Source organism: Variovorax durovernensis (genome assembly GCF_977011995.1).
This window is the reverse complement of record NZ_CDRNCW010000001.1, coordinates 5,980,954-6,036,162: the sequence shown is the minus strand read 5'-3', so window position 1 is coordinate 6,036,162 and position 55,209 is coordinate 5,980,954. Positions and strand designations below refer to the sequence as shown.

The window sequence follows — 55,209 nt, the reverse complement described above, 5'->3', positions numbered from 1 at the left end:
TCGACTTGCCGAGCGCGGCTTCGATGCGCTGCAGCTGCGCGCCCATCTTGTCGTTCGACTGGCTGAACAGCTGTACCGCCAGGCCGAAGGCCTCGCCCATGCTCGCCACCTCGGCCGCGCCGCCGGTGATCTGCGCGGCAATGCCGGTCATCTTGCCGGTCTCGGCCTCGACCTGTTCGGTGAAGCGGCCGCCCACGCGTTCCAGCACGTCGGCCGATGCCGCCACCAGCGAATCGACCGCCGCACGCTGCTCGGTGGAGGCGTGGTTCACCGCGTCGAGCAGGGTCGAAAGCGTTTCGAGGATGCGGCTGCGTTCTTCCAGCATCGCGTTGTCGCGCGCCATGCTGTCCGACAGCTTCTGGCGCAACTCGGCGACCACTTCGGCCGCCGCGCGCGGTGCCTCGGAGGCGGCCTGCAGCAGCTGGGCGATCTCGGCGATGGTGGCCTTGGCGTGCGCGTCGGTCTGCGACGACATCTCGCGCGCGGTCTGTGCCACCTGCTCGAGCAACTCGTGCTGCCGGCTCGCGGACTGCGCGCCGGCCTGCTGCCATTCTTCCTTCAGCGAGTCGGCCATCGATGCGAGCGACTGCGTCCATGCGGAGAGGCGCTGCTCGTCGCGCGACGAAATCTGCGAAATGGCGTCGAGCAGTTGCTGCTGCTGGCCGGTGGTATGGGCGCCGGCCTGCTGCCACTCTTCCTTGAGCGCTGCCGCCATCGCCGTCAGCGACTGCGTCCATGCCGAGAGGCGTTGTTCGTCGCGCGACGAAATCTGCGAAATCGAATCGAGCAGTTGCTGTTGCTGGCCCGCCGCATGCACGCCGGCCTGCTGCCATTCTTCCCTGAGCGCTGCGGCCATCGCAGCCAGCGATTGCGTCCACGCAGCCAGCTTCTGCTCGTCACGCGTCGACACCTGCGAGATCGTGTCGAGCAAGTGCTGCTGCTGGCCTGCCGCATAGGTGCCGGCCTGTTGCCATTCGTCCTTCAGCCCTGCCGCCATTGCCGCCAGCGATTGCGTCCACACGGCCAGCCGCTGTTCGTCGCGCGCCGCGATGTCGGTCTGCAGCTCGGCATGCGCCTGGCCCACTGTGCGCAGCAGCGAGGCCGAGTGCTGTTCGAAGGTGGCGGCGGCGGTGGTCAGCGCCTGCTGCGAATCGGCCGAGAGCTTCTCGCTCACGCGCTGGTGTTCGGCGAGCGCGCCGCTCCAGGTTTGCGAGACGCTGCCCACGGTGCGTTCGAGCTGCGCGGCAACCTTGTCGACCAGCGCGGCCGAGCGCTGCGCGAAGGTTTCGGCGAAGCGGTCGTGCGAGCCGCGCACTTCGCCGGAGAGGGCTTCGCTCGTCTGCCGGTGCTCGGCCAGTGCGGCCTGCCAGGTGTCGGCCACGCCGGCCGTGGTGGCCGCGAAGCGGCTCGACAAGCCTTCGAGCTGCTGCTGCACGGTCTGCGAGAGCGTGCCGTGCAATGCGGCGGTCTCGCGCGCGATGGCGGCCATGGTTGCCTCGACCACCGGCTGGATCGCCGCGCCGGCGATGCGCGCGCTCTCGGTCAGGCTCTGGCGCAGCGACTGGTCGACGGAAGTGGCGAGGCCGGCGTACACCGCCTCGGCCTTGCCGTGGAAGCTGTCCTGGCTGCTGATGAGGCGGTCGTTCTGCGCCTGGCTCTGCTGTGCCAGCGCAGCCATCATGGCCTGCAGCTGGCCGACCAGCTCGGGCATGGCCAGCGCCTGCTGCTGCAGCAGCTTGAACGATTCCTCGCGCTGGTGGACCTGCGAGAACACGCGCAGCGTGGTCGCGATCTTGCTGTCGAGCAGTTGCCCGGCCTGCAGCCGCTCGCGCCGGCACAGCGCCGACATGAGGCCCAGCATCGCCGAGGCGGCCACGCCCGCCACCGAGGTACCGAAGGCCAGCCCCAGGCCCTTCACCGGCGCGGAGAGCGACGAGCGCACGGCCTGCAGGTCGGTCGCGCTGTCGAGCGCAAGGCCGGTGCCGTTGAGCGTGACCACCATGCCCAGGAAGGTGCCGAGCATGCCCAGCAGCACGAGGAAGCCGGCCAGGTAGGGCGTGAGGGCGGGGCCGGGCAGGCCGACGCGCTCGCCCTCGATGCGCAGGCGCACCGCGTTCTGCAGCGATGCGGGCAGGCGGGAGAGCCAGGCGCCGAGGCTGGCGGGCGCTTCGGACAGTTCGGCCACGGCGCGCGACAGGGTGTCGGTGGCCTGCTGGAAACGGCGCAGTTCGAGCGCGCCCATCAGGTAGAACGCGGCGACGAGCGCGGTGACGCCCAGCGCCAGCGGGTTCGCGCCGACGTAGCCGACGCCGACCCAGCCCACGACGGCCAAGCCCGCGACGAAGACAGCGTGAGGAAGAAATCTGGTCATGTCAGCCTGGTTGCTTCATGCGAAGGGCTTCGAGCAGCCCTTCGACCGGTTGAAATCGAAAGTCCAGTTCGGCGAGCAGCACGTCCTGGAGGTCTTTGTGGAACACGTCCTGCCACGCGGGCGCGGGGCGGGTTCCGCTGCCGGAGGGTTGGTCCGGCGTTGTCTGATCGGCTGCCCGTTCTGCGGCCCGTTCTGCGGCCTGATCTGCGGCCTGATCGGCCTGGGCCTCTCGCGCCGCCTGCCGGAGGCGCTTGAAGCGCTTCTCCAGCAGCGCGGGCACGCCCGAGAGCAGGCTGCGTTCCTGCACGGCCAGCACCTGCTCCATCACCACGTCCACCGCCGCCAGCCTGGCCATGGCCTGCGAACGGCCTGCCAGCGTGGTCCGCAGGCGGCTGCGCAGCGGGCCGATGCCGGCTTCCATCGCCTGTTGCCGGGCCAGGTAGCGCTGGCGCAGCGGGGCGAAATCGGCTGTGGTGTCGGCGGGGTCTCCGCGCGGAGCCGCGCCGTCGGAGGCGATGGCCTTGGTCAGCGCCGCGCGCACGCGGGCGCACTCGGCTTCCTCGGCGCTTGAGGAGGCTTTTGCTTTGGAGAGAGAACTCGCCGGACCGGCGTTCAACGCTGCGGACAGCGAGATGTCGTCGGTCCAGCCGAACCACTGGCTCAGCCGCTCCGCGGTGGTCTGCCGGGGTTGCCCGACATCGCTGTCGGTCAGCCTGGAAAGCAAGCGCACGAGCGGCGAACCGGTGAAACCTGTGCGCCGTGACGCTTGCACCATTACCGTCAAATCGAAAAACCTAGCAGTCTACACCGGGCCCCTCCGGGCCCCTGTACGAGCGGCCCGGCCACAGAGTGGTCGCCAGCTTCAGCCGAGCGCGGCGGGGGCCGGGGGCTCGACGGGCAGGGCGCGCTTGTGTGCGCTCTTGCGGTGCGTGGACAGGATGATCGCGCGCGCCTCGGCCGACACCGGCTTGCCTTCGAGGAAATCGTCGATCTGCTCGTAGGTCACGCCGAAGGCGTCTTCGTCGGGCTTGCCGGGCACCAGCGATTCGAGGTCGGCCGTGGGCACCTTGTAGACCAGCGAATCGGGCGCGCCCAGCAGCTGAGCCACCGCGCGCACGCGGCGCTTGTTCAGCCCGGTGAGCGGCGTGATGTCGGCCGCGCCATCGCCGAACTTGGTGAAGAAGCCCATCAGCGCTTCGGCCGCGTGGTCGGTGCCGATGACGATGCCGTCGTGCGCGCCGGCCACCGCGAACTGCGCCACCATGCGCTCGCGCGCCTTGATGTTGCCGAGCACGAAGTCTTCATGCGCCGCGTCGCGGAAGCTCAGGTCACCGGCCTTCAGCGCGGCGAGCATGCCGTCGGCCGCTGGGCGGATGTCGACTGTGATGGTGCGGTCGGGCCGGATGACGGCGAGCGAGGCCTGCGCCTCGGCTTCGTCCTTCTGCACGCCGTAAGGCAGGCGCATGGCGATGAAGGTGGCGTCGTAGCCGGTGGCGCGCAGCTTTTCGACGGCGCGCTGCGCGAGGCAGCCGGCGGTCAGCGAATCGACGCCGCCGCTGATGCCCAGCACCAGCGTCTTCAGGCCGGTCTGCTTCAGGTAGCTCGCGAGAAAGTCGACGCGCTGTTCCAGCTCGCGGGCGGCGTCGAAGACGGCCGCGACATGCAGCGCCGCGATGATCTCGCGCTGCGTGGCGTCGACGGGGGTGAGGTCTGCGCTCATTGGTTTTGTCTGCGTATGAAAGAGGTCAGAAATCCACAAGACTGAGGCCGATGCTCAGGACGGTGCGCTTGCGGTTGTAGTCCACCAGCGTGTCGCCATAGCCCGAGAACAGCTGCGTGTGGAAGCGCAGGTTGCTCTTGGTCGGGTCGCCGATGGCCTTGAGCCACTCGAGGCGGATCGAGCCGCGGCCGCTGTCGCGCAGGTTGTTGCGCACGGTCACCGCCAGCTGGTTGTCGCGGTTGAGGTTCCAGCGGCCGGTGACTTCGGCACGGCCGATGTAGTCGGCGATGTCGGGGTTGTCGTCCTTGGCGGCGCTCTCGGCAATGCGCTTCCAGATGCGCCCGGTGATGGTGAAGCGGTCGTCCAGCTCCGCGCCGCCCATCAGGTAGACGCGGTTCCAGCTGCGCGACAGCGGCAGGCTCTGGCCGTTCGACTGGTGCACGATGCCCAGGCCCGAATAGCGCCAGCGCCAGCCGCCGGGCAGCTTGAAGTCGGTCGGGTAGACATACATCAGCTCGGGTTCGTGGTCGGTGGTGCGGAACGGGCGCGAGATGTCGCCGTTGAACAGCTGCCAGGTCGACTGCTGCGTGTAGGCGAACCACAGCGAGTCTTTCTTCACCGGGTCGCCCTGCGTGAGCAGGCCCTGGGCGAGCTTGGTGCGCACCGACAGGCCGATGCGCATTTCGTTGGCCTGGTAGGCGACGGGCTGGGCGGTGTGGTCGGGCGAAGGCGAGGTGGGCGTCTGCGGCTTCTTGGTGGCGGCCGAGACCGACACGTTGAGCGGGCGGTAGCCGCGGAAGCCGAAGGTGCCGCAGTCGGTGGCGTTCTCCAGCTCCCAGAAGCGCGACAGCGCCGAGTACTGGCGGTCGCGGCAGCCTTCGGTGGTGGCGACCGAGACCACGCGCGTGGCCGGGAGCGTTCCGTCGACCGGCGGCTGGGTGGTCGCGAGCACCGGCGGTGCCGCGGGCACTGCCGCCGCCGGCAGCGTCTGCTGCTGCGCCCAGCGGTCGAAGCAGGCCAGCCGTGCCTCGTTGTTGGCGCCCAGCGCGGCGCATTGCTGCCAGGTGAGCTGCGAATCGGCCAGCGGGCTCGCGGGCTTGTCGACGGCCTGCGCCTGAGCGCCGGCGGCACCGCCCAGGCAGGCGGCCAGTGCGGCCAGCTTGCGCAGCCGGATGTGGGGGCGTTTCGTCGTCATGGCTTTCTTTCCTCCTGGGCGGCGGTCTTGCTGAGCACGAACGGGTGGGTGCTTTCGTCCGTGGCGTCGCGCCACGTTCCTCTGAATTCGCGGCCGCAGGAGCCCTTCTGGAGCTTGCCGGACCAGACGCCGCTGATGGCGCGGCCGTCCTGCGATTCGTCGATGGAAAGCGCGCCCTCGTCGTCCACGTCGCCGGCCAGTTGCGCGACGCGCGCCCTGTCGGGGCCTGCGCCGTTGCGCGTGATGGTGCCGCGCACGCCGTCGTAGTCGGGGTGCTTGCCCAGCTGCACCACGGCCACCGCGGGCAGGCCGTCGAAGCGTGCTTCCCAGCGGCCGTAGAGCGACTGCAGCGGCAGGTCGCGCGCGTCGGCGGGGCAGTCGGGGTTGCCGCGCCCGATGGCGCAGCCCGACAGAGCGAGCACGGCGCACGCCAGCAGCGCGGCCGGCATCGCGGTCTTGAGTTTCGTCGTCTTCATGATGATGAGGCTGCGGCCGCCTTGGCCGCGCTGTCCTGTGCCTTGCGCGCGAACTCGGCGCGCAGCGCCTTGAGTTTCTCGCGCGGGTCTTCCCGGGTGGTGGCCTTGTCCAGGCCCATCTCGGCGATGAAGCGGCTGGGCACGCAGGGCACCATCTCGCGGCCCTGCTTGCGTTTCTTGGTCCAGCTCACCGCCAGGCTGCGCTGTGCGCGCGTGATGCCCACGTACATCAGGCGGCGCTCTTCCTGCAGCCTCTGCAGCGTGTCTTCGCTGACCTTCTGCTGGCGGCCGTTGTCGTCGTCGAGCTTGAAGGGCAAGAGGCCCTCGCTCACGCCGATCAGCATCACGTGCGGCCACTCGAGGCCCTTGGAGGCGTGCAGCGTCGAGAGCGTGACCACGTCCTGGTCCTGCTGGCGCTCGCTGATGGTGGAGAGCAGCGAGATGGTCTGCGCCACCTCGAGCAGGCTCTTGCGTTCGGTCTCGATGGTGTTGTCGGCGCCCGAGGTGTCGTCGATGGTGCCGCCTGCGCGCTGCGACATCCAGTCGACGAACTCCAGCACGTTGGTCCAGCGCGAGGCCGCGGCCGACTCGCTGTCCTCGCCGTCGTAGAGGTGCTTCTCGTAGTCGATCTCCTTCAGCCAGTCGAGCATGAAGGTGCGCGAGTCTTCCGCGCCCATGGTGCGGCGCGCGCGGTATTCCAGGTCGTTGATGTAGCGGCCGAACTCGTGGATGCCCTCCAGCGTGCGCTTGGGCATCACGCTGGGCAGCGACGGGCTGAACAGCGCCTCGAAAAGGCTCAGCTTGTACTGGCTGGCGAAGGTGCCCAGGCTCGCGAGCGTGGTGTGGCCGATGCCGCGCTTGGGCGTGGTGATGGCGCGCAGGAACGCCGGGTCGTCGTCGTTGTTGACCCACAGGCGGAACCAGCCGCACAGGTCCTTGATCTCGGCGCGGTCGAAGAAGCTCTGGCCGCCCGACACCTTGTACGGAATCTGCGCCTTGCGCAGCGCCTGCTCGAACACGCGCGCCTGGTGGTTTGCGCGGTACAGGATGGCGAAGTCGCGGTACTCCTTGTACTGCTTGCCCTGCGTGGTTGCGTCGCCCGCGCGCAGGCTGACGATGCGCGCCACGGCGCGCTCGGCCTCGTGCTGCTCGCTGTCGGCATCGACGATGCGCACCGGCTCGCCTTCGCCGAGTTCGGAGAACAGCGTCTTGGGAAACAGCTTGGGGTTGGGTCCGATCACGTTGTTGGCCGCGCGCAGGATGGCGCTGGTGGAGCGGTAGTTCTGCTCCAGCTTGATGACCTTGAGCGTCGGGTAGTCGACCGGCAGCTTGCGCAGGTTGTCCAGCGTGGCGCCGCGCCAGCCGTAGATCGACTGGTCGTCGTCGCCCACCGCGGTGAAGTGGCCGCGCTCGCCGGCCAGGGCCTTGAGCACTTCGTACTGGGTGGCGTTGGTGTCCTGGTATTCGTCCACCAGGATGTGGCCGAGCGCGGCCTGCCACTTGGCGCGCACCTCGGGGAATTCATACAGCAGCTTCAGCGGCATGCCGATCAGGTCGTCGAAGTCGACGCTCTGGTAGGCCTGCAGCCGCTCTTCGTAGTGGGCCATGATGCGCGCGGTGATGCGCTCGTTGTCGTCCACCGCGGCGGCCTCCGCCTGCTTGGCGTTCAGGCCCATGTTCTTCCACTTGCTGATGGTCCACTGCCAGATGCGCGCGGTGGCGATGTCGGTGGTGCCGCCGGCGTCCTTCAGGATCTTGGTGACGTCGTCGGAGTCCAGGATGCTGAAGGCCTTCTTCAGGCCCAGCACCGCGCCGTCCTCGCGCATCATGCGCACGCCCAGTGCGTGGAAGGTGCAGACCACGACCTTGCGCGCGTCCTTGCCGATCAGGTCCTTGGCGCGCTCGCGCATTTCCGCGGCCGCCTTGTTGGTGAAGGTGATGGCCGCGATCCGCTGGGGCTCGAGCCCCGACTGGATCAGGCGTCCGATCTTGTGAGTGATCACCCGCGTCTTGCCCGAGCCTGCGCCGGCGAGCACCAGGCAGGGACCGTACATGTAGTTGACCGCTTCGAGTTGCGCGGGATTGAGTCCGTGAGACATTGAGGAGAGAAAAAGCCGGAAAACGCCCTGGGGAAGGGCGTGCGCAAAGCGGGCAATGATACGGGGACGGCCTTTCCCGGGGTTGTAGGCCGGCGCCCCCGACAATGGGCCTGTGCTGCCTGTATTTCTTGTTACTTTCCCTTTCTTCGCGTTAATCGCCGCCGGCTACGGCGCCGCGCGCGCCCGCATCCTGCCGCTGGACGCGATTCCCGGCCTGAACGCCTTCGTGCTGTATTTCGCGTTGCCCTGCATGCTGCTGCGCTTCGGCGCGGGCACGCCCATCGGGCAACTGCTGGACGGCAGCGTGGCGCTGGTTTGGGGCCTTGGGGCGCTGGCCGTGGTGGCGGGCGTGGTGATGTTCACGCGCAACGCCCGCGTCGGCTGGAACGACGGCGCATTCGGCGCGCTGGTGGCGGCATTCCCGAACACCGGCTTCATGGGCGTGCCGCTGCTGGTGGCGATCCTGGGGGCGCAGGCGGCGGGGCCGATGATCATCGCGATCGCGTTCGACATGGTCGTCACCTCGTCGCTGTGCATCGGGCTGTCGCGGCTCGACGGGTTGGGGGCGGGCGCGGCCGGCGGCGGCGCGGCGCAGGCCGCGCGCAAGGCGCTGCGCGGCATCCTGGTCAACCCGATGCCCTGGTCGATCCTGCTGGGCGTGCTGCTGTCGGCCGCGCGCTGGCAACTGCCGGGGCCGCTGGAGCGCACCGTGGCGATGCTGGCCGATGCCGCGTCTCCGGTGGCGCTGTTCACCATCGGCGCGGTGCTGGCCCGCTCGGCGCTGCTGGCGCGCGAGCACGACGCCAGCGCGGCGGTGGCCGAGGCGCTGGGTACCGGCGTGCAGCCAGCGCCCAAGGCGCCGTGGGGCGATGTGCTGCCCGTGGTGGTCGTGAAACTGCTGGTGCACCCGCTGCTGATCTGGGGGCTGGGGCTGGGCGCCATCGCGCTGGGGCTGCCGCTCGCGCCCGCCGCGCTGGTTGTGATGGTGCTGGTGGCGTCATTGCCGAGCGCAAGCAATGTGTCGATGCTGGCCGAGCGCTTCGGCGCCGACAACGGCCGCATCGCCCGCATCATCCTGTGGACGACGGTGGTGGCGTTCTTCAGCTTTCCGCTGGCGGTCGGCCTGCTGCACTGAGCCGTCGGGGCGGCGATGGCTATGGCGTCAGCACGCCGAGCTTGTAGGGGTCGGCATCGGGCAGGCGCTCGCACTTCGAGAAGTCGCGGCCCTGCGTGCCGTCGCAGTAATAGGTGTTGTAGATGCGGCCGAACAGCGACGGGCTGGCCGTGAAGAGCACGCCGTGCTCGGGCTGCCAGTTGTCCTTGGGAGGCGGTACGTTGGCCTCAACCGGCGCGGCCGGTGCCTCGGCGGTAGTCGTCGCCACTGTCGTGGTCACGACGGCGGCCGTGACGGGGGTGGGGGCGGGCGTGAAGTCGGCCAGGGTCTTGTGGGCTTCGTCGCCGCGCCAGCGCACCGCGAGTTCGGCCGCCGTGGGCCGCACCGCCACCGGCAGCATGATGCCGTTGACCTGCAGGCCGTAGCCGAAACGATGTGTCTTGCCCGCCAGGAAGGCATAGGCGCAGGCTGCCATGCACTGGCCCCGCACCTCGGTCTGCACGCCGCTGGCGCGGATGGCGTCGGCAAAGGCGCCGGCCGCCTCGGCGGTGCCGCCGAACGAGTCTTCGAAGACCACCGTGCGGACCGTGCCGCTGCCCAGGCGTTCGTTGAATTCCTTGATTGCGCTGCCGTCGAGCGTGCCCGACACCACCAGCCGGTTGCCCTGCAATTCCAGTTCGGCAGCGGATGCCGTGGCTGCGCCGACGGCGCAGGCGAGGGACGCCAGGGACAAAACCCAACCAGAGACAGATGGCGGTTTCACGTCGACCCCCTTGCAATGAGCGAGCAAATTTTGAACGCGTATTCCGCGCGGAGTTCGCGCGTTTACTCTGTAACAGCTTGAGCAGCGGCACGGCTTCCCGTCAATCTTTTTTTCACAAATTTTCGGGTAAGCCAGGGGGTGGCCGTAAGGCATAGCGGCGTCTACTGCTTCAGTTGAATGCTTGAGTTTGCAAAACGGCTGCTACAGTGGTTGCAAGTCAAAGATGTGAATGGGGCGCGCTATGGCAATACTGGTTCGCATCCTGTTGTGGTTCGTCTGGCTCGCCAGCGTCGGCTGGTTCTGGCATGCCGGCAAGTTCGGCACGGCCACCGCCATCGCCCTCGCCGCGCTGAGCCTGGTGGTGTTCGCCTGGCCCGTGAGCATCGCGCGTCGCCGGCACGACGAACTGCGCTACGTCGACATGGGCAAGGAGCCCACGGGCTACCACTGAAAATCGCGGTTTCTGGTTCAGGACGCCGCGCGCAGGCGTTCGAACTCGCGGCGCTTCATCGCCAGGTAGTCGTCGCGGTCCATTTCGTGCAGCTGCTGAGCGTATTGCTCGGTCGCATCGAACCATGCGCCCAGGCGCTGTTCGAGCTGCGTCGGCGCCGGGGCGTCCAGGTAGCTGTCGATCGCCAGGTAATAGCGCATGGTGTTGCGCTCCACCACGCCGCGCACGCCGCCGATGTAGGCGCCGCCCTGGCCCTGCTTCGTGAAGCCCACCTTGTCGCTGCCCAGCGTGGCCAGGTAGCTCTTCATCGCAAAGCGCGCTGCGGTGCCGTAGGCATATGCATAGCTCAGGTGGATGGCGGTCTTGCCGTTGTCGGCCGGCGCGGCCTCCAGAACGATGCTGTAGTCGTGCGTGGAAAGCGGACCTTCGGCCGCGCTCAGGCGCACGTTCAGGTAGCCGGCGTCGGTCTTGGCGAGGCTGTAGTCGAAGTCGATCTTCTGTGTGTCCGACAGCGGCTGGTCGAACTTGCGTCCGACGGCCAGCTCGAGCTGGCTGCCCCCGTTCTTCACGGCGCAGCTCTTGGTGTTGAGGTGCAGCATCAGCACCTGGCACCACGCAGCGGGCGTGCGCAGCGCGCCGCTCACGCTGTTGAAGGGATGGTCGACCAGCGCATAGACGTCGCCGCTCAGCCGGTCGGAAGCCTCGTTCGATTCGATGGCCAGCGGGCGCTTGAAGGCGTTGCGCGCCAACTGCGGCGCCAACGCCTGCAGCTTGCCGCGCAATGCGCTCGCGTCGCCGGCCGGCGCGGCCGTTTGCGCTGGAACCATTGCGGGAGCCAGCGACAGTGCCATCGCCAGCAGCACGGGCAGCAGCGGAAGGCGGCGGGCCGTGTTCGTCATGTTCATGATCCAGTGGGCGGAATGGGTGTTCATGACAGGCACCTTGGCGGCGCGAGCCGGCCGGCCTTGCAGGACAAATCGCTCAGATGCTGTGCGGATCCACGTCGACCAGCCAGCGGATCACGCCTTTTCCCTCGGGCGTGCGGCGCAGTTCGTGCAGCAGCGGCTGCCAGGCCGCCAGCAGCTTCTGCAGCGCCGCGCGCGAGGGGCTCTCGATCAGCATCTGCGCGCGTTCCACGTTGGCCACGCGCTGGATGGTGAGCGGCACCGCCGGATAGCGCGTGACCAGGTCCGCGCCCGGCAGCGCCTCGGCCTGCTCGGCGGCGATGTTCAGGAAGGCCTGCGCCACCGACTGCTCGCGCGCATCGGCCCGCAGCAGTGCCTGGAACGCGAACGGCGGCATGCCGGCGGCGCGGCGCTCGTCGAGCTGCTGTTGGGCGAACACCGCGTAGTCGTGCCTGCGCAGCGCCATGAACAGCGGGTGATGCGCATGGTGCGTCTGGATCCACATCTCGGCCGTCGCGCCCTGCGCGGCAAGGTAGGCGGCGTCGCGGCCCGCGCGGCCGGCCGACTGCATCAGCAGGCTGAACAGCCGCTCGGGCGCGCGGAAGTCGCTGGAGAACAGCGCGCCGTCGGGGTTCACCGCGGCCACCAGCGTGATGCGTCGGAAGTCGTGGCCCTTGGCGATCATCTGCGTGCCGACCAGCACGTCGACCTCGCCCGAATGCACCGCAGCCAGCTGCGATTCGAGAGCGCCCTGCTTCTTGGTGCTGTCGGCGTCGATGCGCGCAATCCTCACGGGACCGGGCACCGCACTGCCGTCGGGCCGCTTCACGGTGGCGAACAGTTCGGCCAGGTGCTCTTCGAGCCGCTCGGTGCCGCGGCCCACGGGCGCGATGTCGGGGTTGCCGCAGGCCGGGCAGGCGCGCGGCACGCGTTCGGTGAAGCCGCAGTGGTGGCAGCGCAGCGTGCGGTCGATCTTGTGGAACACCCGGTAGGCGCTGCAGTGCGGGCATTCGCTCTTCCAGCCGCAGTCGCCGCAGGCCAGCACCGGCGCATAGCCGCGCCGGTTCAGGAAGATCATGCTCTGCTCGCCGCGCGCGATGCGCTGGCCGATGGCGTCGAGCAGCGCGCCCGAAATCACCGTTTTCGGCGGCTGCAGGTTCATGTCGACCAGCCGCACCGCGGGCAGCTCGCCGGCGCCGATGCGCGAGGGCATGGCCAGCCGCACATAGCGCCCGCCCGGGTCGTCGCCCTCGGCGGGGCGGCTCTGGTGCCAGCTCTCGAACGATGGCGTGGCCGAGCCGAGGATCACCTTCGCGCCTTCGCGCTGGCCGCGCCACACCGCGAGGTCGCGCGCCGAGTAGCGCGCGCCTTCCTGCTGCTTGTAGCTGGGGTCGTGTTCCTCGTCGACCACGATCAGCTTGAGCCCCGGAATCGACGCGAACACCGCCATGCGCGTGCCCAGCACGATGCGCGCCGCGCCGCTGTGCGCCGCCAGCCAGCTCGCCAGCCGCTGCGGGTTGGTCATGCCGCTGTGCAGCGACACCACCGCCTCTTCGCCGAAGCGGGCCTTGAAGCGGGCTTCGAGCTGCGGCGTGAGGTTGATCTCGGGCACCATCACCAGCGCCTGCGCTTCGGGCTCGCGCGCCAGCAGGTCGGCCACGCAGCGCAGGTAGACCTCGGTCTTGCCGCTGCCGGTGCTGCCGACCAGCAGGAAGGTGCCGCTCGCGGCCTCGATGCGCTCGAGCGCGGCGGTCTGCTCGGCGCTCAGCGCGATCAGGTTCGCCGATTCGGCCGTCTCGGCCACCGGCCCGGCCGTGGTCTTGCGCTTGAGCCGGCGCGCCAGCTGCGTCGTCGTCAGGTCGCGCAGCTGCGGCGGCAGCGCGGCCAGCGCGATCTCGCCGATCGAGCGCTGGTAGTAGCGCGCTGCAAAGGCCACGAGGTCGCGCCAGGCCTCGCCCAGCGGCGCCAGCGCGTCGAGCGCCGCGCCCACGGGCTTGAGCGCCATGTCGGGCTCGGCGCCTTCCAGCGAGACCGGCTCGTTCCAGACCACGCCCAGCACCTCGCGCTTGCCCAGCGGCACGCGCACCAGCGTGCCGGGCGGCATCGGCTCGGCGCTGGCGTAGCTCAGCAGGTCGCCCAGCGCGGCATGCGCGGGCGTCTGCACCGCTACGTCGAGCCGCCAGGGCAGGGCCGGGGGGCTACCGTTCGTCGGTTGGCTTGTCCCGTCGAGGGGGAGGGCGGCGGTGGCGATTGGGGTTCCTTCTTGGCAAGGTTTGTTAATGCGGCTTTGAGCAAATCCGCTTAAGTCGTTGATTTTTCTGGGCTTTGGGGGCCATCCAGAGTTTCTGTGGATAACTTTGTTGACAAGCGGGCTCGTTACGTCGGCGAGCCTTGAAAATCAAGGCTCTCGCTGGATTGCCCGGAAAAAAAGCAAAAACCAAATCCTATATAAATCAACGACTTAGCGTCGCTATCGCTTTGGGAGCAAACAAGGTGCGCCCCCGGACAATCTTGCGCAGTGCAGCACGGGTTTTGTGCATAAGTCAGACCCATATGCCGTTTTTGCGCTTGACAAACGGCTGCGGACCGACTTTTCGGGTGCCGGGCGTCTGCACCGGCACGCTCCCGGTTGATAACTGCCTTGTTAACCGCGCATGGCGCGCGAGTGGGCATGCACTGCCTTCACCAGCGCCGCCACATGCTCCGGCGGCGTGAACTGGCTGATGCCGTGGCCCAGGTTGAAGATGTGCGTCGGGCCCTGGACGGTGCGGTCGGCGTGGGGCTTGCCGAAGGCATCCAGCACCTTCGCCACCTCGGCTTCGATTTGCGCGGGCGGCGCGAACAGCACGTTCGGGTCGATGTTGCCCTGCAGCGCCTTGGCCTTGCCGTCCGTGCCCTCGGCGACCTGCTTTCGGGCCGAGGCCAGGTTCACGGTCCAGTCCACGCCCAGCACCTGGCAGTCGAGCTCGCGCATGGCGTCCAGCCACAGCCCGCCGCCCTTGGTGAACACGATGCGCGGCACCGGCTGTCCGTCGGCGCCGTTGCGCTTCAGGCCGGCCAGCACGCGGGCCGTGTAGGCAAGGCTGAATTCCTGGAACGCGCCGTCGGCCAGCACGCCGCCCCAGCTGTCGAACACCATCACGGCCTGCGCGCCGGCGTCGATCTGGGCGTTGAGGTAGGCGGCCACCGAATCGGCATTGACCGCGAGGATGCGGTGCATCAGGTCGGGGCGGCTGTACAGCATGCTCTTCACGAGGCGGTAGTCGCTGGAGCCCGCGCCTTCCACCATGTAGCAGGCCAGCGTCCACGGGCTGCCCGAGAAGCCGATCAGCGGCACTCGACCATCGAGCGCCTTGCGGATCGAGCCCACCGCGTCGAACACGTAGCGCAGCTTTTCCATGTCGGGCACTTCGAGCGCGGCCACCGCCGCTTCGTCGCGCACCGGGCGCGCGAAGCGCGGGCCTTCGCCGGCCTCGAAGGACAGGCCCAGGCCCATGGCGTCGGGCACCGTCAGGATGTCGGAGAAAAGAATGGCCGCGTCGAGTTCATAGCGCGCAAGCGGCTGCAGCGTGACCTCCGTGGCGTAGTCGGTGTTGGTGGCCAGCCCCATGAAGCTGCCCGCCTTTGCGCGGGTGGCCACGTATTCCGGCAGGTAGCGGCCGGCCTGGCGCATCAGCCAGACGGGTGTGTGATCGGTGGCCTGGCGCCAGCAGGCCCGCAGGAATGTGTCGTTTTGCAGTGGGGCGAAAGGCATTCCCCCATTGTCGCAGGCACCCCGGCATTGACCGACAGCGCATTTTGAGTTGCACCAACCCGCCCCGGTGATCCACGGCGCGCCGCAGCGCCGAGCATCCGGGCGGAACAACAACTCCGGACGAACATGGCGCAACAGGTTTTCGATTTCGTGGTGGTGGGAGCCGGCTCCGCCGGCTGCGTGCTGGCGCACCGGCTGGTGCTGGCGGGGCGCAGCGTGCTGCTGCTGGAGGCCGGCCCGCCCGACAACGACCGCTTCATCCACATGCCCGCCACCTTCGTGCGCGTGATCGGCACCGAGCGCACCTGGGCCTACGAGAGCGAGCCGCAACCCGCGGCCGGCGGCCGCAGGATGTTCGTGCCGCAGGGCCGCACGCTGGGCGGCGGCAGCTCGGTCAACGCCATGGTCTACATCCGGGGCACGCCGGCCGACTACGACGGCTGGCAGGCACAGGGCTGCGAAGGCTGGGGCTGGAGCGATGTGCTGCCGTGGTTCCGCAAGGCCGAGTCGAACGCGCGCTTCGCCTGCAGCCTGCACGGCACCCACGGGCCGCTGAAAGTGAGCGACACGCGCTTCCGGCACCCGCTGAGCCTGGCCTTCCTGCGCGCCGCGCAGCAAAGCGGCCTGGCCTACAACGACGACTTCAACGGCGCCGAGCAGGCCGGCGTGGGCTTCTACCAGACGACCACCTTCGAGGGCCGGCGCGCGAGCACCGCGGCCACCTACCTGGCTGCCGTGCGGGGCAACCCGAAGCTCACGGTGGTCACCGGCGCCCATGTGATGCGCGTGCTGACGCAGGACGGCGCCGCCACCGGCGTGGTCTACCGCACCGGCCCCGGCGGCACCGGCGAAGACATCGTGGCCACGGCAAGCCAGGAAGTGATCCTCTCGGCCGGCGCGCTGGCTTCGCCCAAGCTGCTGATGCTGTCGGGCATCGGCCGCGGCGCGCAGCTGCAGGCGCTCGGCATTCCCGTGGCGCGTGACCTGCCCGGCGTGGGCGAGAACTTCCAGGACCACCTGGAGGTGTCGGTCTACGGCCGCACGCGCGAGCCGATCAGCCTGCTGGGCAACGACCGCGGCCTGGCCGCGCTGAAGCACGGCCTGCAATGGACGCTCTTCAACACCGGCCTGCTCACCTCCAACGTGGTCGAGAGCGGCGGCTTCGTCGACACCACCGGCGAAGGCCGGCCCGACCTGCAGTTCCACGTGTTGCCGGTGCTGGTGGGCGACGTCGACCGCGAGCCGCTGGCCGGCCACGGCATCTCCATCAACCCCTGCTTTCTGCGGCCCAGGTCGCGCGGCAGCGTGCGGCTGCGCAGCGCCGACCCGATGGCACCGATCCTGTTCGACGGCGGCTACCTGCAGGCGCCGGAAGACGTCGCCACGCTGGTGCGCGGCGTGAAGCTGGCGCGCCGCATCCTGCGCGCGCCGGCGCTGCGCGAGCTGGTGTCCGAAGAGCTCGCGCCATCCGCCGCCGAAGACCTGGCCGACGACGCCATCGAGGCCTACGTGCGCCAGCGCGCCAAGACCGTCTACCACCCGAGCGGCACCTGCCGCATGGGCCGCGATGAATTGGCCGTGGTCGATGCGCGCATGCGCGTGCACGGCGTGGCCAGGCTGCGCGTGTGCGACGCCTCGGTCATGCCATCGCTGGTCAGCGGCAACACCAACGCACCCACCGTGATGCTGGCCGAGCGCTGCGCCGACTTCGCGCTGTCGGGCAATTAACTCTGCGCCTTCGGTCAATCGCCGATGCACGCCGAAACCTAGAGTCGATCCCGACAAGGAGACAGAACGAATGAGCTTCACGAAAGATTCCATGGCCGGCAAGGTCGCGTTCATCACGGGCGGCGGCACCGGCATCGGTGCGGCGGTCGCCGCGCAGTTCGCCGCGGCGGGCGGCCGTGTCGTGCTGATGGGGCGGCGCCTTGCGCAGCTCGAAGCCGTCGCCTCGAAGCTCGATGGCCTCGCGGTGGCCGGCGACGCCGCCAGCACCGAAGACGTGCGCCGGGCACTGGCCCAGGCACGCGAGAAGTTCGGCCGTGTCGACGTGCTCGTCGCCAACGCGGGCGGCCACGGCGTGGGCGATGCGCTCTCCACCGACGACGCCTCGTGGGCGCTCTCGACGCGCCTGAACCTCGACACCGCCTTCGTCTGCGCACGCGAACTGCTGCCGGAGCTGATCGAGCGGCGCGGCAACATCGTCGTGCTGTCTTCCCTCGCAGGCCACTTCGCAGGACCGGGCGTGGTCGGCTACGTGACGATGAAGCATGCGCTCATTGGCCTGGTGCGTTCGCTGGCGCGCGACTACGGCCGCCAGGGCGTGCGCGTGAATGCCGTGTGCCCCGGCTGGGTGCGCACCGAGATGGCCGACGAACAGATGCAGGTGCTCGTCGACAAGTACCGCCTGGCCGATGCCGATGCGGCCTACGGCCTGGTCACGCGCGATGTGCCCATGGGCCGCGCCGCCAGCCCCGAGGACGTGGCGAATGCCGTGATGTTCCTCGCCTCGCCGCTGGCCGCGATGGTCACCGGCAGCTCGCTGATGGTCGATGGCGGCGCCTGCGCCGTGGACCTTCCCACCATCGCCTTCGCGCACGACGCCTGAGGAAGACGCCATGAGCACAGACACCACCAGGCCTGCCGACTGGAAGACCTACGACCAGTTCGCACTCGGCATCGCCACCAACCGCCTGCCGCCCACCGACGCGCTTGCGGGCCGGACGCTGGTGCTGGCCCTGCCCGAGTTCCGCCTGACGTTGAAGCCGCGCACGCAGCACACGATCGACTGGCAGGAAGAGGGCGCACGCGGCGGGCAGGCACAGGGCGACTGGTACGAGGCCATCGAGGTCGCGCCAGACACCTTCTTCCTCGACATCACGCAGGCCAGCCGGCCCACCGAGGCACTGACCGTGGTGCTCAACACGCGCACGCGCCGCGTGCTCGCCATCCGCTGCCGCATCGTCGGTGCCGAGGAAGCGGCTGGCCAGCCGCGCGTGCCGCAAGACTTCCGGGCCGGCACGCTCGAAGGCGGCGATGCCACCGGCCTTGTTCCGCACGCCACGCGCGACCTCATCGGCCTGCGCACCTGGCAGACCTACAGCCCCAACCACACCTACGAGCACACCTACCTGAGCTCGGAGCGCTACGCTTGGCAGTGCCTGGTCGGCGTGCAGCGCGGCCACGGCGACGTCGACCTGGCGAGCTACTGGAAGTTCGACGACGAGCAGTACGTCTTCACCTTCCGCGAGTTCCTGATTCCGGTGGCGTCGGTGTTCTTCTTCGACTTTGCGCGCGGCCGCTCGACCGGCAAGTTCCTCGGCGTCACCGGCGCCGGCGAAGTCGCCAACAACCCCGCGGGCGCCTTCATGCGCAAGGCCTCGCAGACCTTCTATCCACCCGAGTTCGGGCCGGTCTGATCTTTCCCTTTTTCGCTGTCACGCCCAGGAGCCTTGATTCATGCGCACGCCCCACCAGATCGTTGCCGATCACTACGCCGCTTCCGACCGGCAAGACCTCGATGCCATGTTCGCCGACGTGGCCGACGACGTGCAGTGGACCGAGATGGCCGGCTTTCCCTGTGCCGGCACGCACGTCGGCCCGGCGCAGGTGATCGAGAAGGTCTTCAAGGCGCTGGGCGCCGAGTGGGAGGGCTACCGCTTCGTGCTGGAGCGGCTGGTCGACGGCGGCGACACCGTGGTCGGCATCGGCGACTACCACGGCCGCAACCGCGCCACCGGCAAGGCCATGCACGCGCGCGTCACCCATGTGTGGCAGGTGCAAGGCGGCAAGGTGCGGCGCTTCGAGCAGTTCACCGACACCCTGCTCGTGGCGCGTGCCATGCAGTGACAGCACTTTCTTCTTTCTCTTCTTCAACGCATCGCCCCGGAGCCTCTTCATGAATCTGCGAGACCTGTCGATCGAACACCTCGGCCAGGTGGGCCTGCTGGCGCAGCGCCGGCGTGGCAACCACATCGACGGCCGCGAGGCGCCCCCCGCCGGCGGCAGCTACCTGCCGGTGGTCGACCCCGCTACCGAGATGACCGTGGCCGAGGCGCCCGACAGCGATGCGGCTGACGTGAACACCGCCGTCGCCAGCGCGCGCCGCACCTTCGAGAGCGCCGCATGGAAATCGCTGCGCCCTGCCGACCGCGAGCGCATGCTCTACACGCTGTCGACGCTGATCGAATCGCACGCCGATGAACTCAGTGCACTCGAGACGCTGCAAAGCGGCAAGCTGCGCGGCATCGCGCGCATGGTCGATGTGGGCGCAGGCGCCGAGTTCGTGCGCTACATGGCGGGCTGGGCCACCAAGCTCGAAGGCCAGACGCTGGACAACTCCATCGGCATTCCGGGTCCGCAGTGGGTGACCTACACGCGGCGCGAACCGGTTGGCGTGGTGGGGGCCATCGTGCCTTGGAACTTTCCGCTGGCCATCGCGCTGTGGAAGGTCGCGCCCGCGCTTGCGGCAGGCTGCACCGTGGTGCTCAAGCCTTCGGAGGAAACACCGCTCACCGCGCTGCGGCTGGCCGAACTGGCCATCGAGGCGGGCTTTCCGCCGGGTGCGCTCAACGTGGTGTGCGGACGCGGCGCCACGGCCGGCGCCGCGCTCGCTGCGCATCCGGACATCCGCAAGATCAGCTTCACCGGATCGACCGGCGTGGGCCGGCAGATCGGCCATGCGGCCGTCGACAACATGGCGCGCTTCACGCTGGAGCTGGGCGGCAAGTCGCCGCTGATCGTGCTCGACGACGCCGACCCGGCGGCAGCGGCGCAAGGTGCGGCCAATGGCATCTTCTTCCACCAGGGGCAGGTGTGCACCGCGGGCTCGCGCGTGTATGTGCAGCGCGGCATCTTCGACAAGGTAGTGGCGCAACTGGCGCAGGCGGCCGAGGGGCTGCACATCGGCTCGGGCTTCGATCCGCAGGCGCAGTTCGGCCCGCTCGTCTCCAGGCGCCACATGGACCGAGTGATGGCGCACATCGACGGTGCGGTGGCCGAGGGCGCGACGCTGGTCACCGGCGGCGGCCGGGCCTTCGATGGCGGCTGCTTCGTGAAGCCCACCGTGTTCGTCGACGCAAAGCCTTCGATGCGCATCGTGCGCGAGGAGGTGTTCGGCCCGGTCGCGACCGTCGTTCCCTTCGACGACGTGGAAGACGCGATCCGCATGGCCAACGACAGCGCCTACGGCCTGGCCGCCAGCGTGTGGTCCAACAGCCTCTCGGCCGTGCACCGCATCGTGCCGCGCCTGCAGGCGGGCGTGGTCTGGGTCAACTCGCACAACGTGCTCGACAACGCACTGCCGCTGGGCGGCGTGAAGCAGTCGGGCTACGGGCGCGACCTGGGGCGCGCGGCGCTCGAGAGCTTCACCGAGCTCAAGAGCGTGTGCATGGCGGTGTAGCAGCCGGGTTCCGGTCACAAGAAAAGGAGACATCCATCATGAAGAAGATCCAGAAGAAGATTGCGCTGTCCTTCGCGGTCGGCGCCATGGGTATCGCGGGCGCGGGCAGTGCATGGGCACAGTCGGGCCCCGACTGCGGCCTCAACACCGGCAAGCCCGCGACGGGCGAGCCCATTCCCATCGGCGCGGTGGTCGGCAAGACCGGCCCCGACGACTTCAGCGCCTCGGGCCAGGCGGCGGCCGCGTACTTCAAGTGCGTGAACGCCAACGGCGGCATCAACGGCCGCCCGGTCGACTACATCGTGGTCGACGACCAGTGGAACCCGGAGACCGCCGCGCAGGTCGCCTCCAAGCTCGTGAAGGACCGCAAGGTGGTCGCGCTCGCGGGCAGCACCAGCTTCGTGGAGTGCGGCGCCAACGCCAAGATGTACGCCGATGAGGGCGTGATGGTCATCGCCGGCACCGGCGTGCCGCGCGAGTGCTTCAACGCGCGCAACTACGTGCCGGTGAATGCGGGGCCGCGCGTGTCGGCCACCATCGCCGCCATGTACGCCGCGCAGAAGTACAAGGCCAGGAAAATGGTCTGCATCATTCCGAACATCCCCAGCCTGGGCAACTGGGCCTGCGAAGGGCCGAAGGAGTGGGGCAGGAAGAACGGCGTGGAGGTCGAGACCATCGCCATCGACCCCGGCTCGGCCGACGCCACCTCCACCATGCTGCAGGCCGCCGCGAAGAAGCCCGACACCATCATCATGAACGTGCCCAAGGGCATCCTGGTGCCTATGCTGGCGGCCGCCGAGCAGCAGAACATCGGCAGGAAGATCCACTTCGTGTCGGCCGCGCCGGCCTACAACACCGACGTGCCCAAGGCCATCGGCCCCTACTGGACGGGCAACTTCGACGTCAACCTCGAATTCAACCCGCTCGAATCTGCCGGCCCCGACAACAAGAACTGGCTCGCGGTAATGGACAGGTACGGCGCGAAGAGCGATCCGCGCGACACCTTCTCGCAAGGCGGCTACGTGGCGGCGCGCATCGTGACGCAGGCGCTGCTGAAGATGGACCCGAAGAAGATCGACCGCGCCGGCGTGACCGATGCGCTGCGCAAGGTGAGCGACTTCAGGAGCGACATCCTCTGCAAGCCCTTCTACGTGGGCAACGGCAACCGCCACAACGCCAACAACAGCGGCCCGGTCGCCAGCCCCGACGGCAACGGCTGGCGCTTCGCCCCCGGCGGCTGCCTGACGGCGGACGACCCGGAGCTGGTCGACATCCGCGCCGACGAGCAGAAGATGGGCTTGAAGTAGGCGCGCCCGGCCATGGACGACTACTTGCCTTTCGTCATCTCGGGCCTGGGCCTGGGCGCGGTGTATGCGCTTTCCGGCGTGGGGCTGGTGGTGCTCTACCGCTCTTCGGGCGTGCTGAACTTCGCCTTCGGTGCCATCGGCGCGATCGGTGCCTACGTGGCCTGGTCGATGCTGGAAGCGGACTGGCCGCAGGCGCTGGCGTGGTCCGCCGCAATCGTCACGTCGATGCTGCTGTCGCTGGCCTACGGACGGCTGCTGGCGCCGCGGCTCTCGCACCGCGACCCGACCATCCGCAGCATCGCGACGCTGGGCTTCGCACTGGTGGTGGTCGGCTTCACCGAGTGGTACTGGGGCGAGCAGCCGCGCCGGCTGGTGCTGCCGACCGACGCGGGCGCCATCGACTTCGTGCTGGGCGAAGTCGAGGTGCGGCTTACCCACACCCGTGCGTTGGGGCTCGCGCTGGCCGTGCTGATGATGGGCGGCGTGGGCCTGCTGCTGTCGAAGACGCGCGTGGGCCTGAAGATGCGCGCGCTGGCCAATGACCGCGACCTGAGCGCGCTGCTCGGCATCCGCGTGCTGGGCGTCGACACGGTGGCCTGGGTGCTCAGCGGCGCCTTCGCCGGTGTGTGCGGGCTGCTGCTTGCCAACATCGTGCGGCTGCAGGCCACGCTGCTGACCTTCCTGGTGATTCCGGCCTTTGCCGCCGCCATCATCGGCCGCCTGCACTCGCTGCCGGCCACTGTGGCGGGCGGCATCGCCATCGGCGTGCTGGAGGCGCTGGCGATCACGGTGCCGGGCTTCGCGGCGTTCCGCACGGCCACGCCGTTCCTCATCGCGCTGGCGATGATCGTGTTCTATCGCACCGGGACGCGGCAGGCATGAGCGCTTCTTCGACCATCGTCGGAGCCGTGCCGGCGCACGACGTGCAGGGGCCACCGGCTTCGCTCGCGCAAGCAGCGCGCCGCGCGCGCATCTCGCTGGCGGTGATGGTGGGCTGCGTGCTGCTCATCGGGCTCGTCGTGCCGTGGCTGGCCAATGCCTACTGGATCAAGACGCTCACTTCATCGCTCGCGCTGTCGATCGCGGCGGCCGGCGTGGCGCTGCTCTACGGGCAGCTCGGGCTGGTGTCGCTGTGCCAGTACGCGCTGCTCGGCGCCGGCGGCTGGATCGCCTTGCGCGCGGGGCACGGACTGGGCTGGCCCTTCGAGCTGTCGGTGCTCGCGGGCGGGCTGCTGTCGTGCGTGGTGGGCATGCTGGCGGGGCTGCCGGCGCTGCGGCTCAAGGGGCTGTACCTGGCGCTCGTCACGATGATGATGGCGGGCGGCTTCCAGGTGCTTATCAACGTCACGGGTTTTCCCGACGGCGGCGCGGGATGGCTGGGCCGGGTGTTCGGCAGCGAGCGGCTGATGATGCCCAGGCCCGCGCTGGCGCTGTCCGACGCGGCGTACTTCCGCTACGTGGCGGTGTGGCTGGCGGCGGTGCTGGCGCTGATCGAACTGCACCGGCGCACGCGCGCCGGGCGCTCGTGGGCGCTGATCCGGCGCGGCGAGGCGGCGGCCGTGGCGGCCGGCGTGAACATCCTGCGCTACCAGACCTGGGCCTTCGGCCTCGCGGGCTTCTGCGCCGGCGTGGCGGGCGCATTGCTTGCTGGTGGCGTGGGGCAGCTCGACGGACGCGCCTTCACCGCCGGCGACTCGGTGATGCTGTTCGCGCTCACGGTGGTGGGCGGGGTCTACAACTGGGCGGGCGCACTGATTGCCGGCCTGCTGCTTCGCGCGGTGCCGGCGCTGCTGACGGACTTCGGGGTGAATGGCTATCTGGCGATGATCTTCTTCGGCGTGGCGCTGCTGCATGCCCTCATCACCGCGCCGAGCGGCATCGCGGGGCAACTGGTCGGCGCCTTCGCCGCAGTGCGCCGGCGGCTGTCTGGCGGCAAGGATGCCGCGCCATGATCCGCATCAGCGATCTCACCGTCGCCTTCGGCGGCGTCAAGGCCATCGACGCGCTGAGCGCCGAGCTCGATGCGCCGGTGTGCGGCCTCATCGGCCCCAACGGCGCGGGCAAGACCACGCTGGTCAACGTGCTCAGCGGCCTCGTGCTGCCGCGCAGTGGCTCCGTTGCAGTGGACGGCGCCGACCTGCTGGGCCTGAAGCCCGTCGAGCGCGTGCGCTTCGGCCTGCGCCGGTCGTTCCAGACCGAGCAGGTGGTGGAAGACTTGAGCGTGTGGGACAACGTGCGCGCCCTGCTCGACCATGTGCCGCATGCGCGCGGCGATGCGGTGGCGCAGGTCACGCGCGCGCTGGCGCACACCGGCCTGCTCGATGCGGCCACGGTGGCGGGCCATCGGCTCAACCTGTTCCAGCGCCGCATGCTGGAGATCGCGAAGTCGCTGGTCGGCGCGCCCAAGCTGCTCCTGCTCGACGAACCCGGCGCGGGCCTCACCGAACAGGAGGCCGGCACGCTGCGCCGCGTGATCGGCTCGGTGCACGCTTTCTGCGGCGCGCAGGTGCTGCTGATCGACCACGATGTCGACCTGATCGCGGCCACCTGCACGCAGACCCTGGTGCTCGATTTCGGCCGCCGCCTCGCGCTCGGCCCGACGCGCCAGTTACTCGACGACCCGGCCGTGCGCAAGGCCTACCTCGGAACGGAGTGACAAGCACATGCTGAGCGTGAACGATCTGCGCCTGCAACGCGGCGGCAAGGCTGTACTGCACGGCATCGACCTGCAGGTGCCGCCCGGCGAAGTGACGGCGCTGCTGGGGGCGAACGGCGCGGGCAAGTCCAGCACGGTGATGGCCATCGGCGGCGTGCTGCCGCTCGCGGGCGGACGCATCGAGGTCGAGGGCCATGCGCTGCACGGCCGGCGGCCCGAGCGCGTGCGTGCGCTCGGCGTGGCGGTGGTGCCCGAGGGCCACCGCGTGCTGGGCGATCTCTCGGTGCTCGACAACCTGCGCGCCGCCGCCACGGCGTTGCCCGCTGCGCGCGTGGCCGATGCGGTGGAGCAGGCGCTCGTGGTGTTTCCGGAATTGCGCGTGAAGCTCGCGCTGCCCGCGCGTTCGCTCTCGGGCGGCCAGAAGCAGATGGTCTGCATCGCGCAGGCGCTGATCGGCAGGCCGCGCTACCTGGCCATCGACGAACTCTCGCTGGGGCTCGCGCCCACGGTGGTCAAGCGGCTGGTGGAGGTGGTGCAGCAGGTCGCGCGCGAAGGCGTGGGCGTGCTGCTGATCGAACAGTTCACCACGGTGGCGCTCGCGGTGTCGAGCCGCGCCTATGTGCTGGAGCGTGGCCGCATGGCCTTCGCGGGCTCGTCGGAAGAACTGCGCAGCCGGCCGGAGATACTGCACAGCAGCTATCTCGCGGCGGCTTGAAGAACGCCTGCCGGCGCGGCTTACTTTGGCGTGGCGCCTGGCTTGGGCACGCTGTGCGGCTTGGCCTCGCGCGCCTCGGCGCGGGCTTCGCCGGCTTTTTCCGTCTTGCTGGGCGTCGGCACGGCGGAGCCTTCGCCGCGCGCGGTGCCGCCGTCCTTGATGCGCACCGCACCAGGCTGCCTGTTGTTCTTCTTCGCTTCCGCGGCGGCCTGCGGCTTGCTGTCGAAGTCGGCTTCGGCTTCCGCGCTGTGGGCGTGCGGTTGCTGCGCGAAGGCGGTGGAGAAGAAGGCGAGGGTGCCCAGGGCGATCAGGGTGCGTTTCACGAGGAGTTCCTTTCTGTGGAGTTGGTGGAACCGACTCTAGAAAGGCTGCCTGCGCGGCAGACCGACACCGGAATTACGCTTTCGTCATGCGCGTATCCCGGAACATCGGGATTGCGCTGGCGCTTTGCGCTTCGGGTCCCCCGCTTTGCCCGCCAACAACTCGCTGGTTCAGCCTCGCGCCGCCGTCACCGCCGCGCGCAGGCCGAGCAGGTAGCTGTCCACGCCAAAGCCGCAGATCTGTCCTTTCACGATCTCGGCGAACACCGAGTGATGGCGAAACGTCTCGCGCGCATGGATGTTCGACATGTGCAGCTCGACGACCGGCACGGTGAGGATCGCCAGCGCATCGCGAATGCCGTAGCTGTAGTGCGTCCAGGCACCGGCGTTGATGAGCACCGCGTCCACGCCCTCGGTGAAGCCGCGGTGGATGCGCTCGCACATCGCGCCTTCGCAATTGGTCTGGAAGCTCTCGACCTCGGTGCCGAGCTCCTTGCCGAGTGCCTGCAATTGCGCGTCGATCTCGGCCAGCGTCACCGTGCCGTATTGCTTCGGGTCGCGCTTGCCGAACATGTTGTGGTTGATGCCGTGCAGCATGAGGATCTTCATGGGGCGTCTCCAGGTCGCCGGGTCAGGCCAGGGGAATGGTCATGCGGTCGATGAGGCTGCGCGTGTCGGGCCGCACGCCGCGCCACCACAGGAAGGCCTCCGCCGCCTGTTCCACGAGCATGCCGACGCCGTCGGCCAGCTTCGGCACGCCGGCGTTCTGCGCCAGCCGCAGGAAGGGCGTCAGGCCCTTGCCGTAGGCGAGCTCGTAGGCCAGCCTCGCACCCTGCAGCGCCTGCGCGGGCAGGGGCGGCAATTCGGCCCTGAGGCTCGCGGAGGTGCCGTTGATGACGATGTCGAATCGCTCGCCTGCCAGATCGCCGTAGCCGCAGCCTTGCACGCGGCCATGCCCGGAAAACTGTTTGGCGAGGTTGACGGCCTTGGCCTGCGTACGGTTCGCCAGCACCACCACGGCCGGTTGTTGCGCGAGAAACGGCTGCAGTGCGCCACGCACCGCGCCGCCCGCGCCGAGCACCAGCATGCGCGCGCCCTCGAGCGGAAAGCCGAGGTTGCGCTGGATGTCGTTGGTCAGGCCCACGCCGTCGAAGTTGTCGGCAAGGATGCGCTCGCCATCGAACTTGAGCGCATTGGTGGCGCCGGCGAGCTCGGCGCGTTCGAGCCGTTCGGTGGCCAGTGCATAGGCCTGCAGCTTGAACGGGGCGGTGATGTTCATTCCGCGTCCGCCCGCCGTGCGGAATGCGTGCACGTCGTCGGCGAAGCGCTCCAGCGAGCCTTCTATCGCGCTGTAGTCGATGTCCTGGCCGGTCGCCTGCGCGAAGCTGCCGTGGATCATCGGCGACTTGGTGTGTCCTATCGGGTTGCCGATCACGGCGTACTTGTCGGTCATGGCTGTTTCCTTACTTGCTGTAGAGCACGCCGTCGGCCTGCATGTCGGCGATCTGCGCGGCGTCGAAGCCGAGGCTCGCCGCGATTTCCGCGTTGTGCTCGCCCAGTTCGGGCGCCACCTGCGTGATCGAGGTATCGCAGCCCGACATGTGGAAGGGCAGGTTCGGCAGGCGGATCTTTCCGAGCACCGGATGCTCCTGCTCGATCACCATGCCGCGCGCATGGATCTGCGGATCGGCCAGCACTTCGTCGATGCGCTGAACCTTGGCGGCAGGCACGTCGATGCCGTCCAGCATCTTCAGCACCTGCGCGACCGGCCGCGCCGCCACCCACGGTTTCACCACATCGAGGATCCCGGCGCGATGGGCATTGCGCCCGGCCGAAGCGTGCAGCCGCGTGTCGCTGCCGAAGCCCGCGGGGCCGCCGTTCTGCTCGACCAGCGCGGCAAAGCGCTTCCAGGCGTCGTCCACCTGCGCGGCGATCACGAGGTCTCCGTCCTGCGCGCGGAACACGCCGTAGAGCGTGGAATTGGGCATGTCGTGCCCGGTCTTCACCGGCACCTCCTGGCCATTGGAGAGCGTGTAGCACTGCACCGCGTACTCGTGCATGGACACCAGCGTGTCGTACAGCGCCATGTCGATGTGCTGCCCGCGGCCGGACTTCACCCGTCCCAGCAGCGCGGCGTTGATTGCGGCGACGGCATGGATGCCGGTGTACATGTCGCCCAGCGAGATGCGCAGCAGCGGCGGTGCTTCGCCCGGGTTGCCGACCATCTGCATGATGCCGCTCTTGGCTTCCGCGATGAGGCCGAAGCCGGCGCGGTGCGAGTCGGGGCCGGTGTGGCCGTAGGCCGAGATCGAGCAGTACACCAGGCCGGGGTTGGTCTCGGCGAGTTCGGCATAGCCCAGGCCCAGCTTGTCGAGTGCACCGGGGCGGTAGTTCTCGACGAACACGTCGGCGCTGTCGACCAGCTTCTTCATCAGTGCCCGGCCGCGTGGGTCCTTCGTGTTCACGCTCAGGCCCTTCTTGCCCATGTTCTGCTGCAGGAAATAGCCGCTGTGGTCGCCGACGAACCACGCATGCTGACGTCCTGCATCGCCCGTGCCGGGACGCTCGACCTTGATGACTTCCGCACCGAGCGCGGCAAGGCAGCGGCCGACGTAGGGCCCGGCCAGGAAGTGGCTGTAGTCGACGACGCGGAAGCCGGCCAGCGGCAACGCTTGTTTTGGCGACGCGCTCATGCCGGCTTCCTCGGCACCATCACGCGGTGCTCGCCCTTTTGCACGACCTCGTCGCGCTGGTTGATGAGCTCGGACGGCAGCACGAGGATGCCCCAGCCCGGCTTGCTCTTCGATTCGCGCTTGCTGCCGACGTGGAACTTCACGCGCACCGTGTCGCCGAGCTTGATGGGGGCCACGAAGCTCCATTCCCAGCCGAGCGACATGCCCGGCATGAAGCGCATGTCGCTCTTCGTCTTGAGCCCGTCGGCCACCGACAGGCCGAACAGTCCGTGCGCCACGCGGGTGCCGAAGGGCGTTGTGCGCGCATAGGCTTCGTCGGTGTGAACGGGGGTGTGGTCGCCGGTGAGGTCGGCATACGCCATCACGCGAGCCTCCGTCACTTCATAGGGCGGGCTGATGCACTCCTGGCCGACGACGGCGTCGTCCCAGTACTTGTCTTCGATGGTCAAGGCGGTCATGGTGTGTGTGTCTCTGTATTGGTGACGGTTCTTCAGGCGCGGGGATCGATGGCGAGCGCGCGCGCCACGGCGCCGGCGCTGGCCTGGATGAACTCGACGGCCAAGCCGTCCGGCAGGCGCAGCCAGTTGCGGCCCTGCGGCATTTCGGTCACGCCGAAGGCACGCGCGGCGGCGAGTGCGGCCTCGAGGTCTTCGCACATCACGCCGAGATGGCCGAGGCGGCCTTCAGGCCCTGCGTAGTCCGGCTTGGCCATGAACTGCATGCCGCCGAGGGTCCAGTACTGCACCGGCTCTTCGAGCGTGCCCTGCACTTCGCGCATCGTCATGCCGCAGACGTCGTGGAAGAACTTGATGTGCCAGTGAATGTCCTTCACCCAGATGGCGACGTGCTCCACATAGGCGCGCGGCGTGCTCATTTCGCCTCCAGCCGGCGTTCGATGCCCTTGATGGCCGCCACCAGCGTCTGGTTGACCGGCGTCGGCACGTTGTGCTGGAGTCCGGCGCGCACCACCGCGCCATTGATGAAGTCGATCTCGGTGATGGAGCCCTTCTCCAGGCTCTGCAGCATCGAGGTCTTGAACTCGTAGGGCAGGCCTTCGGCGGCCATCACCCATGCATCGCGCGGCGATTTGATCGACAGCTTGACGCCGATGGCCCGCGCGACGGCCATGGCCTCGGCCACGGCGGCGATGGCCGTGGCCTCGATCTCGGGCACCCCGTAGAGGCTGCCGTACACCTGGCCCGTGATGCCGCTGAGCGCGCCGGTCGAGACGTTGATGAGCAGCTTGTCCCACATCACGCCCAGGATGTTGTCGCTGACCTCGCAAGGGAGTGCGGCGCGCTCGAACTCGGCCGCGACGGCCCTGGCGCGTTCGCTCACGCTGCCGTCGAGTTCGCCTATCACCGTGCGCTTGCCGCGCGTGCCTGCAATGACGCGGCCCGGGCCGAGCAGGACGCCGCCGACGTAGGTCTTGCCGGCCAGCACGTGCGCGCGGCCGGCGACGTCGGCCAGGATCTCCTCGTGGCCCATGCCGTTCTGCAGCGACATCAGCGCGGTGTCGGGTCCGACGATCGACAGCGCGCCTTCGATGGCCGAGCGCGTGTGGAAGGACTTGACCAGCACGATCACCAGGTCGGCCGGCGGCAGGCCCTCGACGCTGGTCGCTGCGCGCACCTTGACGCGGCGCTCCGAGTCGCCTTCCTTCATGAGGAGGCCGTCGCGCTGGATGGCGTCGACGTGCGCCTGGAACGGGTCGATGAGCGTGACGTCCGACCCGCCGGCGGCGAGCGTGCCGCCGATGGCACAGCCGAGGGCGCCAGCGCCCAGGAAATAGATTTTCATGCCTGTCTCTCGAAGGAGTGTCTCGAAGGAATGCCTTGAAGATAGGTTTGGACGAACATCTCGTCCATGACATGGGGCGAATGGTCTACATTCCGTTTTGAAATGAACGCCGACGACGACAACCTCGATGCGAGCGCGGGCCTGCTCAGCCTCAAGCTGCTGCGCCTGTTCGACCTGATCTACACCACGCAGAGCGTGACGCGCGCGGCCGACCAGCTCGGCCAGAGCCAGCCGACGGTGAGCAACTGGCTGGGCCGGCTGCGCAGGCACCTGGGCGACGAGCTGTTCGTGCGCACCGCGGCAGGCATGCAGCCGACGCCGCGCGCGGACGAACTGATCGTTCCGGCGCGCGAGGCACTGGCGGCGCTGCGCCGCGTGGCCGCGCCGCAGGAAGTGTTCGATCCGTCGAGCGCCACACGGCGCTTTCGCATCTGCATGACGGATGCCAGCCACATCACGCTGCTGCCGCAACTGCTGGCGCATGTGCGCGCGGTGGGCCCCGGCATTCGCCTGGAGGCCGCGCGCATCGACGATCAGACCGGGCAGGCGCTGCAGTCAGGCCAGGCCGACCTCGCGATCGGACTGGTGCCCTGGCTCGAATCAGGCTTCTACCAACAGGTGTTGTATCCGCAGGATTGGGTGTGCCTGGTGAATGCACGGCATCCGCGCGTCGGCTCGAAGGGCATGGGCCTGCGCGACTACAAGGCCGAGGCGCACATCGGCATCGTCGGCGGCACGGGCGTGCAACTGCTGGAGGCTGCACTGCTGCGGCACCGCGTCGAACGGCGCATCCTGCTGGAGCTGCCCGGCTTCCTGGGCCTGGCCGCCATCGTCTCGACCACCGACCTCGTGGCGACCGTGCCCCGCCAGATCGGCGAGACGCTGGCCCGCACCAACGGGCTCGCGGTGTTCGATTGCCCGGTGCCCGTGCCGCCCTTCACCGTCAAGCAGCACTGGCATGCGCGCTACAACCAGGACCCCGCGAATCGCTGGCTGCGCGGCCTGTGCGAGGGGCTCTTCGCCAGGAAGTCCAGGGCTCGCAAACAAGAGGAAGGCCGCAGAGCCTAGTGCGCAAGCATCGCTGAAGCTGCCGCGCTCCCGGTCTCGCGCCGCTGGAACTCGCGCGGCGACACGCCGTATTGCGCCTTGAACACGCGGCAGAAATGCGCGCTGCTGTTGAAGCCCCAGGCAAAGGCGATCTCCGACACCGACGTGCGACGACCGGCCGCGTTGCGCAGCGCCTCGCTGCAGCGCTCGAGCCGCATCTGCCAGATGAAGCGGTCGAGCGTCTGCTCCTCGTCCTCGAACACGCGGTGCAGGTAGCGTTTGGAGCAACGTAGCTGCTGCGCGATGAGATCGAGCGACAGGGCCGGGTCGGCGAGGTGCGTGTGCACGAACTGTTTCACGCGCGCCTTCAGCACGCCCGGCACCGGGTGCGCGCCGAACTGCTCGTCGGAGTGGGTGGCCAGCGTGGAGGCCAGCAGGCCCAGCACCGTGTCGCTGACCGAGCGGCCGACGGCGTTGGGCAGCGAGGGCAGCTGGTCGGCCAGCGAGGTGAGGAAGGAGCCGAGCACCGCGTAGAGCCCCTGCATGGCCGGCGTGTGCGCCTCGCAGGTGTGCAGGTCGGGGATCTTCATGCCCTTGAACTGCTGGCGCGGAATGGTAATGGCCAGCAGGCGCGAGCGTTCGGGGTTGGTGATGGCGTAGGGCACGCGCGGGTCGTACAGGCTCCAGTCGCCGGGGTGCAGGTGGAACTCGCGGTCGCGCTGCGAGATGTGGCCGTGGCCTTCGAGCTGCAGCACCAGCTTGTAGTGCTCGTCGAGCGCGATCTCGCTGCGCATGTCGGGCCGCGCCACGCGGTGCGAGGGCGCCTCGATCATGAACATGCCCAGCGGGCCGAGTTCGTAGGCGTCCATGCGCGCGTCGAAGGTGCCTGTGTCCAGGCACTGCACGTTCAGCGCGCCGAAGTAGCTGGTGTTGATCCGGCCCCAGCAGGCCTGCCGGTCGGCGGGGTGTTCGAGCAGCGTGCTGAAGTGGTGTGCGTTCATGCCGTGGGTTCCGTGGAGGGCGCCCGGAAGCGCTTCCGCAGGATAGGCACGCGGGGGCGCGACATCATCGGTGTTTCCACCCGGGACACCGTGGGTGCTGCGCTCCCGGTCAACGCACGGTGCGCGCTGGATCAACGCACGGGCTTCTCGCCGAACACCTCGGTCATGAGGCCGATCAGCCACTGCAGGCCTGGATCACCGTCGCGCGCCGCCGCCCACAGCAGCGACACCTCGTAGGCCGGTGTTTCGAAAGGCAGCGGGCTCACCGCGAGCCCGAGCGCGTCGCGCCACGCGGCGGCGGCGAAGGTGGGCACGGTGGTGATGGCGGGCATCTGCCGCACGATGAAGGGGCTGGTCGCGAAGTTGCGGCTGGAGAACACGACCTGGCGCGCATGCCCCTGTTCGCGCAGCAGGTCGTCGACGAGGCCGCTCAGGTCGGCGCTGAACGAGGTCAGCAGGTGCGGGTGGCGCAGGTACTCCGCCAGCGTGATCTTCCTGCCCCGCGTCTTCACGAGCGCGGCGTTGTAGACGCAGACGAAGTGCCAGCCGAACAGCGCGCGCTGCCTGTGCCACGCGGCGCAGTCGGTGAAGACGCCCACCGCCAGTTCGATCTCGGCCGCGTCAAGCATGGCGGGGGCATTCGTGCGGTCGGCAGCGCGCGCGATGAGCCGCACGCCCGGCGCCTGTTCGGACAGCAGCTGCATGAGGCGGGGCATCAGCGCCACTTCGAGCGCATCGCTCAGGCCGATGCAGAACACGCGCTCGGCCTTGGACGGATCGAACACCGGCCGTGCGTGCAACGCCTGCTGCAGCGACAGCAGCAGCGGCTCGATGGCGCGCGCGAGTTCGAGCGCGCGCGGAGTCGGCGTCATGCCGTGCGAGGTGCGCACGAACAGCTCGTCGCCCAGGGCCGCGCGCAGGCGCTTGAGCGCGCCGCTCAGGGCAGGCTGGCCGATGAACAGGCGCTGCGCCGCACGCGTGACGCTGCGTTCGTGCAGCAGCGCGTGGAACACCAGCAGCAGGTTCAGGTCGAGCCGCCTGAAATCACTTTCGTTGATGTATTCCATGATTCCAAACGATTTGAATGATAGAGCGCCTCTGCCTAACCTGAAGGCACTTTCTTCATTGGTCATTCAAAGGAGTCGACATGGCTTTGGAACAACAGACAGTGGTGGTGGTCGGCGGGTCGTCGGGCGTGGGGCTCGAGACCGTTCGCCGGATGGCGGCAACCGGCGCGCGCGTGATTGCGACCGGGCGCGACAACGGCAAGCTGCAGGAGGCCATCGGCGGCCTGGGTGAGAACGTGAGCGGCGCGGCCTTCGACGCCCGCGACCGCGGCGCGCTCGATGCCTTCTTCGGGAAGACCGGGCCCGTCGATCACCTGGTGCTCACGCTCAGCGGTGGCGAGGGCGCGGGCGAGTTCGCGCAGCTCGATCTCCAGTCGCTGCGCAGCGGCTTCGAGGCCAAGTTCTGGCCGCAGCTCGAGGCGGCGCAGGCCGGCGCACGGGTGCTGCGCAAGGGCGGCAGCCTGACTTTCGTGACCGCGATTTCCGCGCGCAATTCGCTGCCCGGCACCGCGGGGCTGGCTGCGATCAACGGCGCGATCGAAGCGATGGTGGGCAGCCTGGCGCGCGAGTTGGCGCCGAGCCGGGTGAATGCCGTGTCACCGGGCCTCGTCGACACACCCTGGTGGAACCGCGTGCCCACCGCCATGAAGGACGACCTGTTCCGCCAGCAGGTCGAGACGCTGCCTGTCGGCCGCGTGGGGCGGCCGCAGGACGTGGCGCATGCGATCCAGTTCCTGATCGAGAACGGCTACACCACGGGCACGGTGCTCGAGTGCGACGGCGGCCTGCGGCTGGTGTGAAGAAGAAAAATCAGACCACCGGCACGCGCCGTGCGTCCGCCGGGTTCACGTTGCGCCGGTACAGCACCAGCGTTGCGATCAGGCCGCACACCGCGGCGGCCGTCATCCACAGGCCCGGCGCGCCCTTGTCGCCGGTCATCTCGATCAGGCCGGTGGCGATTGCCGGCGTGAAGCCGCCGAACACTGCGGTGGCCAGGCTGTACGCCAGCGAGAAGCCGGCCGTGCGCACGTTCACCGGCATCACTTCGGTCAGTGCCACCACCATCGCGCCGTTGTAGCTCGCATAGAGGAACGACAGCCACAGCTCGACCGCGAGCATGCGCGCGAAGCTCGGTTCGCCGACCAGCCACTTGAGCGCCGGATATGCCGTGAGGATGGTCAGCACCGTGAACAGGATCAGCAGCGGCTTGCGGCCCACGCGGTCCGACAGCGCGCCCATGATCGGCAGCCAGATGAAGTTGGAGATGGCCACGCACAGCGTGACGATCAGCGCGTCGGTGGTGCTCAGGTGCAGCACCGACTTGCCGAAGGTGGGGGTGTAGACGGTGATCAGGTAGAACGACACGGTGGTCATCGACACCAGCATCATCCCGGCGAGCACGAGGCCCCAGTTGGCGACCATCGACTGGAAGATCTCGCGCGCGTCGGGCCGGTGCTTGCGCGCCATGAACTCCTCGGTCTCCTGCAGCGAGCGGCGGATGATGAACAGCACCGGCACGATCAGGCAGCCCACGAAGAAGGGCACGCGCCAGTAGAAGTCGCCGATCTCCTGCGAAGTGAAGGTCACGTTGAGCCAGTAGCCGAGCGCGGCCGCGACGACGATGGCCACCTGCTGGCTGGCCGACTGCCAGCTCACGTAGAAGCCCTTGTGCCCCGGCGTGGCCATTTCCGACAGGTAGACCGACACCCCGCCCAGCTCCACGCCGGCCGAGAAGCCCTGCAGCAGCCGGCCGATGAGCACCAGCAGCGGCGCCGCCAGGCCGATGGTGGCGTAGGCCGGCACGCAGGCGATCAGCAGCGTGCCCACGGCCATCAGCGCGAGCGTTACGATCAGCCCCTTGCGGCGGCCGACGCGGTCGACGTAAGCGCCCAGGAAGATCGCGCCCAGCGGCCGCATCAGGAAGCCGGCGCCGAAGGTCATGAAGGTCAGCATCAGCGAGGCGAACTCGTTGCCGGCCGGGAAGAACGCCTTCGAGATCTGCGTGGCGTAGAAGCCGAACAGGAAGAAGTCGAACATCTCCATGAAGTTGCCGCCGGTCACGCGCAGGACGGTGGCGAATTTCGAGGAGCTTGCGGGCGAAGCGTGCACGGCGGCAGCGCCCTTTTGCGCGGTGGAAGGCGCGGGATTCATCTTGTTGTCCCCTGTGGCATGTATATCTGCCAAGGGTAGGCCAGGCTTCCCGACCGCTGCCTGACTGCGCGGGTCAGGTAGCTGTCACGCGGGGCGCTGGAGGACCAGGAAACTCCAGCGCACGTCCGCGCGGTCGAGCATGTCCTCGCGCTCGCCCAGGAAGCGCTGCCGCAGTCCGTGCCGGTCCGCGAGTTCTGCTGTTTCCCGGGCGGAGACGTCGAACATCCGGCGGCCCTGGGGCACGGGGCCGTGGCGCAGCGACATCGCGACCTGGCCGCCTTCGGCCACAAGCGCTGCCAGGGCTTCCATGGCCGTGGCGCGTTCGGCGGCGTCCAGGTGCATCCAGACGGCGGTCAGCAGGATGAGGTCGTGGCGCACGCCCAGCGCCCGTGTGCGGTGCAGGCCGGGCAGGTGGTCGTCGATCCACTCGATGGGCAGCGCGGCGTGGCGGTGCATGCCTTCGGCGCGCAGTTCGGGCGTGGGCTCGACCGCCACCACCCGGTGACCCAGCGCGGCGAGCGCGGCGGCGTCGCGCCCGGAACCGGCGCCGATGTCCAGCACCCGGCTTGGCGCGCTGGGAAACAGGTGCAGCACTTCGCGGTGGACGTCTTCGAAGCGCAGGCTTTCATACTGCTGCGCCAGCACCGCGGCATTGGCGCCGTAGCCGGCCGTTCCCCGGATTTCACTCATCAGGTCGTATCAGGTCTTGTACTTGATCGAACAGCCGTAGGGCCGCGTGCTGGCCGCCGATATGGGCTTGCCGCCGAAGGCCTCGCCCAGCGCCTGGCTGACGTAGTTGGTCGCGGTCTTGATGTCGTCGGGCCGCGCCGAGGCGATGCTGTCGATGCCACCCGCGTACACCAGCGTGCCCTTGGGGTCGATGATGAAGATGTGCGGCGTGGTGCGCGCGCCGTAGACCTGGCCGATGAGGCCGTCTTCGTCCATCAGCACGGCGGTGGGGGCGGCCTTTTGCGACTTCATCCATGCGTCGAGCGCATCGGGCTTCAGGTAGTCGCTGGCGGCGCGCTCGGTGGAATTGATGGCGAGCCAGACCACGCCCTTGTCGGTCGCGGCCTTCTGCGTGGCGGGCATGTTGCCGCTGCCGTAGTGCTTGCGCACGAAGGGGCAGCCGGGGTTGGTCCACTCGAGCACGACGAACTTGCCCGCGAAGTCGGACAGCTTGTGCTTGGCGCCGGTGGTGTCGACGGCAACGAAATCGGGCGCCTGCTGGCCCACGGCGGGGGCGGCGACGGCATTGGAGCCCATGAGGAAGGTGGCGCCCAGCGCCACGGCTGCCGCGACGACGGCGCGGCGGGAAGCCCGGCTCAAGGCGGCGCGGGCATGGCGCGCGGCACGAAGGGAACGCGAGTCTGTGGTTGGCGAAAGAGACATGGCCAGCTTGAACTCCAAAACAAAATTCCAAACAACAACTGCAGCTTAGAACGGTTTCTTCAAGTGCATGTGACAACCCATGTCACGCCGGTGGTCAAAGTGCGGCAATGGCGGCGCGCACTTCGTCCTTGCCCAGGATCTCGGTCAGCACGACCGGCGGCTTGCCCGGCGCCTGCAGCACGTACACCGGCACGCCGCTGCGGCCGAGGGCGGTGAGCGCCGCCGTGATGGCGGGGTCGCGCCGGGTCCAGTCGGCGCGCAGCATGGCGACCTTCTTGGCGTCGAAGTCGGCCAGCACCTGTGCGTCGGCCAGGGTGCTCTTCTTGTTGTACTGGCAGGTCACGCACCAGGCGGCGGTGAAGTCGATGAACACCGGCTGGCCCGCGCCCGACAGCTCGGCCACGCGCTCGGCCGACCACGGCTGCCAGCGCTGCGGCTGGCCGGTGCCGTCCGTCGAAGCCAGCCTGGCGGGCTCCACGACTTGCAACACATTGCGGCCGATGGCGGCGGTGAGCACCGCTGTGAAGGCGATCATCACGGCGGCGATCACGATCCGCGTGCGGCCCCGCAGCGTGAACGCCCAGACGATGGCTGCCATGCACACCAGCAGCGCCAGCAGCGTGCCGGCGCCGTCGATGCCGCTTTGCTGGCCCAGCACCCAGACCAGCCACGCCACGGTGGCGAACATCGGGAACGCGAGCAGGCGGCGCAGCGTGTGCATCCACGGTCCCGGCTTGGGCAGCAGGCGCGCCACGGCAGGCACGAAGCTGGCAGCCAGGTAAGGCAGCGCCAGCCCGAAGCCCAGCGCCGCGAACAGCAGCAGGGCCTGGGCTGCCGGCAGGCTGATCGCGAAGCCCAGCGATGCGCCCATGAAGGGCGCGGTGCACGGCGAGGCGATCACCACGGCGAGCACGCCAGAGAGGAAGTCGTTGGCCAGCGGATGCCTGGCCTGCGCGCTGCAGATCGACGACGGCGCGGCGCGGCCGAACTCGAACACGCCCGCCAGGTTCAGGCCGATCAGTGTGAACAGCGCGGCCAGCGCCGCCACAACACCCGGCGATTGCAGTTGGAAGCCCCAGCCCAGCCCGGCGCCGGCCGCGCGCAGCGCCAGCATGGCGCCGCCCAGCGCTAGGAAAGACAGCATCACGCCGCCGGTGTAGGCCAGCCCGGCCCTGCGGTGCGCGCTGTCGTTGCCGGCCTGCCGCGCGAAGCCCAGTACCTTGATCGCGAGGATCGGGAACACGCAGGGCATCAGGTTGAGCAGCAGGCCGCCGATCAGGGCGCCCAGCAGGGCGGCCATGAAGGTGGTGGAAGAGGGGGCGGGCAGTTCGGCGGGCCTGGCCGCATTGGCTGCATTGGCTGCATTGGCTGCATTGGCGGTCAGCGCGGCCTGCAGCGCCGGCGACACCTCGGCGCGCGGCGCCGCGGTGGTGGGCCAGTTGCCGGTGACCGGCGATTCGGCGCGCCATGCGATGGGCTGGCCCGCCTGCCGGTCGGCTTCGGCCAGCGCCACCACCACCGGCATCACCGTGGGGCTGGCGCTGCGCTGGTCGGCCAGCGGAATGGTCGCGGTCCAGGTGCCGCCTTGCCAGGACTGGGTCCAGTCCTTGCCGGAGACGGCCGCGGTGCGGATCACCTCGGGGGTCTCCGGGAAGAAGCCCAGCGTCTTGCCCTGCGCGGCGGCGGGCAGGCCGTCGAGGCGCACCTTCAGGTTGTGGCCGTCGACTTCCACGGCGCCGGCCTGGGCCAGCGGCTGCGGTTGCGCGGCCTGTGCGGCGTCGAACTCGGCCTTGTGCAGCGCGGTCGAGCCCTGCAGCGGCAGGGACAGCGAGAAGGTGCCTTCCTCCGGAATGCACTCCTTGCGGCAGACCAGCCATGATGCCTTGAGCTGAATGTCCATGGCCGGCGTGCTGCCGCCCAGCGCCATTGGCGGCTTGTAGAGCGTCGACACCTCCAGCGGCACCGGCAGCAGCACGGTGTTTTCGTAGCCGTAGTTGGCGAGGTTGCCGACCGGGATCTTCTCGGGCACCGGCCACGCGATCTCGCCGGTCGACACGCCGGCCGGCAGCGTCCAGGTCATTTCGGTGGGCAGGCCCGAATCGCCGGCGTTCTTCCAGTAGGTGTGCCACTCGGGCTGGTGCGTGATCTGCAGGCCGACCCACACCGGGCTGCCGGGCGCCACGCCGTCGGGGGCGTGGGCGATCAGTTCGGCCCGCACGTGCGGGGTTGTTACCACGGCGCCCGGCTTGGAGGCCAGCTGCGCCGCAGCCGGCATGCTGGCTGCGGCGGCTGCTATCAGAAGCGTAGCGAAATGGATGCGCGAAAAAATCATGCCGTGGGTCGGAGCAATCTGCGGAGGTGAAGTTCCGGGCGTTTCAGGCGGCCGCTGCCGCCGAAGGCGCCCAGCCCAGCACCACCCGGCGGGTGTTGGCGCTCTTCTTCTCGATCTTGGTGACTATGACAGCGCCGATCTCGGCAGTGTTTGCAACATGCGTGCCGCCGCAGGGCTGGAAGTCGATCTGGGCCTCGCCTTCGCGGCCGCCGCCGATGCGGATGGTGCGCACCGTGCCCGTGCCGCGCGGCGGCTGCACGCTCATGCTCTTGACCAGCGCCGGGTTGGCGTCGAGCTCCTCGTCGGTGATGGCGCCCACGGTCAGCGGGTGGGCCGCCTCGACCAGCCTGGCGAGGCTGGCGGTCAGCGCTTCCTTGTCGAGCGGGTCGGTCATATGGAAGTCGATGCGCGCGTATTCGGGCGTGATGGAGCAGCCGTTCACCGGCACCGGCACGAGGTGGCACATCAGGTGGGAGGCGGTGTGGAAGCGCATCAGCCGGTGGCGGCGCTCCCAGTCGAGGCGGGCGGTGACTGTGTCGCCGGGCTTCAGCGCGGCAAGCAGGTCGGCCTGGCCATCGGCCGGCACGTGGACGAATTCGTTCGTCGGCTGGCCTTCTTCGTTCCTGGCCTTGCGGGTATCTGCAATGGCCAGTTCGCGCCTGTCGGCCAGCACCAGCACGCCGGTGTCGCCGGCCTGGCCGCCGCCCAGCGGATAGAACACGGTGCGGTCCAGCACGATGCCGGTGTCTTCGATGCGCAGGATGCGGGCTTCACAGGTGCGCAGGTAGGCGTCGGCGCGGAACAGGTCTTCGGTCATCCGGCGATGGTAGCGGCGATGCGCCAATGAGGTGCGCCCACGCCATAAAGCGCCCACGACCGACACTGGCCGCGCGGGCCGGCGGGCGATGATCCGACCGCCATGCGGCATCGGCCGCTCAAGGATCACGCATGAAGGCACCGCAGCAAGTACCCACCCGCACCGCATCGAGCGCTTTCCCCACCCTGGCCGTCCTGGCCACGGGCGCTGTGCTGTTCCTCGCCGGCTGCGGCGAGTCGGCCAAGCTCGCCCCGGAACTCACGGTCGGGCCCCGTCCGCAGCTGACCGAGCCGAACAAGACACTGATTCCCACGGTGAACGTCGCCCCCGCCGTCGGCTGGACGGACGTCGCCATGCCGATTCCTGCCGAGGGCCTGAAGGTCACGGCGCTGGCGCGCGGGCTCGACCATCCGCGCTGGGTCTACACCCTGCCCAACGGCGACATCCTGGTGGCCGAGAGCAACAAGCCGCCCAAGCCCGGCGGCGGCGCCACCGATGGCGGCGACGGCTTCGTCGCCAAGATCCGCAACTGGGTCATGGGCAAGGTCATGGGCCGCGCCGGTGCCGGCGTGCCCAGCGCCAACCGCATCACCCTGCTGCGCGACGCCGACGGCGACGGCGTGGCCGAGGTGAAGCAGGTCTTCATGACCAACCTGATGTCGCCCTACGGCATGGTGCTGGTCGGCAACGAACTCTTCATCGCCAACGCCGACGCGCTGGTGAAGGTGCCATACACCGAAGGCCAGACCTCCGTCAGCGCCAACCCCACGCTGGTGACGCAGCTGCCCGCCGGCATCAACCACCACTGGACCAAGAACGTGATCGCCAATGCCGACGGCAGCAAGCTCTACGTCACGGTCGGCTCCAACAGCAACATCGGCGAGAACGGCCTCGCCGCCGAAGAGGGCCGCGCCGCCATCTGGGAAGTCGACACCAAGACGGGCGAGAAGCGCATGTTCGCCAGCGGCCTGCGCAACCCCAACGGCATGGGCTGGGACCCCGACACCAAAGCGCTGTGGACCGTGGTGAACGAGCGCGACGAGATCGGCAGCGACCTCGTGCCCGACTACCTCACCTCCGTGAAGGACGGCGCCTTCTACGGCTGGCCCTGGAGCTACTACGGCGGCATCGTCGACGCGCGCGTCACGCCGCAGAACCCCGCCATGACGGCCAAGGCCATCGCGCCCGACTACGCCTTGGGCTCGCACGTCGCGCCGCTCGGCATGGCCTTCTCGCGCCCGGGCGGCATGCCCGAGCAGTTCGCCAACGGTGTCTTCATCGGCGAGCACGGCTCGTGGAACCGCAAGCCCAAGTCTGGCTACAAGGTGGTGTTCGTGCCCTTCATCGGCGGCAAGCCGAGCGGGCCGCCGGTCGACGTGCTCACGGGCTTCCTCTCGGCCGACGAAAAGGCGCAGGGCCGGCCGGTGGGCGTGGCGCTCGACAAGAGCGGCGCGCTGATCGTGGCGGACGACGTGGGCAACGCCGTGTGGCGGGTGTCGAAGGCGAAGTAGCTTTTTTTCAGCCCTGCGGCCTGGCGATGCGGTAGAGCCGGTGCCTGCGCAGCGGGTGGCCTTCGGGCACCAGCGGGTGGTCGAACGCGCCGCCTACGTCTTCATGCATGCCGATGCGCTCCATGACCGCTGCCGAGCGGGTGTTGTTCCACGCGGTAAAGGCGACGATCTCGTCCAGCCCGAGCCGCTCGAAGCCCACCTGCAGCGCACCCCGTGCCGCCTCGCTCGCGAAGCCCTGGCCCCACCACTGCCGGGCGAAGCGCCAGCCGATTTCCACGCACGGCGAGAACGGCAGGTCCGCCAGCGGCGAGTTCAGCCCGGTGAAGCCCATGAACGCACCCGATTCGCGGTGCTCCACGGCCCAGAAACCCCAGCCGTTCTCGGCGATGCGCGCCTTGGCGCGCTCGACCATCGCATCGCTGTCGGCGCGCGTGGGCAGGGGCAGCAGGAACTCCATCACCTGCGGGTCGCAGGCCAGCTCGAAAAACGGCGCGAGATCGCTCTCGCGCCATTGGCGCAGGCGCAGTCGCGCGGTTTCGAACTCGATGAGGTGGGGACGGGCTGCAATGTCGTTCATGCGCCCGATTGTGCTGGCTCTGTCGTGGGCTCAGAAGCCCGCCAGCACCACCTTGCCCTGCGCCTTGCCGCTCTCGATGAGCGCATGCGCACGCCGAAGGTTCGCCGCGTTGATGGTGCCGAAGCTCGCGTTGGCCGTGGTGCGCACGCGGCCCGCGTCGACCAGCGCCGCCACCTCGGCCAGCAGCGCGCCTTGCTCGGCGATGTCGGGCGTCTCGAAGCGCGAGCGCGCGAACATCATTTCCCAGTGCAGCGAAATGCACTTGGTCTTCAGCGGCATGGCGTCGAGCATCTTCATGTCGTCGATCACCGCGAGCTGGCCCTGGGGCTTGAGGCTTTCGATGATCTGCGCGTAGTGCTGCTCGGTCTGCGTGAGGCTGGCGACCATGTCGACCTCGCCGATGCCCGCGGCCTTTAGCTCGGCCGCCAGCGGCTTGGAGTGGTCGATGACGGTGTGCGCGCCCAGCGCCAGGCACCATTCGCGCGTCTCGGCGCGCGAGGCGGTGGCAACGACGCGCACCTTGGTGAGCTGGCGCGCCAGCTGGATGAGGATGGAGCCGACACCGCCCGCGCCGCCGGTGATGAGCAGCGTCTGGCCTTCGCCGCCGCCCTTGGGCACCTGCAGGCGGTCGAACAGCAGTTCATAGGCGGTGATGGTGGTCAGCGGCAGTGCCGCGGCCTGCGCGTCGTCGAGGCTCCTGGGAGCGAGGGCGGCGATGCGCTCGTCGACCGCATGCAGCTCGGCATTGGCGCCCGGGCGGATGATGGAGCCGGCGTAGTACACGCGGTCGCCCACCTTGAAGTTCTTCACGCCGCTGCCGACGGCCTCGACCGTGCCCACGGCGTCCCAGCCCAGCACCTTGGCCTGGCCGGCTTCCGGCGCGGCATTCTTGCGGACCTTGGTGTCCACCGGGTTGACCGACACGGCCTTCACGCGCACCAGCAGGTCGCGCGGGCCGGCCTGGGGCGCGGGCAGCTCGATGTCCTGCAGCGATTCGGGGTTGTCGATGGGAAGGGGCTGGTAGTAGCCGACGGCTTTCATGGCAATGGCCTTTCAGTGACGATGCCTCGAATGTAGGATCGCAATGCCGGTTTGATAAGGCGGCCTGGAACAGCAACACTTTCAAATGAAGATTGAAAATATCTCCGACCTGCAGGTGCTGGTGCACACAGCGCGCGGCGGCACGCTCACGGCGGCGGCGCATGCGCTGGGTATCACGCCGGCGGCGGCCAGCGCCACGCTCAAGCGGCTGGAGACCCAGCTCGGCGCCCGGCTGTTCGAGCGCTCGACCCGCGCGATGCGCCTCACGCCGCAGGGCCAGACGCTGCTCGACTACGCGGTGCGCGCCTTCGAACTGCTGGACGAAGGGGAGTCGCTGGTCACCGCCGACCGCGGCGAGCTGGTCGGCACGCTGCGCGTGGCTTCGCCTTCGGACCTCACGCGCAGCACGTTGTTGCCATGGTTCGACGAATTCCTTGCCTTGCACCCTGGGGTGCAGCTGTCGCTGTCGGTGGGGGACCGGCCGCTGGACGTGATGCGCGACGAGGTCGACGTGGCGCTGCGTTATGGCGCGCTGGCCGATTCGCGGCTGGTGGCGCGGCCGTTTGCATTGACCAACCCGGTGTTGACTGCTTCGCCCGATTACTTGCGTCGGCATGACGCGCCGAAGGTGCCGCAGGACCTGGTCCATCACAACTGCCTGATCTTCAATCGCTCAGGGCGCCGGCACCGGGTCTGGCGGTTTGCGCAGAACGGGCAGTGGACGGAGGTGCGGGTGAATGGGAACCGCAGTGTGGACGATGCTTCGCTGGCGCGGGAGTGGACTGTGGCGGGGTACGGGATTTCGCTGAAGTCTGCGCTGGATGTGCGCAATGACGTTCGGGAAGGGCGGCTGGTGCGGCTCCTGGCTGATTGGGAGACTGAGCCTTATCCGTTGCATGCGCTGTTGCCTAGTGGGCGGTTTGTGCCGGTTCGGGTTCGCGCGTTCGTCGACTTTCTGGGGTTGAAGTTCGAGGCTCTGCTGGCGCTTGCCTGAGGCTTGCCTTCCGGGGCCGGGACTCGCCCCGGCGGGCGCCCTGCTTTTCTTTGCTTCGCTCGGCCCTTTGGTTCCGGTCTTTTTTCTTCAGATCATCGGGGTGACTGCGCCGTCCATCGCGACGATGGCGCCGGTCACGTAGCTCGCCTTCGGCGACGCAAGGAACACCACCGTGTTGGCGATTTCTTCCGGTGTCGCGATTCGGCCCAGCGGCAGCCTGGCCTTGGCGCGTTGCAGCGCTTCCTCGGTGTCGATGCCTTGCAGCTTGGCATCGGCTTTCATGCCTTCCTGGAGCCGTTCGGTCAGGGTGAGGCCGGGGTTCACGGCGTTCACGCGCACGCCTTTGCCGGCATAGGCGGCGGCCATGCCTGCGCTCACCAGCATCAGCGCGGCGTTGGCGGCGCCGCCGGCCATGTGCACGGGGTTCGCGACTTTGCCGCCCTGGCCGATGACGTTGACGATGGCGCCGCGGCCGCGCTGGCCCATGCGCTTGACCACGGGGTGGATCATGTGGACGTAGGTGAAGTACTTCGCGTCCATCGCGTCGTGCCATGAGGCGGCGGTCAGGTCGTCGGGCGGGGTGCGGCGGGCGGCGCCGGCCGAGTTGACGAGCACGTCGACGGGGCCGAACACTTTCTCGGCCGCGTCGAGCGCGGCCTCGGCGCCGGCCGGGTCCTTGAGGTCGGCGGCATGCACCGACACGCGGCCCTCGGCCTGGGCGAAAGATTCGATCAGTGTCTTCTTGCCTCGCTCCAGGTTGTCGAGGTCGCGCGAGACGAGGCTCACGCGCGCGCCTTCGCGCAGGAAGCCGAGCGCGCAGGCCAGGCCTATGCCCTTGCTGCCGCCGGTGATGAGTACGTGCTGGTCCTGGAGCTGGAGGTCCATGAAGAGGTCCTTGGTGGATGAGGGGTGGCCGCGATTGAAGCACCGCCGCGAAACCCCTGCACCGACGCGGCCGTATGCCGCGCCCCCAGGACGGACGTCCGGCCGCCCCGTCAGCGACGGGCCGCGGCGCGCTGCAGCGGCTCGGGCTCCAGCGCGCCGGGCGCGGTGTCGGTGGCGTCGCGCAGGTGGCCGTCATGGTCGTGGTGCACCAGCAGTTGGCGCGTGCGCTGCCAGGTCGACAGGCGCGCGGGCGGCACTTCGATGTACGAGGCCAGCGCGAACAGAGACGACTGTTCCTGGTCCGGCGGCGTCTCGCGTTTCTGCTGGCGGCGGCGCCACGGCGCCATTGCCAGCATCGACACCAGGATCGCGCCGATCACCACCGCATACAGGCCCAGCAGGTGCAGCACCTCGGGCTGCGAGCGCGCGCCCAGCACGTAGGGCCATGCGTACCAGATGGCGCAGAACCAGATGGCGATGGTCACGGCCGGGCGCAGCACGCGCAGCCACAGGTACATGGCCATCGTGCGCTGCGGCGAGCGGCCGTTGCCGAAGGCGGTCAGCGAAATGCGCGCGGCATCGATGATCGGCTCTTCCATCTCGGGCTGGCCCCAGGAGCGGCGGCGGCTCGGCGGCGGCGTGTCGTCGTGCATCTCGGGAAAGCGGCTGTGGGTCATTGTCTTTTCATGGGGCATCGGAAATTCCTCGGTCAGGGCTCGTCCACACCGCGCGCTTGCCGCGGCGGCGTATCAGGGCTTTGGGAAGGGCGATGACGGTGGTCGCCATCGTGATGGTCCAGAACGCGATCGGATACCAGATCGTTCCGGCGAAATAGCGCATCAGGTCTCGGTCGTAGCGGCGGTCGATCCACAGGCTCAGCAGCATCTGCAGGATGCAGGTCATGGCCAGCAGCGTGCCCTGCCAGTGCGGCAGCAGCGCGGAGTGCCAGGCCGACTCGATCGGCAGGAACGGCCGCGCCAGGCTGACCACGAGCACCGCCGCCATCGCATAGGCCCAGACAACGCTGGTCATGTATTCGGCATACACCAGCCACATGCGCCAGTTGCGCAGCTTGAGGATGCGCGTGGTGTTGCGCAGCATGGTCTGGATGCCGCCGATGGCCCAGCGCTGGCGCTGCTTCCAGAGACCGCGCAAGGTCTCGGGCATCAGGATCCAGCACAGCGCGCGAGGCTCGAAGCGCAGCTTCCAGCCGCCGAGCTGCAGCTTCCAGCTCATGTCGATGTCCTCGGTGAGCACGTCGGGGCTCCAGAAGCCCACGTCGATCACCGCGCGGCGGCGGAACATCGCGATCACGCCCGACACGGTGAAGAGCGTGCCCACCAGCTGCTGCGAGCGCTTGATGAGCCCGATGATCGAAGAGAACTCGCCCACCTGCATGCGACCGAGCAGCGTGGTGCGGGTGCGGATGCGCGGGTTGCCCGTCACGGCGCCGATGCGCTCCGACGCCAGCATGGGCTGCAGCATCCAGGCGATGGCGTCCTCGTCGACCAGCGCGTCGCCGTCGATGCCCAGGATGTACTCGCCGCGCGCGAGCTGGCAGGCGGTGTTGAGCCCGACGGCCTTGCCCTGGTTGCTGGCGTTGTGGATCACGCGAAGGCGGCTGTACTCCTTCGTCATCTCGTCGAGCAGCTCGCCGGTGCCGTCGGTGCTGCCGTCGTTCACGGCAATCACCTCGTAGTTCGGGTAGCGGGTACGCATGAGCTGCTCGATCACTTCGCGCAGGTGCGGGGCCTCGTTGAAGCAGGGCACCACCACCGTCACCAGCGGGCGCGAGGGCAGCAGGTCGAGCGGATTGACATCGACGTCGCGCTTGCGCTCGAACACCCATGCATGCGAGAGGCCGCCCGCCATCCACACATAGGCCATGAAGAACGGGTAGTAGAAGACGAAGCCGAACAGCAGCGACGGCAGCGTCTGCGCTAGGAAGTGGCTGGTGGTCATGGTGTCCGCTCTCCGTGCGCCGGTTGTGATGCCTGGGGCGGCGTGGTCTCGGCGGCCGACGCGCGCAGGGCACGCGGCAGCATCGTGCGGACCGAGATGGCGCGGCGCACCACGTCGAGCGAGGGCTGGTTGTCGAGGAAGTCGTCGGGGTAGTAACCCAGGTGGCGCACGCCGGCGCGCTGCAGCAGGGTCCATTGCCGCGCCAGTTCGGCATCGGCCACGGGCTTTCCGGTGCGCCAGTCGCGCGCCTGCAGTTCGAACACGGTGCCGTCCAGGCCGCGCGGGGTGTCGGCCGCGCGGCGCGCCAGGCGCGCGAGCCAGGCGTCCGCATCGGCTTCCTGTTCCATGCGTGGCATGGCCATCAGCGCGACGTAGTCGTAGGCGGCGAGCGAGGCTTCGTAGTTCTGCGCGAACCACTGCTCGGCCTGCGGTTCGAGCACCGGCCGCGCATACAGGTTGCGCGCCGTCTCCAGCGCGGGCCGCCAGGCGCCCAGGCGCGCGGCCAGCTCGTGCGTGAAGTCGATCAGGTAGCGCGTCTTGGCGGCGGTCCAGCGCGCCGTCAGCGCCGGGTCGGCGCGTATCGCTGCAACGTCGGGCGGCAGGCCCCACTTCGCATAGGTGGCGAGCGCGGCGGGGCTCGCGTCCTCGTCGTCGGAGAGCGTCGCGTCGTCGTGGAACAGCACGCCCTCGAAGAAGGCGTAGCGGCCCAGGTCTTCGTAGATGTCGCCGACCAGCGTGCGCACCGCGGGGTCGAAGGGCGTGAGGCGGTGGTAGCGGTCGGCCGGCATCTTGCCGCCCTGCGCCATCACCGTGTGCGTGGCGAGCGGGTTGGACGCCGGCATCCGGAAGGCCGTGACCGGCATCCACGCGTACACCTTCACGCCGGTGCGGGTGCGCAGCTGCCAGGCCGCGCGGCTGAACAGGTCGGCGCGCATCGGCAGGTGGCGGTTCGGGAAGTACAGCGCATCGGCCACGCCGTCGCCGTCGGGGTCGGCGTAGGCCTGCAGGAACACCGAGCGCGGCCGCACGGCGGCCACGCGGTCGATCAGCGCCGACAGGTTGCGCTCCTGCTGGGCCGGGTCGGGGTCGTACACGTAGTCGAGGTCGACGTGCATCACGCGGTTCACCGGCCGCACCTCGCCGCCCACCGGGTTGCGCAGCAGCTGCGCGTATTCGGGCGCCTGGTTGTCGTAGGCGGCCAGCGCGCGGCGGATGCGCGTGAGCGGCACGGCCTGCGTGTTGGCGCCGTCGTCGAGCGTGAAGGTGATTGGCATGCCGGCGCGCTTCGAGGCTTCCAGCGCGGCCGTGTTGTAGGCGCCGTAGGGCCACACGGTGGCGCGCACCCTGGCGCCGGTGCGCGCCTCGATGATCTCGCGGCTGCGGCGCAGGTCGGCCTCGATGCGGCGCACGTAGGTGTCGTCGTCCTCGTAGCGGCCGGTCTTCGGGTCGTAGCGGTGCGTGGCCGCGGACGGCAGCATGTTGCCCTGCGGATTCGCGAGAACGCCGGTGTGCATCGCGTCGGTGTGGCTCGCGAATTCGACCAGGCCGGAGCGCGCCATCTCGGTGGCCTCTGGCCACAGCAGGAAGTTCTCGCGCGGCGCGGGCTTGTCGCCCCAGTGCACCAGCTGGCCTTCGGGCACGTCGAGCCAGCTCGTCACCAGCGCGAACAGCGCGGGGTAGTTGTAGCGCTTGAGCAGCGGAAACACCTTGGTGTAGGCGCTGCGGTAGCCGTCGTCGAAGGTCAGCAGCACCGGCTGCGCGGGCAGCGGCTTGCCGCCGGCGCGCGCATCGACGATCTGCTGCAGGCTCACCGGGTGGTAGCCGTTGTATTGCAGCCAGGCGAATACTTCGGCCAGGGTGCTGTCGTCCACGGCCGTTTCGTCGGGCGACTGCTCGAAGCTGGCGCGCACGCCGGTGCGCACGTCGTGGAAGGACAGCACGCGAAAGCTCAGGCCGTCGTCGGGGTCGGCGGGCGGCAATGGCTGCGCGAAGGCCGGGAGCGCCAGCGCGGATGCCGCCGCGATCACCAGCCACAGCATGGCCGCGCGCAGGAAGGTCATGGGGCTGTTGTTTTCGGTGGTCGTTCGCATCACGGCAGGGGCATCGAGAGGTTCAGGAAGACGCCGCGCTGTCGCTCGCGCACGCCGTCGTAGGGATGGCTGGAAATGCTCAGGCCGTAGCGCAGCGTGAACTTGGGACCGAGGTCCCAGCGGTGCTCGTAGCGCAGGCTCCACAGCGGGCCGCTGCCGAAGCCGGCCTGGCGGTAGTTGCCGCCCGTGAGCTCCACGGCCTGGAAGAACTGGCGGTCGTCGCGCTTCCAGTTGAGCCACTGCGCGCGCACCGCCAGCTGCACGGTGCTGTCGCTCGATGGGTTGAAGTAGGGCGTGTCGATGTCCCGGCCGCGGCTGGTGCCGGCGCCCAGGCGGGTCTCGAGCTGGAAGCGCGGCGTGCTCACCCAGCGTTCGCGCCAGCCCAGCTCCAGGCCGTTGCGCAGGTTGCCGTCGCTGAAGTCCAGGCGCTGCCATTGCAGGTCGAAGCGGCGCGATTCGTTCACCACGTAGCCCACGCTCGCGCCGGTCTCGTGTGCGCCGATGCCGGCGACGCGGGCTTTCCACGGCAGCTCCTTGCTGTCGCCGTCGTAGGTGGCCGAGAGGCGCCATGCGTCGCCCGCGCGATAGTCGACGCGGCCTGCCACGCTGTTGCGGTAGGGGCCGCTGTTCGCATGCTGCAGCACGCCTTCGGCAAGCCAGCGGCCCTGCTGCCAGCCCAGGCCCAGGCCGCCGCGTGCCCAGTTGGCGTTGCCGATGTCGGTGGTGCCGCGGCCCAGCGTCTGGTCGTAGAACACGCGCCACTGGTCGTCGATGAGTCCGGAGCTGAGCCGGCTGTCGATGCGCCACTCGCGGTTGGCGATGGCCGCGCCGCCCGACGAGGCTTCGGCGTCGACATCGAGCCGCGGGCCGGTGGCGGCGCGGCGCTTGCGCTCCACGTCGCGCACCTCGGCGGCTTCGGGCACGTCGGCCGCGAGCGATTCGGCGCGTTCGCGGGCTTGGCGGAACTCACCGGCGTCGAGCAGGGCCTCGACATGGCCGGCGCGCGCGCTGATGTCGTAGGGCTGGTCGGCGGCCTGTGCCTCGAAGCGCGCGACGGCTGCTTCGGGGTGCTCGCGCAGCCGTTCGGTCTGGCCCGCGCCGTAGGCGTAGCCGGCGTTCAGCGGCGCTTCGCCGGTGAGCGTCGAGAAGCTCTGCTGCGCCAGCGCCGCGCGGTCGGTGTAGAGCTGCAGCAGGCCGCGCATGCCGCTCACGTCGGTGTACTGGCCGTTGGGCCGGCCGGCCTCGGGCGACAGGCGCATCAGCGCCGGCGTGGCCTCTTCGAGCCGCTTCAGCAGCGCCTCGGCGTCTTCGAAGCGTCCGGTGTCCTGGTAGGCGTAGATCAGGCCGAAGTAGAGGTCGTCGGGCATCGGCAGGTCGGCGCCGCCCTTGGCCACGGCCGCTTCGTACAGCGGCACGGCATCGATCGAGCGGCGCTCCTGCGCGAAGGCGCGGGCCGCGGCGCCGAGGCCGTAGAAGGGCAGGTCGGTACCGGCCGCGCGCAGCGATTCGTAGAGCGCGATGGCATCTGCGGGGCGGCCCCGTTCGACCAATGCCAGCAGCCGGTCGGACAGCAGCCGCACGCGCAACTGGCGCCATGCGTCGGCATCTTCCGGCGCGGCTTGGGCGGCCGATGCGTCGAGCCGGGCCAGCGCGGTTTCCTGGTCGGCCAGCACGCGGTCGAGTGCCGTCAGGCGCGCCGCGCCCAGGCGCTGGTCGCGTTCCTGGATGGCCCAGCGCAGCCGCTGCGCCAGCGCCTGCTGCTGCAGCGTCGACAACGCCAGCGGCGAGAAGCTGCCGGGATGCGCGCGCTCGGCGGCATCGGCGTCGTCGAACGCGGTCGATGCGGCACCGCTGTCCGCGAGCAGGAAGTCGGTTTCGCGGCGCAGGTCGCGGCGCTCCGGGCGCAGCGCGCCGGCCTCGGTGTAGGCGGCGAGCGCCTGCAGCGGTTGCTTCTCGGCGCGCGCCACGGCACCGCGCAGTTCGAGCAAGGCGACGCGGTCTTCGACCTGCGGGACCGGTTGCTGCGCGAGTGCCTCGTGGATGGCCTTCGCGCCGGCGATGTCGCCGCTGTCGAGCTTCCAGAAGGCTTCGTGGATGCGCGGCTCGCGCGCTTGCGGCTGCCGGGCGCGCCACCGGGCGATGACTTCGCCCTGCAGCGACAGGTCGTGCGTGCGGCGCGCGGCCAGTGCGAGCGGGCCCAGCGCATAGTCGTTCAGCGTGGCGAGCGGAACCTGGCGGGAGAACGAAACGGCTTCGGCGAACTGGCTGTCGGCCGCCGCGATGGCCACCGCATCGGACACCACGCGCTGGCGTTCGGCGTCCGTGAGCGGCGCGGCGAGCCAGTCCTTGAGTTGCTGCAATGCCTGCGCGGCGCCGATGCGGTTGGCGCGGCGCGCGACGATCAATGCGTCGTGCTGCTGCGCGCCATAAGCGGCCGATGGGTTGGCCGCGGGTGCGGTGGACGCGATGGGAGGACTCGCGAAGGCCGCGGGTGAAGCACCCATGGCCAGCGCGCAAACGATCGGGGGAAATCCTCGTGCTGCTTGATCGAGGTAACGAGACAAGGCGCAGGCAAGCGCCGACGGACGCCCACCCAAGACCGTGCCTCCAGCTTTTTTCTGGATGAACACTCTGCTCCCTTGATTGCGCCTTTTGCGCGGCCTGGGGCCGCTGCAAAAGCCGAACTCCCGGTCCCGACTGCGTCAGAACCGAAAGCTCTATGGAAAATTGAATCTGAAACCGACTCTAGATAGAACTGTTAACAAAGGCAAACTTAAGTGCCAAGAAACGGTTCTAAATGTGAATAGATTGGCGTTTTTGGCGCGGGGTTCGACTGCTCTTGTCAGACAAACGCGCTTAGAAACAACGGCTCGCCCGGCCTAAGATCGCGTGATGAATGCACCCATGGCCTCCTCGTTGCCCCGCTACTGGTCCCAGCTCACGACGCGTGATTTCGCGGGGCTGGACGCCGCCTCCACCGTCGCGGTGCTGCCGCTGGGCGCGACCGAGCAGCACGGGCCGCACCTGCCGCTGGGCGTGGACTCGGTGCTGGCCGACGGCATCGTCGCCGCGTCGTTGCCGCTGCTGCCGGCCTCGCTGCCGGTGCTGTTCCTGCCCACGCAGCAGATCGGCCTGAGCCCGGAGCACGCGCGCTTTGCGGGCACGCTCACGCTGTCGGCAGAGACGCTCATCCGCGTGTGGAACGAGATCGGCGCCGGCGTGGCGCGCGCGGGCGTGAAGAAGCTGGTGCTGTTCAATGCGCACGGCGGCCATGTGGGCGCGATGGACATCGTGGCGCGCGAGCTGCGCGCGGCGCACGGGCTCATCGTCTACAGCGTGAGCTGGTTCAACCTGCCGCTGGGCGAGGCGGGCGAGCGCTTCAGCGCGCACGAGCACCGCTTCGGCGTGCATGCGGGCGAGATCGAGACTTCGATGATGCTGGCGCTGACCCCTCAGCTGGTGCGCATGGGCGAGGCGCGTGACTTCAGCTCGACGTCGCAGCAGCGTTCAGCCGACTACGCGCTGCTGGGCAACGGCAAGAGCGCCAAGCTGGGCTGGGCGATGGAGGACTACAACGCGCATGGCGCCGCCGGCAACGCGGCCGCGGCCACGCCCGAGAGCGGCCAGGCAGTGATCGATGCGGCCGCGCAGCAACTGGCGCTGCTGCTGGCCGAGGTGTCGCGGCTGCCGCTGAGCACCGCCAACACGGGGCCGCTGCCGTAGCCCTGCGGCTCAGGCGGCGGCGCGCGCCAGCACGCCGGCGAACATGTCCGAATCGACATTGCCGCCGCTCACGCTGATACCCACCGTCTTGCCGCGCCAGCGCTCCTGCTGCTGGAGCGCACCGGCCAGCGCCGCCGCGCCCGCGCCCTCGGCCACGTTGTGCGTGTCGCTGAAGAGGATGCGCATGGCCTCGGCCACTTCGTCGTCGGTGACGGCGATCACGTCGTCGGCTTCGCGCAGGATCACTTCCACCGACTCGGGCACCGGCGTGCGGCAGGCCATGCCGTCGGCCAGCCGCGTGGTCACAGGCGACTCGACCGGCTTGCCGGCGCGGAAGGAATCGCGGTAGGCCGTGGCGTGCGCGGACACCACGCCGATGAGCTTCGTCTTCGCCCCGCAGTGCGCGCGCGCCGCGGCCGCGGCTGCGAAACCGGAACCCAGGCCGATGGGCACAAACAGCACGTCGGGCGGTGTGTGCGCCAGTGCATCGAAGAACTCCACGTAGGCCGTGGACACGCCACGCACCAGTTCGCGGTGGAACGAAGGCACGCGGTGCAGCGCGTCGCGCTCGGCCAGCAGCGCCGCGTGTTCGGCGGCAGCCTGGAAATCGTCGCCGTGCTCCACCAGCGTGACGCCGAGCGCGCGCATTGCCGCGTTCTTCTCGAGCGAGTTGCCATGCGGCACCACGATGGTCGCGGCCAGTCCATGGCGCCGCGCGGCGAAGCCGACCGACTGGCCGTGGTTGCCGCGCGTGGCGCTGATGGCGTGGCGCACACCGGGCTGCTCGCGCGCCAGCGTCTCGAAGTAGGTCAGCCCGCCGCGGATCTTGAATGCGCCGGCCGGCGTGTGGTTCTCGTGCTTGGCCCACACGGTGGCGCCCAGGCGCTGGGCGAGCAGCGGCCATGCGTACTGCGGCGTGGGCGGCATGGCCGAGCGCACGGTGCGCTGCGCGGACTCGATCTCTTCTCGGGTGAATCTCATCGGAGGTCCTTGGCTATTTGCGTTCGGTCAGCGCCACGCGCACGGCCAGCGCGGCCAGCACGCTGCCCATCACATAGCGCTGCGCTCGCAGCCAGCCCGCGCTTTGCGACAGCACCGCGGTGATGCTGGCGGCGCCGACGATCATCACGGTGTTGACCGTGGCGCTGGTCGCGATCTGGGCTGCGCCCAACTGCATGCTCTGCAGCAGCACCGAGCCGCGCTCGGGATGAATGAACTGCGGAAAGAACGAGAGATAGAACATCGCCACCTTCGGGTTCAGCAGGTTCGTGAGAAAACCCATGCGAAACAGCTTGGCCGGTGGATCGGCCGGCAGCACACGGGCCTCGAAGGGCGCGTTGCCGCCGGGCTTGACGGCCTGCCAGGCCAGCCACATCAGGTAGGCCGCGCCGGCGATGCGGATCGCGTCGAATGCGAGCGGCACGGCCAGCAGCAGCGCGGTGAGGCCCAGCGCCGCCGCAAACAGGTGCACAAGAAAGGCGGCCAGCACACCGCCCAGCGAGATGAGTCCGGCGCGGCGCCCCTGGATCAGCGTGCGCGAGACGCAATAGATCATGTTCGGCCCCGGCGTGAGCGCCAGCAGCAGGGAGGCGAGGGCGAACCACGCGATTTCCGTGAGGGTCAGCATGATCGTCAGAGTCCTTTGGATTCGAGCGTGACGGGGCCGCGCGGCGTGTCGAGCAGCGCGACGAGATTGGGCGGGCCGGCATCGACGCGCATGTCCTGCATGCCGATGGCCGACAGGGCCGCCGCTAGGGCGGGTGCGCGCGGGTGGGTGGCGCGCAACGCGCGCATCGCAAGGCCGGACGCCGGCATCGCATCGGTCGGATGCACCGGCCCCCACTGGATCAGCGTGGGCAGCGCGCCGTAGAACAGCCGCTGGCCGTCGTCGCGTACGGTGATCTGCCATTCGAGCCGGCCGGCCGGCGTGTCGCGCAATGCCTCGAGCAACTGGCCGCGGTCGATGTGCGCATGTTCTTCGTGCGCCAGGGCGTGCATGGCCTCCTGTGCGTCGGGCACGCGCGCCACGAAATGGATCAGCCGCGGTCCCTGCCTGGCCAGGCCGGCCCGCAGTTCGTTGTCGTCCAGGTCGAACCAGCGGCGCGTGCCGGGCCGCGAGGGCTGCCGCCCCGGCTCGATCGCGATGATCTCCAGGTAGGCCGCCGGGAAGGCATCGCTCGCGATATTCAGCAGCCGGTTGTGCGTGCCCATCAGCGGATGGGTGCCACCCGGCCCTGGCACGACGCCGAGCGTGGCTTCGCACCACGCCACGCCCTCGTCGAGCGAAGCCGCGGCGATCACGAGGTGGTCGAGTTGCGCACGCATGGCTGGCGTCATGCCTACAGGGTGACCTGGCCGTCGATGCAGGTCACGGCGTCGCCGCCGACCCAGATCCGGCCTTCGGCGTCGCGCTCGATGTACACGCGTCCGGCGCGGCCGAGGCACTGGCCTTGCGCGGCGAGATAGCGCTCGGGCATGTGGCCGTCGGCAATCAGCCACTCGGCCAGGCTCGCGTTGAGGCTGCCGGTGACCGGGTCTTCCTGCACGCCGACGGGCTCGGCGAAGGCGCGCACTTCGAGGTTGATCTTTGCGCCGTCGTCGTACTCGGCGGCCGGGCGGTTGCCGAAGGCGCGGGCCTCGCGGTTCGAGCGGCCGATCAGCGGCGAGGTGTCGATGGCCGCGGGAACGCCCGCCACGCCGGCCTTCACGCCAAGCTCCCTGAGCGTGCGGTGGTCGGGCGTGAGCGCCAGCACGGCATCGGCGTCATTGACCAGCAGGCCGAACCAGACCGGGCCGTTGTCGAGCACCTGCGCCGCGATGATCTGCTGCGCCTTCAGGCCCAGCGCGCCGGCCACCTTGGCCAGCAGCGCGGGGCTGGG

General features: G+C 69.2%; 51 protein-coding genes and 1 pseudogene (2 of these 52 cut by a window edge). 17 read left to right on the top strand and 35 right to left on the bottom strand.

All coding sequences use genetic code 11. The features are described 5' to 3' along the window. The 6 genes from ACWV14_RS28560 to ACWV14_RS28535 form a co-directional block, all read right to left on the bottom strand. Positions 1–2,371: the 5' portion of a DUF802 domain-containing protein gene (locus ACWV14_RS28560; RefSeq protein WP_454905000.1), read on the bottom strand. The gene continues 143 nt to the left of window position 1, outside the view; 2,371 of the gene's 2,514 nt are visible here — the first part of the coding sequence; its start codon is at positions 2,369–2,371; the stop codon falls past the left edge of the window. Between the two features lies 1 nt (position 2,372). Beyond that, on the bottom strand, positions 2,373–3,146 hold the full coding sequence (locus ACWV14_RS28555; protein ID WP_454906105.1) for a DUF3348 domain-containing protein: 774 nt from the start codon (positions 3,144–3,146) through the stop codon (positions 2,373–2,375). A gap of 87 nt (positions 3,147–3,233) precedes the next feature. After that, positions 3,234–4,091: an ammonia-dependent NAD(+) synthetase gene (gene nadE, locus ACWV14_RS28550; protein ID WP_454904998.1), complete on the bottom strand. Its 858-nt coding sequence runs from the start codon at positions 4,089–4,091 to the stop codon at positions 3,234–3,236. A 25-nt stretch (positions 4,092–4,116) separates the two neighbouring features. Then, positions 4,117–5,286, bottom strand: coding sequence for a phospholipase A (locus tag ACWV14_RS28545; protein ID WP_454904996.1), 1,170 nt, complete (start codon positions 5,284–5,286; stop codon positions 4,117–4,119). After that, the gene (locus ACWV14_RS28540; RefSeq protein ID WP_454904994.1) at positions 5,283–5,762 is read right to left on the bottom strand and encodes a hypothetical protein; all 480 of its coding nucleotides are present in this window, start codon (positions 5,760–5,762) and stop codon (positions 5,283–5,285) included. Before ACWV14_RS28540 ends, ACWV14_RS28545 begins: the two co-directional genes overlap by 4 nt. After that, on the bottom strand, positions 5,759–7,861 hold the full coding sequence (locus ACWV14_RS28535; RefSeq protein ID WP_454904993.1) for an ATP-dependent helicase: 2,103 nt from the start codon (positions 7,859–7,861) through the stop codon (positions 5,759–5,761). The genes ACWV14_RS28540 and ACWV14_RS28535 overlap by 4 nt, the downstream gene beginning before the upstream one ends. A gap of 112 nt (positions 7,862–7,973) precedes the next feature. Between ACWV14_RS28535 and ACWV14_RS28530 the strand changes: the two genes are divergently transcribed. Then, entirely contained in the window at positions 7,974–8,996 is a 1,023-nt protein-coding gene (locus ACWV14_RS28530) for an AEC family transporter (RefSeq protein WP_454904991.1), read from the top strand. Between the two features lie 19 nt (positions 8,997–9,015). Here the strand turns inward: ACWV14_RS28530 and ACWV14_RS28525 are convergent, their stop codons facing one another. Continuing rightward, positions 9,016–9,708, bottom strand: a complete 693-nt coding sequence (locus ACWV14_RS28525; RefSeq protein WP_454904989.1) for a hypothetical protein — start codon at positions 9,706–9,708, stop codon at positions 9,016–9,018. Between the two features lie 271 nt (positions 9,709–9,979). Between ACWV14_RS28525 and ACWV14_RS28520 the strand changes: the two genes are divergently transcribed. Beyond that, entirely contained in the window at positions 9,980–10,189 is a 210-nt protein-coding gene (locus ACWV14_RS28520; RefSeq protein WP_081268301.1) for a hypothetical protein, read from the top strand. 17 nt (positions 10,190–10,206) lie between these two features. Here ACWV14_RS28520 and ACWV14_RS28515 read toward each other — a convergent pair whose 3' ends face one another. The 3 genes from ACWV14_RS28515 to hemE all read right to left on the bottom strand — a co-directional run bounded on the left by ACWV14_RS28515 (position 10,207) and on the right by hemE (position 14,848). Then, entirely contained in the window at positions 10,207–11,121 is a 915-nt protein-coding gene (locus tag ACWV14_RS28515; protein WP_454904987.1) for a hypothetical protein, read from the bottom strand. A 49-nt stretch (positions 11,122–11,170) separates the two neighbouring features. After that, on the bottom strand, positions 11,171–13,282 hold the full coding sequence (gene priA / locus ACWV14_RS28510) for a replication restart helicase PriA (protein ID WP_454906103.1): 2,112 nt from the start codon (positions 13,280–13,282) through the stop codon (positions 11,171–11,173). Between the two features lie 456 nt (positions 13,283–13,738). Further along, entirely contained in the window at positions 13,739–14,848 is a 1,110-nt protein-coding gene (gene hemE / locus ACWV14_RS28505; protein ID WP_454904986.1) for a uroporphyrinogen decarboxylase, read from the bottom strand. A gap of 126 nt (positions 14,849–14,974) precedes the next feature. On the opposite strand from hemE, the pseudogene ACWV14_RS28500 reads away from it, so the two are divergent. From ACWV14_RS28500 to ACWV14_RS28455, 10 genes and pseudogenes are all read left to right on the top strand, one after another. Beyond that, a pseudogene (locus tag ACWV14_RS28500) lies at positions 14,975–16,567 on the top strand (GMC family oxidoreductase); the annotation flags it as partial. Positions 16,568–16,646: 79 nt separating this feature from the next. Then, positions 16,647–17,456 carry an SDR family NAD(P)-dependent oxidoreductase gene (locus ACWV14_RS28495; protein ID WP_454904984.1) on the top strand — a complete coding sequence of 270 codons (810 nt, stop codon included), beginning with the start codon at positions 16,647–16,649 and terminating at the stop codon, positions 17,454–17,456. A 10-nt stretch (positions 17,457–17,466) separates the two neighbouring features. Further along, a complete protein-coding gene (locus tag ACWV14_RS28490; RefSeq protein WP_454904982.1) occupies positions 17,467–18,267 on the top strand; it encodes a MoaF C-terminal domain-containing protein in 801 nt (266 codons plus the stop codon). Between the two features lie 40 nt (positions 18,268–18,307). After that, entirely contained in the window at positions 18,308–18,697 is a 390-nt protein-coding gene (locus ACWV14_RS28485; RefSeq protein WP_454904980.1) for a nuclear transport factor 2 family protein, read from the top strand. Positions 18,698–18,746: 49 nt separating this feature from the next. Next, on the top strand, positions 18,747–20,249 hold the full coding sequence (locus ACWV14_RS28480) for an aldehyde dehydrogenase family protein (protein ID WP_454904978.1): 1,503 nt from the start codon (positions 18,747–18,749) through the stop codon (positions 20,247–20,249). A gap of 38 nt (positions 20,250–20,287) precedes the next feature. Further along, positions 20,288–21,556: an ABC transporter substrate-binding protein gene (locus tag ACWV14_RS28475; RefSeq protein WP_454904976.1), complete on the top strand. Its 1,269-nt coding sequence runs from the start codon at positions 20,288–20,290 to the stop codon at positions 21,554–21,556. Positions 21,557–21,568: 12 nt separating this feature from the next. Next, positions 21,569–22,438, top strand: a complete 870-nt coding sequence (locus ACWV14_RS28470; protein WP_422088436.1) for a branched-chain amino acid ABC transporter permease — start codon at positions 21,569–21,571, stop codon at positions 22,436–22,438. After that, on the top strand, positions 22,435–23,508 hold the full coding sequence (locus tag ACWV14_RS28465; protein ID WP_454904974.1) for a branched-chain amino acid ABC transporter permease: 1,074 nt from the start codon (positions 22,435–22,437) through the stop codon (positions 23,506–23,508). The genes ACWV14_RS28470 and ACWV14_RS28465 overlap by 4 nt, the downstream gene beginning before the upstream one ends. Next, a complete protein-coding gene (locus tag ACWV14_RS28460; protein WP_454904972.1) occupies positions 23,505–24,212 on the top strand; it encodes an ABC transporter ATP-binding protein in 708 nt (235 codons plus the stop codon). The genes ACWV14_RS28465 and ACWV14_RS28460 overlap by 4 nt, the downstream gene beginning before the upstream one ends. A 7-nt stretch (positions 24,213–24,219) precedes the next feature. Further along, complete coding sequence (locus ACWV14_RS28455) at positions 24,220–24,927, top strand: ABC transporter ATP-binding protein (protein WP_454904971.1); 708 nt, start codon at positions 24,220–24,222, stop codon at positions 24,925–24,927. 20 nt (positions 24,928–24,947) lie between these two features. Here the strand turns inward: ACWV14_RS28455 and ACWV14_RS28450 are convergent, their stop codons facing one another. From ACWV14_RS28450 to ACWV14_RS28420, 7 genes are all read right to left on the bottom strand, one after another. After that, positions 24,948–25,250 carry a hypothetical protein gene (locus ACWV14_RS28450; RefSeq protein ID WP_454904969.1) on the bottom strand — a complete coding sequence of 101 codons (303 nt, stop codon included), beginning with the start codon at positions 25,248–25,250 and terminating at the stop codon, positions 24,948–24,950. A 168-nt stretch (positions 25,251–25,418) separates the two neighbouring features. Further along, the gene (gene aroQ, locus ACWV14_RS28445) at positions 25,419–25,856 is read right to left on the bottom strand and encodes a type II 3-dehydroquinate dehydratase (RefSeq protein WP_454904967.1); all 438 of its coding nucleotides are present in this window, start codon (positions 25,854–25,856) and stop codon (positions 25,419–25,421) included. Positions 25,857–25,878: 22 nt separating this feature from the next. Further along, entirely contained in the window at positions 25,879–26,700 is an 822-nt protein-coding gene (gene aroE / locus ACWV14_RS28440; protein WP_454904965.1) for a shikimate dehydrogenase, read from the bottom strand. A gap of 10 nt (positions 26,701–26,710) precedes the next feature. Continuing rightward, on the bottom strand, positions 26,711–27,940 hold the full coding sequence (locus ACWV14_RS28435) for a CaiB/BaiF CoA transferase family protein (RefSeq protein WP_454904963.1): 1,230 nt from the start codon (positions 27,938–27,940) through the stop codon (positions 26,711–26,713). Further along, entirely contained in the window at positions 27,937–28,389 is a 453-nt protein-coding gene (locus ACWV14_RS28430; RefSeq protein ID WP_258355227.1) for a MaoC family dehydratase, read from the bottom strand. The genes ACWV14_RS28435 and ACWV14_RS28430 overlap by 4 nt, the downstream gene beginning before the upstream one ends. A 41-nt stretch (positions 28,390–28,430) precedes the next feature. Continuing rightward, positions 28,431–28,814 carry a VOC family protein gene (locus ACWV14_RS28425; protein ID WP_422088428.1) on the bottom strand — a complete coding sequence of 128 codons (384 nt, stop codon included), beginning with the start codon at positions 28,812–28,814 and terminating at the stop codon, positions 28,431–28,433. After that, positions 28,811–29,740 carry a ketopantoate reductase family protein gene (locus tag ACWV14_RS28420; protein WP_454904960.1) on the bottom strand — a complete coding sequence of 310 codons (930 nt, stop codon included), beginning with the start codon at positions 29,738–29,740 and terminating at the stop codon, positions 28,811–28,813. The genes ACWV14_RS28425 and ACWV14_RS28420 overlap by 4 nt, the downstream gene beginning before the upstream one ends. Positions 29,741–29,842: 102 nt before the next feature. Between ACWV14_RS28420 and ACWV14_RS28415 the strand changes: the two genes are divergently transcribed. Next, the gene (locus ACWV14_RS28415) at positions 29,843–30,808 is read left to right on the top strand and encodes a LysR family transcriptional regulator (RefSeq protein ID WP_422088426.1); all 966 of its coding nucleotides are present in this window, start codon (positions 29,843–29,845) and stop codon (positions 30,806–30,808) included. Here ACWV14_RS28415 and ACWV14_RS28410 read toward each other — a convergent pair. Beyond that, positions 30,805–31,788 (bottom strand): AraC-like ligand-binding domain-containing protein, encoded by a 984-nt coding sequence (locus tag ACWV14_RS28410; protein ID WP_454904958.1) that lies wholly within the window; start codon positions 31,786–31,788, stop codon positions 30,805–30,807. The two genes, ACWV14_RS28415 and ACWV14_RS28410, sit on opposite strands and share 4 nt — an antisense overlap. A 131-nt stretch (positions 31,789–31,919) precedes the next feature. Further along, on the bottom strand, positions 31,920–32,855 hold the full coding sequence (locus ACWV14_RS28405; RefSeq protein ID WP_454904956.1) for a LysR family transcriptional regulator: 936 nt from the start codon (positions 32,853–32,855) through the stop codon (positions 31,920–31,922). Between the two features lie 80 nt (positions 32,856–32,935). On the opposite strand from ACWV14_RS28405, the gene ACWV14_RS28400 reads away from it, so the two are divergent. After that, positions 32,936–33,655, top strand: a complete 720-nt coding sequence (locus tag ACWV14_RS28400) for an SDR family oxidoreductase (protein WP_454904954.1) — start codon at positions 32,936–32,938, stop codon at positions 33,653–33,655. 10 nt (positions 33,656–33,665) lie between these two features. Here ACWV14_RS28400 and tcuC read toward each other — a convergent pair whose 3' ends face one another. The 5 genes from tcuC to ACWV14_RS28375 form a co-directional block, all read right to left on the bottom strand. Then, entirely contained in the window at positions 33,666–35,006 is a 1,341-nt protein-coding gene (gene tcuC, locus ACWV14_RS28395; protein ID WP_454904952.1) for a tricarballylate/proton symporter TcuC, read from the bottom strand. A gap of 84 nt (positions 35,007–35,090) precedes the next feature. Continuing rightward, positions 35,091–35,696, bottom strand: a complete 606-nt coding sequence (locus ACWV14_RS28390; protein ID WP_454904950.1) for a class I SAM-dependent methyltransferase — start codon at positions 35,694–35,696, stop codon at positions 35,091–35,093. 9 nt (positions 35,697–35,705) lie between these two features. Next, positions 35,706–36,398, bottom strand: coding sequence for a thioredoxin family protein (locus tag ACWV14_RS28385; protein WP_422088420.1), 693 nt, complete (start codon positions 36,396–36,398; stop codon positions 35,706–35,708). Between the two features lie 94 nt (positions 36,399–36,492). Continuing rightward, entirely contained in the window at positions 36,493–38,730 is a 2,238-nt protein-coding gene (locus tag ACWV14_RS28380) for a protein-disulfide reductase DsbD family protein (protein ID WP_454904947.1), read from the bottom strand. A gap of 43 nt (positions 38,731–38,773) precedes the next feature. After that, a complete protein-coding gene (locus ACWV14_RS28375) occupies positions 38,774–39,547 on the bottom strand; it encodes an alanyl-tRNA editing protein (RefSeq protein WP_454904945.1) in 774 nt (257 codons plus the stop codon). A gap of 131 nt (positions 39,548–39,678) precedes the next feature. On the opposite strand from ACWV14_RS28375, the gene ACWV14_RS28370 reads away from it, so the two are divergent. Beyond that, the gene (locus ACWV14_RS28370) at positions 39,679–41,058 is read left to right on the top strand and encodes a PQQ-dependent sugar dehydrogenase (RefSeq protein ID WP_422088417.1); all 1,380 of its coding nucleotides are present in this window, start codon (positions 39,679–39,681) and stop codon (positions 41,056–41,058) included. 7 nt (positions 41,059–41,065) lie between these two features. On the opposite strand, the gene ACWV14_RS28365 is transcribed toward ACWV14_RS28370, so the two are convergent. Both ACWV14_RS28365 and ACWV14_RS28360 read right to left on the bottom strand, forming a co-directional pair. Continuing rightward, positions 41,066–41,635, bottom strand: a complete 570-nt coding sequence (locus tag ACWV14_RS28365; protein ID WP_454904943.1) for a GNAT family N-acetyltransferase — start codon at positions 41,633–41,635, stop codon at positions 41,066–41,068. A 30-nt stretch (positions 41,636–41,665) separates the two neighbouring features. Next, a complete protein-coding gene (locus tag ACWV14_RS28360) occupies positions 41,666–42,676 on the bottom strand; it encodes a zinc-binding alcohol dehydrogenase family protein (protein WP_454904941.1) in 1,011 nt (336 codons plus the stop codon). 85 nt (positions 42,677–42,761) lie between these two features. On the opposite strand from ACWV14_RS28360, the gene ACWV14_RS28355 reads away from it, so the two are divergent. Next, entirely contained in the window at positions 42,762–43,670 is a 909-nt protein-coding gene (locus ACWV14_RS28355; RefSeq protein ID WP_454904939.1) for a LysR family transcriptional regulator, read from the top strand. 87 nt (positions 43,671–43,757) lie between these two features. On the opposite strand, the gene ACWV14_RS28350 is transcribed toward ACWV14_RS28355, so the two are convergent. From ACWV14_RS28350 to pgaA, 5 genes are all read right to left on the bottom strand, one after another. Continuing rightward, positions 43,758–44,555 (bottom strand): SDR family oxidoreductase, encoded by a 798-nt coding sequence (locus ACWV14_RS28350; RefSeq protein WP_454904938.1) that lies wholly within the window; start codon positions 44,553–44,555, stop codon positions 43,758–43,760. A gap of 110 nt (positions 44,556–44,665) precedes the next feature. Further along, positions 44,666–45,250, bottom strand: a complete 585-nt coding sequence (gene pgaD / locus ACWV14_RS28345; protein WP_454904936.1) for a poly-beta-1,6-N-acetyl-D-glucosamine biosynthesis protein PgaD — start codon at positions 45,248–45,250, stop codon at positions 44,666–44,668. Continuing rightward, on the bottom strand, positions 45,240–46,517 hold the full coding sequence (gene pgaC / locus ACWV14_RS28340) for a poly-beta-1,6-N-acetyl-D-glucosamine synthase (protein ID WP_454904934.1): 1,278 nt from the start codon (positions 46,515–46,517) through the stop codon (positions 45,240–45,242). Before pgaC ends, pgaD begins: the two co-directional genes overlap by 11 nt. Beyond that, positions 46,514–48,607: a poly-beta-1,6-N-acetyl-D-glucosamine N-deacetylase PgaB gene (gene pgaB, locus ACWV14_RS28335; RefSeq protein ID WP_454904932.1), complete on the bottom strand. Its 2,094-nt coding sequence runs from the start codon at positions 48,605–48,607 to the stop codon at positions 46,514–46,516. The genes pgaC and pgaB overlap by 4 nt, the downstream gene beginning before the upstream one ends. Continuing rightward, positions 48,607–51,111, bottom strand: a complete 2,505-nt coding sequence (gene pgaA, locus ACWV14_RS28330) for a poly-beta-1,6 N-acetyl-D-glucosamine export porin PgaA (protein WP_454904930.1) — start codon at positions 51,109–51,111, stop codon at positions 48,607–48,609. Before pgaA ends, pgaB begins: the two co-directional genes overlap by 1 nt. A gap of 388 nt (positions 51,112–51,499) precedes the next feature. Here pgaA and ACWV14_RS28325 point away from each other — a divergent pair, with 388 nt between their 5' ends. After that, positions 51,500–52,330 (top strand): creatininase family protein, encoded by an 831-nt coding sequence (locus ACWV14_RS28325; RefSeq protein ID WP_454904928.1) that lies wholly within the window; start codon positions 51,500–51,502, stop codon positions 52,328–52,330. Positions 52,331–52,339: 9 nt separating this feature from the next. On the opposite strand, the gene ACWV14_RS28320 is transcribed toward ACWV14_RS28325, so the two are convergent. The 4 genes in view from ACWV14_RS28320 to ACWV14_RS28305 are tightly spaced (at most 14 nt apart) and all read right to left on the bottom strand, a layout consistent with a single transcriptional unit that may run on beyond the window. Beyond that, positions 52,340–53,311 carry a threonine dehydratase gene (locus ACWV14_RS28320; protein WP_454904926.1) on the bottom strand — a complete coding sequence of 324 codons (972 nt, stop codon included), beginning with the start codon at positions 53,309–53,311 and terminating at the stop codon, positions 52,340–52,342. A 13-nt stretch (positions 53,312–53,324) separates the two neighbouring features. Next, positions 53,325–53,957 carry a LysE family translocator gene (locus ACWV14_RS28315; protein WP_454904924.1) on the bottom strand — a complete coding sequence of 211 codons (633 nt, stop codon included), beginning with the start codon at positions 53,955–53,957 and terminating at the stop codon, positions 53,325–53,327. A 5-nt stretch (positions 53,958–53,962) separates the two neighbouring features. Continuing rightward, positions 53,963–54,655: a VOC family protein gene (locus ACWV14_RS28310; protein ID WP_454904922.1), complete on the bottom strand. Its 693-nt coding sequence runs from the start codon at positions 54,653–54,655 to the stop codon at positions 53,963–53,965. 14 nt (positions 54,656–54,669) lie between these two features. After that, positions 54,670–55,209, bottom strand: the 3' portion of a protein-coding gene (locus ACWV14_RS28305) for a PhzF family phenazine biosynthesis protein (RefSeq protein WP_454904920.1). 384 nt of this gene lie beyond the right edge of the window; only the last 540 of its 924 coding nucleotides appear in the window; its start codon lies off the right edge, out of view — the gene reads right to left on this strand; the stop codon is at positions 54,670–54,672.

What these genes read in the sequence shown, in the direction of transcription:
- ACWV14_RS28555 (WP_454906105.1), bottom strand. Translation starts at nt 3,146, where the DNA reads ATGGTGCAAGCGTCACGGCGCACAGGTTTCACCGGTTCGCCGCTCGTG.
- nadE (WP_454904998.1), bottom strand. Translation starts at nt 4,091, where the DNA reads ATGAGCGCAGACCTCACCCCCGTCGACGCCACGCAGCGCGAGATCATC.
- ACWV14_RS28545 (WP_454904996.1), bottom strand. Translation starts at nt 5,286, where the DNA reads ATGACGACGAAACGCCCCCACATCCGGCTGCGCAAGCTGGCCGCACTG.
- ACWV14_RS28540 (WP_454904994.1), bottom strand. Translation starts at nt 5,762, where the DNA reads ATGAAGACGACGAAACTCAAGACCGCGATGCCGGCCGCGCTGCTGGCG.
- ACWV14_RS28535 (WP_454904993.1), bottom strand. Translation starts at nt 7,861, where the DNA reads ATGTCTCACGGACTCAATCCCGCGCAACTCGAAGCGGTCAACTACATG.
- ACWV14_RS28520 (WP_081268301.1), top strand. Translation starts at nt 9,980, where the DNA reads ATGGCAATACTGGTTCGCATCCTGTTGTGGTTCGTCTGGCTCGCCAGC.
- ACWV14_RS28515 (WP_454904987.1), bottom strand. Translation starts at nt 11,121, where the DNA reads ATGAACACCCATTCCGCCCACTGGATCATGAACATGACGAACACGGCC.
- hemE (WP_454904986.1), bottom strand. Translation starts at nt 14,848, where the DNA reads ATGCCTTTCGCCCCACTGCAAAACGACACATTCCTGCGGGCCTGCTGG.
- ACWV14_RS28495 (WP_454904984.1), top strand. Translation starts at nt 16,647, where the DNA reads ATGAGCTTCACGAAAGATTCCATGGCCGGCAAGGTCGCGTTCATCACG.
- ACWV14_RS28490 (WP_454904982.1), top strand. Translation starts at nt 17,467, where the DNA reads ATGAGCACAGACACCACCAGGCCTGCCGACTGGAAGACCTACGACCAG.
- ACWV14_RS28485 (WP_454904980.1), top strand. Translation starts at nt 18,308, where the DNA reads ATGCGCACGCCCCACCAGATCGTTGCCGATCACTACGCCGCTTCCGAC.
- ACWV14_RS28480 (WP_454904978.1), top strand. Translation starts at nt 18,747, where the DNA reads ATGAATCTGCGAGACCTGTCGATCGAACACCTCGGCCAGGTGGGCCTG.
- ACWV14_RS28475 (WP_454904976.1), top strand. Translation starts at nt 20,288, where the DNA reads ATGAAGAAGATCCAGAAGAAGATTGCGCTGTCCTTCGCGGTCGGCGCC.
- ACWV14_RS28470 (WP_422088436.1), top strand. Translation starts at nt 21,569, where the DNA reads ATGGACGACTACTTGCCTTTCGTCATCTCGGGCCTGGGCCTGGGCGCG.
- ACWV14_RS28465 (WP_454904974.1), top strand. Translation starts at nt 22,435, where the DNA reads ATGAGCGCTTCTTCGACCATCGTCGGAGCCGTGCCGGCGCACGACGTG.
- ACWV14_RS28460 (WP_454904972.1), top strand. Translation starts at nt 23,505, where the DNA reads ATGATCCGCATCAGCGATCTCACCGTCGCCTTCGGCGGCGTCAAGGCC.
- ACWV14_RS28455 (WP_454904971.1), top strand. Translation starts at nt 24,220, where the DNA reads ATGCTGAGCGTGAACGATCTGCGCCTGCAACGCGGCGGCAAGGCTGTA.
- aroQ (WP_454904967.1), bottom strand. Translation starts at nt 25,856, where the DNA reads ATGAAGATCCTCATGCTGCACGGCATCAACCACAACATGTTCGGCAAG.
- aroE (WP_454904965.1), bottom strand. Translation starts at nt 26,700, where the DNA reads ATGACCGACAAGTACGCCGTGATCGGCAACCCGATAGGACACACCAAG.
- ACWV14_RS28435 (WP_454904963.1), bottom strand. Translation starts at nt 27,940, where the DNA reads ATGAGCGCGTCGCCAAAACAAGCGTTGCCGCTGGCCGGCTTCCGCGTC.
- ACWV14_RS28425 (WP_422088428.1), bottom strand. Translation starts at nt 28,814, where the DNA reads ATGAGCACGCCGCGCGCCTATGTGGAGCACGTCGCCATCTGGGTGAAG.
- ACWV14_RS28420 (WP_454904960.1), bottom strand. Translation starts at nt 29,740, where the DNA reads ATGAAAATCTATTTCCTGGGCGCTGGCGCCCTCGGCTGTGCCATCGGC.
- ACWV14_RS28415 (WP_422088426.1), top strand. Translation starts at nt 29,843, where the DNA reads ATGAACGCCGACGACGACAACCTCGATGCGAGCGCGGGCCTGCTCAGC.
- ACWV14_RS28410 (WP_454904958.1), bottom strand. Translation starts at nt 31,788, where the DNA reads ATGAACGCACACCACTTCAGCACGCTGCTCGAACACCCCGCCGACCGG.
- ACWV14_RS28405 (WP_454904956.1), bottom strand. Translation starts at nt 32,855, where the DNA reads ATGGAATACATCAACGAAAGTGATTTCAGGCGGCTCGACCTGAACCTG.
- ACWV14_RS28400 (WP_454904954.1), top strand. Translation starts at nt 32,936, where the DNA reads ATGGCTTTGGAACAACAGACAGTGGTGGTGGTCGGCGGGTCGTCGGGC.
- tcuC (WP_454904952.1), bottom strand. Translation starts at nt 35,006, where the DNA reads ATGAATCCCGCGCCTTCCACCGCGCAAAAGGGCGCTGCCGCCGTGCAC.
- ACWV14_RS28390 (WP_454904950.1), bottom strand. Translation starts at nt 35,696, where the DNA reads ATGAGTGAAATCCGGGGAACGGCCGGCTACGGCGCCAATGCCGCGGTG.
- ACWV14_RS28385 (WP_422088420.1), bottom strand. Translation starts at nt 36,398, where the DNA reads ATGTCTCTTTCGCCAACCACAGACTCGCGTTCCCTTCGTGCCGCGCGC.
- ACWV14_RS28380 (WP_454904947.1), bottom strand. Translation starts at nt 38,730, where the DNA reads ATGATTTTTTCGCGCATCCATTTCGCTACGCTTCTGATAGCAGCCGCC.
- ACWV14_RS28375 (WP_454904945.1), bottom strand. Translation starts at nt 39,547, where the DNA reads ATGACCGAAGACCTGTTCCGCGCCGACGCCTACCTGCGCACCTGTGAA.
- ACWV14_RS28370 (WP_422088417.1), top strand. Translation starts at nt 39,679, where the DNA reads ATGAAGGCACCGCAGCAAGTACCCACCCGCACCGCATCGAGCGCTTTC.
- ACWV14_RS28365 (WP_454904943.1), bottom strand. Translation starts at nt 41,635, where the DNA reads ATGAACGACATTGCAGCCCGTCCCCACCTCATCGAGTTCGAAACCGCG.
- ACWV14_RS28360 (WP_454904941.1), bottom strand. Translation starts at nt 42,676, where the DNA reads ATGAAAGCCGTCGGCTACTACCAGCCCCTTCCCATCGACAACCCCGAA.
- ACWV14_RS28355 (WP_454904939.1), top strand. Translation starts at nt 42,762, where the DNA reads ATGAAGATTGAAAATATCTCCGACCTGCAGGTGCTGGTGCACACAGCG.
- ACWV14_RS28350 (WP_454904938.1), bottom strand. Translation starts at nt 44,555, where the DNA reads ATGGACCTCCAGCTCCAGGACCAGCACGTACTCATCACCGGCGGCAGC.
- pgaD (WP_454904936.1), bottom strand. Translation starts at nt 45,250, where the DNA reads ATGCCCCATGAAAAGACAATGACCCACAGCCGCTTTCCCGAGATGCAC.
- pgaC (WP_454904934.1), bottom strand. Translation starts at nt 46,517, where the DNA reads ATGACCACCAGCCACTTCCTAGCGCAGACGCTGCCGTCGCTGCTGTTC.
- pgaB (WP_454904932.1), bottom strand. Translation starts at nt 48,607, where the DNA reads ATGCGAACGACCACCGAAAACAACAGCCCCATGACCTTCCTGCGCGCG.
- pgaA (WP_454904930.1), bottom strand. Translation starts at nt 51,111, where the DNA reads ATGGGTGCTTCACCCGCGGCCTTCGCGAGTCCTCCCATCGCGTCCACC.
- ACWV14_RS28325 (WP_454904928.1), top strand. Translation starts at nt 51,500, where the DNA reads ATGAATGCACCCATGGCCTCCTCGTTGCCCCGCTACTGGTCCCAGCTC.
- ACWV14_RS28320 (WP_454904926.1), bottom strand. Translation starts at nt 53,311, where the DNA reads ATGAGATTCACCCGAGAAGAGATCGAGTCCGCGCAGCGCACCGTGCGC.
- ACWV14_RS28315 (WP_454904924.1), bottom strand. Translation starts at nt 53,957, where the DNA reads ATGCTGACCCTCACGGAAATCGCGTGGTTCGCCCTCGCCTCCCTGCTG.
- ACWV14_RS28310 (WP_454904922.1), bottom strand. Translation starts at nt 54,655, where the DNA reads ATGCGTGCGCAACTCGACCACCTCGTGATCGCCGCGGCTTCGCTCGAC.